Raw genomic sequence first — 57,671 nt, 5'->3', positions numbered from 1 at the left:
GATTGGACCTGTGCAAGGTGTCCAGCCAGCCGCAAATGCCATCCCAATTAAGGAAGAACCAAGATAGCCTGCTGGTCGATTTTTAAACTCAAAACGTCTTTCCTTCATCATAAAATCAAAGGAAATCACTCCAGTGACCACTAAACCAAAAAACACAATGAAAATGGCACCAACTTGCCTAATGAGGTCTTGATATGTCCTAAAAAAATTGCCTATGAAAGAAGAACCAAAGCCAAGGACAATGAAAATAATCGAAAAACCTAGTAAGAAGAAAAGCGTATGCAACATGCTGCGGCGCTTAAACATCGCATTTTCGCTTTTTATTTCACTTACAGACATTCCCGTAATATACGATAAAAATGCAGGATATAAAGGTAAACAGCAGGGGGAGATAAAGCTTAAAAAACCTGCACCAAAAGCTAGAAACAAATTAATATCACCGGACATAACATGCAACTCCCATAATGATTTGTTACCATTCTAACAAATAATCCCTTTCAACGGGATAGGGATGATCGGAATCTTCTATGAAAAAAAACAATCGTTACAAACTTATGAACACTTCCCGTATGACAATGAGCAAAAAGGCCATTATAATTCCTCCATCTATTGTAGATACATTCCTGAATTCAACCTTTTAAAAGCACAAAAACCACGCTCTCTGCTGAATCTGTCTAACAGAAAAAGTGGTTTTGGAAAGATTAATCCAGTCAAGGAAAAAATCTTGTGAAGGATTAATCTAAAGTTTTAAGTTTTCGTAATTTCAAATAATGGATACCTGTAAAACCTGTCAGAATCAAGGGTTACTTGTCCATTTGTTTATTCATCGCATTCATCATTTGATTGATTTTCTTTTGAGATGGTTTCATCCCCATTTGCATCATCATCATTTTTAACATTTGCTCATTGATTGGTGGATTTTTCTTTAAATAATCCATCATATATTTTCGGGCGATGAAAAAGCCGAGGGCGAGTCCTCCCAATAGGCATAAAAAGCCCGTTAACACAAATTGCCACCACATAGGTTATCCTCCTTCAAGTTGTCTACCATTCAGTTTACTAAATCCCTGAATATTATACAATAGATTCCCCATTTCATACATATTTTCTTTCTTTAATTGGCTTAACCCATCCGTAATGATTATGTTTCATATCCATCGCTAGAAATCTACCATCAAATTTACGTAAAACTTCAAAAAAGCTTGATTCACTGTCATATCCACCCCAAGCTTTCAAGTGTATAAATCGTTCTTCAATCGTTAATTCCGCCCCATCCTTTTTATTGGCATATTCCTTACAGTACGATTTTCCTTTGATAAAAAATTCTCTTTTTTCTACTGAGTGTGATAAATGCTTATGAAGATCTAAATAAGGTAACGGTCTTGTTATGTAGTTAATTTGCTTTCTGATAATTTCTAATAAATCGCCATTTGACCGCCTTTCTGCTTTGAAAAGTTCGACAATCTTACTTTCTCGGCCATAAAAATATTCAGCAAATTCATCCTCTATTAAATAAATCAAATAGATTCTCATAATCCTTCACTCCTCAGCCTTGTTTTTGTTCTATTGTAGACGAGGTCATATAAATTTTTTGTCTAATACTGTTACATTCACAAAAACTTTTGATTTATTTATCCCGACTTAACTGGCAGTAAGCCCCCACTGATTGAGGTTTCACTTTATGTTTTCTATGAGTAGCTAATTTCTTCCTGCTTTTTTTACAAAAAAATAAAAAGAGAGGAAAAAACCCTCTCTTTTTTCATCCAAATTAGCGATTCAATAATTTTTCTGCTTGAGCGACTACATTTTCAACCGTAAATCCATATTCTGCCATTACTTTTTCACCTGGTGCCGAAGCCCCGAAACGATCGATTCCGAGCACAGTTCCCTCATCACCAGTATATCTCTCCCATCCAAAGGAGGATCCCATTTCAATAGCTAGGCGTTTTTTTACTGATGAAGGAAGAACAGACTCTTTATAGTCCTGCGATTGTTTTTCAAAACGATCCCATGAAGGCATACTAATAACAGATGCTTGAATTCCTTTATCTGATAATGCTTGTTGGGCTTCCACTGCCAAACTCACTTCGGAGCCGCTTGCCAACAACAGCAGATCAACATCCTTCCCTTTTGCTTGAGAAACCACATACGCTCCTTTGTCTACGCCATCGGCAGCCCCTGTAATCGTTCCTGCTAATGTTGGGAGGTTCTGTCTTGTTAAGACTAAAGCAGTTGGCTGATGCTTTGTTTTTAACGCCGTACGCCAAGCGGCTGCTGTTTCATTGCCATCTGCCGGTCTAATCACAGAAAGTCCAGGCATCGCGCGTAAAGAAGCAAGCTGTTCGATTGGTTCATGGGTCGGCCCATCTTCCCCAACCGCAATACTATCATGTGTAAAGACATAGGTAACCGGCAATTCCATTAAGGCAGCAAGTCGGATAGCAGGACGTAAATAATCAGAGAACACGAAGAAGGTTCCGCCAAAGACGTTTAATCCACCATGTAGAACCATTCCATTCATGGCTGCGCCCATTCCGAATTCTCTTACACCAAACCATATGTTTCTTCCAGAATAGTCGTCTGCACTATAGTCTGCGGAACCAGAGATCATCGTGTTATTAGAACCTGCCAAGTCAGCTGCTCCACCAATCAGACTAGGATTATTTTTAGCAATCGCATTTAGAACTTCACTGCTTGCTACCCTTGTTGCCAAGCTTTTCCCTTCCTCATATACAGGAATCTCTTGATCCCAATTTTCAGGAAGCTTTCCAGCTATTGCTTGTTCAAATTGGCTAGCTAATTCTGGATGGGCTTCTTTATATTTCGCTAAAAGATTTTCCCACTCAGCTTCTTTCTCCTGTCCATTTTGAATAATTGTTTTTTCGAATAATTGATAGACTTCAGAAGGAACATAGAAATCTTCCTCATACGTCCATTTATAATATTCCTTCGTTAATTTCATTTCATCTTCACCTAATGGTTTACCGTGAACATCTGATTTCCCTGATTTATTCGGAGAGCCATAGCCAATGATGGTCTTCACTTCAATCAAGGTCGGTTTAGAGACCTCCGCTTTAGCCGCTTCCAGAGCATTAGCGATTTCTTCCATATTATTTCCATCTTCAACCCTTAAATATTGCCAGCCATATGCTTTAAATCGCTCCCCTACATTCTCAGAGAAAGACTTATCAAGCTCACCATCAAGAGTGATGTCATTGGAATCATATAGTAAGATCATTTTCCCTAATTTCAAATGTCCGGCAAGAGAGGCTGCTTCAGAGGATACACCTTCCATTAAATCGCCATCTCCACATAAGGCATATGTATAATGATCCACCACATTATAATCATCTTTATTATACGTAGCAGCTAAATGTTTCTCAGCCATCGCCATTCCAACAGCCATCGCGATCCCTTGCCCTAGTGGACCTGTAGTTGCTTCCACCCCAGGAGTATGGCCGAATTCTGGATGTCCAGGTGTTCTACTGCCCCATTGGCGAAAATTCTTGAGGTCTTCTATTTCTACCCCATAACCTGATAGATGTAATAAACTATAAAGCAACATCGAGCCATGGCCTGCTGATAAAACAAAGCGATCACGATTAAACCAAGCAGGATTTTTGGGATTATGATCCATAAACCGGGTCCATAGCGTATAGGCCATCGGAGCTGCCCCCATTGGTAAACCTGGATGTCCAGAATTAGCCTTTTCAATGGCATCAATGGACAATGTTCGGATTGTATTGACTGCTAATTGATCTTCTTTCGTAAACATATCTCAACTTCCTTTCCAACAATCTGTCTTTATTCTACCATATTTTGAAAAACTTGCATTAAATAGTAGTTAGAAAAGTCGAATAAATATCGAACGGAAACTAGTGTAGCTTCCTTCTTTCTTGGATCTTTTTTACTTTTTCAGGTGTAACATCTTCTCCTTCACGATCAAAAACGCGCACGTTTTCAATAGTTTTCCTCATTGATGAGCGAAATTGCTTTAAATATTCAGCACGAAGCGTAGATTGTTCTTTCGCTTCTTCATTCGTTAATCCTGTTGCTTTTGCTTTTTTGGCCAATTGATTGATTCTTTGTATTTTATCCTTTGGTAGCATAGGAAAACTCCTTTACATTCTGCCTAATTGGTATTATCCTACTAAAAAAAGGCACAGATCACAAATGATCTGCCCCCCTAATCAGCGGAATGCTGCGGCTTTGCTTCTGTTTCTAATTGTTCGATATATTCCTGATATCTCCTATGTACCGTTGCTTTCGAGATATCATAACCAAACCCTCTTAACGTTGCCGCTATTTCAGCAAAAGTCAATTTATTCTGCCTTAGCTTCACAATTTCCTCGATTGGAACTACCTTTCTCTCTCGACCATCGATATTTCCTCGATGCTTTAAATTATTTTCTGGACGATAACCTTTTTCAACAGCCCTTTTCATCCCTCTTTTTATTTTTAAATTATGTAAGGTTCGTTGATATTCCTCCACAATACTTAAAATATTGAGAACCATCGAATCTGCCTCAGATAGCTGGAGCTCCCCATTTTGTGATAGATTAAAAACTTTTACATTTTCTTTCATCAAGCAATGCAGTAAGGCAATTTTCGCATTTCCTCTTCCTAATCTCGTTTCATCTTGAATGAGCACAGCCTCAATATTTTCATATTTTATTCGCTCTAACAGGTTTAAAATACCTGACCTTTCTAAATCATAACCACTCGCTTGATCACAAATGACGGAATGTACTTCTAAATTCCATTTTTTTGCGGCAACAACTAATTCCTCTTGCTGACGTTGGAGTGAGGTTACCTGTGTGTCTTTTTCCGTGCTTACTCTGCAATAAATGACGGCTTTCACGATTAACACTCCTTATTTTTCTTCCATTGCAAATTTTACTTCAGAAGGTGAAGATTTTATATATTCACCTGGTATCACAATTTGGTCACCACTTTTAATAACCTGACCATACAGTTGATTTTCCTTTTCAATTAAATGGACAAACTTTGATGTAGGTATTCCGATGGCCTTTGCATATTGTTCAGAAATAGACCACAATGATTCTCCGTCCTGAACCGTAATGGTTATATTGGTTTGATCAGCAGTTGCATCATGATATAAAATATACATTCCCATAACAAAAATAATGGATATAAATACGATTATGAATGAAAACCTTCTCCACAAATAAGACATACTCTAGCACCCCTTTTAGAATATTTGTTCGTGTGTAAAAACATTATATAAGAACAAAAGTTTGTTGTCAACGATTTTTCGAACCTACGTTTGTTGACTTTGTGTTTTCATGTTATAATAAAAATTAGGTAATATTGGAAAGGGAGAGTGAATTAATTGGAAAAATTATCTAAGAGACAACAAGATATTTTGAATTTCATTAAAAGTGAAGTGAAAAGCAAAGGATATCCACCATCCGTTCGTGAAATTGGACATGCCGTTGGATTAGCATCAAGCTCTACTGTTCATGGGCATCTGGCTAGACTTGAAAAGAAAGGTTTAATTAGACGTGACCCGACTAAACCCAGAGCCATTGAAGTTTTACAGTTAGAGGAAGACAATATTCCTCGTCAGAAAACAATTAATGTTCCCATTGTAGGGAAAGTAACAGCCGGATTACCGATTTCGGCCATTGAAAATATTGAGGAATATTTTCCTCTTCCTGAACAATTGGTACCTGATGATGAGCAAGTATTTATGCTTGAAATCGTTGGCGAAAGCATGATTGAAGCAGGTATTTTAGATGGAGATTATGTGATTGTTCGACAACAGCAGACAGCAAGTAATAATGATATCGTTGTTGCAATGACAGCGGAAAATGAAGCAACTGTCAAAAGGTTTTTTAAAGAGAAAGACTATTTTCGCCTTCAACCGGAAAACTCAAGTATGGAACCAATCATTTTAAAAGATGTTTCTATTTTAGGGAAAGTGATTGGACTCTATCGAAACATCGTTCATTAAGCCCAAAAGCCTTAACTGGATCTAATAGTTAAGGCTTATTTAGATCCCGCACGATGCTGGTCAGAACGGCGTGGCGATTGACATCGCGCCTTTAGCCGTTAGGCCCGCACGATGCGGGTCAGAACGGCGTTGCGCCAGGACGGCGCGAACTTAGCCGTTCATCCCCTAAACAGGCGCCTTGCGCTTTTCTTACTTACTTGTTTCAACGGCTTCTCCCCAATAATAATCACTGATCACTTCTGCTAGTGCGTCGACTGTTCGGTTTAGTTCCTCGACGGTATTATCGATTCCGCCAATTTCCATGACGATTGATTTCTCAGCAAGATCCTGATTATAGATTCCATTACTTCCATTCGTTTTTGGCTTTTTAATAACTCCCCTTGAAACACCTTGGTACTTTTCCTTTAGAAGTTGGTGTAATTCATTGGCAAAGTCCAAATTTTTGTCGGAATGGGCATGACCCGTTCCAACGACAAACATTACTTTAGCATAAGATTTACCATCTATTTCAGTCGTCGTAGCATCTTTACGAGCCGCATCACGGTGAATATCAAAGACGAGGTCGATCCCCTTATTTTGATTCAGTGCTTCCACTGCCACTTCTCTTGAGGCCACATATGATTGGGAGTACTGCATATTTCTTTCGTTCAACAAAGCTTGAACATCCCTATTTTCAACTAATGTATTGATTCCCTTTTCCTTTAGTTTTTCGCTTAATCGTTTTCCTAACACCGTCACATTTTTTTCTCTATGGAAAGCCTCATTCGCCTCCTTCGCATTCGGAACCATAGAGAAAAAGGACTCATATGTATGAGTATGATAGATATAAACTTTGTAATCCTGCGTTAGATCTTCTTCTGTTTTTTCATTATCATCTTTTTCGCTCTTGTTTTTTTCTTCTTGTTTGTTGTCGTTCTCGTCTTCCCAGTAATTAAAGTCTTTAGGTGGTGGGGATTCAATAGGAAGATTTGTAAAATCCGTCCCCTCGCCTGCGATCAAAATTTGCGGCGTAACGGCTCGTAAGCCAGGAATTTCAGTAATTAAGAAAGTCTTCATATCCGTCAAATTTATATTGGTCATGAACTCTAATGCCACTTCTCCCAAGGAGCGTTCCTTTTGAGCAGATAAAACAGATGAAAGAGAATGATTTTCAAGACTCATAATGTATAAAAATGATTCTGTTTTTGAAAAATCATTTCCTAAAAATGATAAAAAGCTCACTTTAATACTAGAAAAGGCGATGGCAGAAGTGAGACAGAATATAGCGATGATGGTTAAGGAAGATTTTGCTGCAAATCGAAACATTGATTTCAGTCCTTTATAAAATTTGGCTTTACTAAACTTTATGAAAGAATTTGCTAGATTATGAGGAGATTTACAAGAGGATTTAGAAAAAAGAAAAAACCTTGAGAAATTCTATCTCAAGGTTTTTGTTTTAACTAGAGGGTATTAAATTTGACCATTAACCTGTATTCACTAATCCAGCAGCAACTCCATTAATCGTTAACAGCACCTCCGTTACTAAATCTTCTGAAGGTTGATCCGTTTCTCTTAATTTGCAAATCAAATAGACTTGGAAGAAGTTTAATGGGTCTACATAAGGATTTCTTCTGTATACAGATTCTTGGATATTCGGAGTATGATCGAGCAACTCCTTATTTCCAGAAATTTTTAATAATACTCTTTTTGTACGCTGATACTCATCGTAAATATTACTATAAATTCTTTCTGCAATTTCGGGAGATTGTACCAGTGTCAAATACTGTTTAGCTGTAGCCATATCTGCTTTCATGAGGGCCATTTGCAAATTGTTAATCGTCGCTCGAAAGAATGGCCATTTTTTATACATCGTTTGCAATATTTCCAAATGACGATCATCCTGGTTTAGATATGTTTCCAATCCCGTACCTGCCGCATACCATGCAGGCAACATGTGCCGTGATTGTGTCCAAGCAAACACCCAAGGAATGGCGCGCAGATCCTCAAATTTTTGGCTGTTTTTTCTGCTCATCGGACGTGAGCCAATATTGAGTGCACCTATTTCATTAAGTGGTGTCGCTTGATTAAAATAAGTAAGAAAGTCAGGATCACCAAAAACCAATGATTGATATTTCGTCAATGAATAGCTTGAAATTTCTTCCATCGCCACTTCCCATTCTTTTTCCCGAAAATAATCAACCTCAGATTCACTTGAAACACCTACACATGCATCAAGCAAAGCGGAAGCGGCCTGTTCTAAATTTCTAAATGCAATTTCTTTCATTAAATATCTGGATGACAGTACTTCTCCCTGTTCTGTTATTTTTACGCCATCCCCTAATGTTTCCACTGGCTGGGAGAGAATACTTGTATTTAATGATCCTCCTCCACGCCCTAATGAACCACCGCGGCCGTGGAAAAACTTCAGACGAACGTCGAATTCTTTTGCCATATTATGAATTTCCAGCTGTGCCTTAAAGAGCTTCCAATTGGCAGTTAAAGTACCACCATCTTTACTTCCGTCAGAGTAACCTAACATGATTTCTTGATGATTATTGTGTTCTTTTAGGTGATTGCGATATACATCCAATTCAAATAAAGTCTTCATAATTTTCGGACCTGCAATTAAATCATCAATGGTTTCCAATAAAGGGGCTACATTGATATCAGATTCAATCTTACCATCGGCATAAAGACGATAGATGCCCGCTTCTTTCGCAAGTAATAGTACTTCAAGCAAATCACTTGCAGATTGGGTCATACTAATCAAATAAACTTCGATGGAACGTTTTCCAAACTCTTTATGAGCTTTTCTTATTAATTGAAATACCTTTAGAATAGCACGAGTTTCTTTGGAATAATCCTCTTCAAACAGCAGTAACGGTCGTGGATCTTTGAGAACCCTCACTAATATATTCATTTTTTCCGCTTCACTTAGCTCCGAATAATTCTCAGTAATATTCACAGCCTTCAGAATTTCATTTACGGCTAATTCATGCTCTCCACTGTGATTACGAATATCCAATGTAGCTAAATGAAATCCAAATAATTCCACTTGCCTAATTAATGTACGAATCGATTTAAGAGTTTTATCCAAGGGCTGGTGACTTTCCGCACTATTTAGAATTAAAATTAAATCCTGTACAAGTTCCTCTGAAGCTTTATAACCAAGTTCAGATTTACCAACCTCATGAAGTCTTTTTAAAATAATGGCGAATTTTCTCCGGTACACTTCTGATGTAACGGGCCATTTTTCTTCCTCATTCAAATAAACCGGTTCTTCTTCGTTAATAGAGTGTATAAGATCCTGACTAACTGTAATTCGAGTGGTAGATTGACTAAATCTTTTCATAAGATTAATAATGGCTTCATTATATTTCTTTATAACCAATTCTCTTTGCATTTCAAGTGTACGCCATGTAATCTCCGGTGTAACATTTGGGTTCCCATCTCTATCTCCACCTATCCAAGATCCAAAATGAAGAAAGTTAGGCACTTTCCAATCAAATCCAGCTATTTGATTTTTTAATTGTAATTCTAGTTCTTCATGTACGGCAGGAAGAATATCGAATAGAGTTTGGTCAAAATAATAAAGACCATTGCGAACCTCATCTAATACCCTTGGCTTCCGGTGCCGTAATTCATCTGTTTGCCATAGAGTGGTAACTTCATTGTAAAGATTTTCTTCTAAATTTTCTCTTTCTATTTCCGATATTCCCGGACTATTTAGTTTTTGTAAAATGATCGAAATTCTTTTTTGGATTTCCAATACAGTCCGTTTTGTTGCTTCTGTCGGATGGGCCGTAATAATCAATTCAATCGATAATTCATTAATAACGTTTTGTAAAGCTTCATTGGGGATTTTATATTCTTTTATTTTTGATACCGTTCTTTCAATAGAAAAGGGTTGTGCCTCATGCTCTTTTAATTGATACTCTTTTTTTCTGCGGATCCGATGGTTTTGTTCAGCAATATTAATTAGGTGAAAATAAATTGAAAAAGCTCTTATGACATTTTGGCGCATAGGTGGTTCAAGCTGTTGGATTTTTTCTTTTAATTGGTGATAAATATCGGAATCAAATTCTTGGCGTAACTTCTTGGTCATTTCCCTGATAGACTCAACTTCATTTAGTAAATCAACGCCACCGTGATGAACAAGAATTTCTCCTAAAATATTTCCTAGTTTTTTCACATCGCTGCGAAGTTGTACGTTTCGATCAACTGTCCCGTTCATAAAATCATCCTCCTTTAACGCAAATACATCCTTTGCTCCGATTATTGACCAAATGATTTATTCATTGAACTTAACTCTAAACCAGTTTCAGCAAGCTTTTGTACACTATTAAGATAAACAAAGACAGTTTACCTCCCAACGGGTATAAACTGTCCTTTGCCGATAGAATATGTACCACCTGAAAGTACGTTTTATTCTAACACAAGTGAAAATCAGTGGCAAATATTTAGGGGAATTGGCGATTTTGTTTCTTTCATTAAAATGGTTCTTTACTTCAACAAAGAAGGGAGCCATCTCCTTCTTAAAGAATGCTCCCCTAGTAACATACTTGACTCACTTTATAAATCTATTGAGCTTTGCATGGATAAACTCGCCTTCCGGATTTATATGTTTCGATTATTCGGATGTTTTTTTCTTTCAGTTTAAATAAAACTAAATCTGCCGGTGCACCTTTCACTAACCCATTTTTAGTCGCTAGTTGAATGAGAGCGGCAGGTCGAGACGAAGCCATTTCCCAAGCCTCAGATAAATCGGCTATTTGATTGTTCACGAGATGAGTGATTCCGTGTTTGAGCATTTGCACAGAACCAGCGAGAAGTTCTGGATTTTTCTTTAAATGAAGTTTCCCTTCAGCCGTTAAAATAACGTCTCCACCAATATGAGTACGATATTCTCCAGGGTCAAGGCCACTCAAATCGACAGCGTCACTCACTAATATTGTTTTAGTACCTTTCGCTTTCATCGCTACCTTTAAAAATGAAAGGGGAAGATGAAAACCATCAGCAATCAAACAGGCCCAAAGATGGTCATTAGCCAATTGCTCCCAAAGATAGTTAGGATGGCGGGGCAATAACAGATGGGCTCCATTACCTAAATGTGTTGACATTCTCGCCCCAGCTTTTACTGCGGCCCTGATTTGCTCATTCGTTGCCGCTGTATGCCCAATCGAAACGAGCACATCATTTTTACTACACTTCTCGATAAAGGCAATAGCTCCTTCCCATTCAGGAGATAGGGTTAGGATTTTGATGCGCCCCTTTGCTATCTTCTGCCATTTTTTTAAAAGAGACCAGTCAGGCGCTTTGATAAATTTTTCGTTATGTGCACCTCTAGGGCCATCTTCTGGAGAGATAAATGGCCCCTCCATATGGATTCCGCCAATGGTTGAGTCTGTTAACCGATCTTTTTCACAAGCTTTTATAATCGTTTGAATGGCCTGTTCAATCGAGTCGTCACAATTTGTAATAAGGGTAGGAAAATAAGTAGTGACCCCTTCCTCCCAAAGAGCCCTTGTGACTTGGATGACCGAGTCAGCCGAAAAGGGCAAAGTATTAAAATCAAAGCCTTTATACCCATTAATTTGCAAATCGATAAGTCCAGGTGCTAGGATAGGCAACGAATCCAACTGCATATCCGGTATGGCTTGAATATCAGTAATCATCCCATTTTCCATATATACATGAATGGGGCTATTTGTTTTATAATCTATTCCTTCTAGACGAGATACCACGTTAAACATCCTCACCATAGGCTGCTTGATCTAAATAGAGAACGCAACCCGGATGATTACGCAGAATAGTAGCTGGCACAGTAGATGAAATAGAATCGTTTAATGCCTTTTGAACCGCATTCTTCTTAGTAGGGCCTGGAACGATACAATAAAGATGATGACCAGACATTAATGTAGGGATGGTTAAAGTTAATGCGTGTGTCGGCACGTCTGATAATCTTTCAAAGCAACCATCATTGACTTGTTGTTGACGACTTAAAGGATCTAGTTCCACGATTTTTACGATATTAGGATCTTGAAAATTGGCTACAGGTGGATCATTAAAAGCAAGATGGCCATTTTCTCCGATCCCAAGACAAATGATATCAATCGGAGCTTTCTGCAATAACTTACTATATCTTCTTCCCTCTTCAATCGGATCCTTTAATCCATCTATAAAATGAACTTCGCCTGGTTTCACAGCATCAAATAAATGATCTCGAAGAAATTGCCCAAAACTTTGTGGCGTTGCCTGTGATAGATTGATATATTCATCCATATGAAAGGCTGTCACTCGCTTCCAATCCACATCCGCTTTTTTCAAAGCTTCCAAAAATTCACTTTGCGATGGAGCAGAAGCAAAAATCATGCGAATTTTTTCCTTTATTTTAAGTAATTCTTTCATTCTTGCTATCACATCCAAACTAGCTGCTTGGCCCATTTGTAATCGATTACTATATACTTGTACGCTCAATTGATCCGCCTTAAATCTCCTTAAAGGTGTAAAACGTTTCTCCACGCTTTAGCCCCCTTCTTAGTATTGTTTTCTATGCTCGCAAAATACTCCGCAATCCCTTTAAAGTCATTTCACTTCCTTGTTTTGCGGTTCCCCCTTCAGGAATATAATGCGTTTCGATCGTAAACAGACCTTTATACCCATCATCCACTAATGCCTGTAGTTGTTCAGCATAAGCCACTTCTCCTTGACCGATCGGAACGCATTGAGGATATCCGTTTTTGTTAATGAAGGCGTCCTTCAAATGAATATGACCAATTAAATCCTTTACTTCTTCATATCCTTCAGGGTATGCAGCGCGTCCTCCATAAGCTTCATTCCCCGGATCCCATAATACCCTAAGATGTGGTGAGTCTACCATTCTTACGAAATGAGCTATCTCGTTAGCGTACCCGCCATTACATGTTCCCTCGTTTTCTAAGAGCAAGATGATATCAGTCTGTTCTGCTATTTGCGAAGCTTTTTTTAAATGATTGGCAATCTCACTTATATAGCGTTCGGGATGTTGTTCACGCCAAAAAGAAAATACTCGGATTTTATCCGTATTTAATTTTTCGGCGATCTCAATCATCCGCTCCAGCTTTTGAAAATGCTGTTCCACACTTTCCTCTTTTTGTCCGAATGTATCTCCAGTGGTTACAGGTCTTTCCGGGTCCAAGGGACATTTGAACACAGGTGAAGAAATCCCTGACACAAATAAGTCTCGCTTTTCAATTTCGTATAGAACTCTGTCCAATACTTCATCGGGAGCATCAGCTATGTTTTGACCATCAAAGCTCCGAAGTTCGACATGTTTTAAATTATTTTCCTTGACCCAATCCAACGCTTCGATTAAGTCTTGTGATACCTCATCTGTTAAAATTCCCAAACGCTCTAATAACAAGAAAGACATCCTCCTTTGTGAAAAAATTACATGGCTACGGGAGATCCAGTTGAACGACTTTCATTTGCGGCCTCTAAGAATCGAATGATTTCCACCGTTTCTGCTTCGTCAATCGGAGAAAGACCTGTATGGAAAAAAGCAATTATTTCTTCTAATAAACAGGCATAATAAGGTTTTTGATCCAAGCTCACATCAACGAATTCTGATCCTTTCTCCTTATGGATTAGAGCTCCGAATGCCGTGTTACCTTTTCGATTTCCTCGCAAACTGCCAATCCGTCCATCTTTCCATTCTCCGACTATGACATCATGGTCAGCACTTTTGATAACGGTTACCGTTTTACAACCAGTACCTAAACTGCGAAAAAGCATTTCAGCCGTATGAATTCCGTACCAAAATAAATCATGAGTTGGCTCAAGCGCTAAAGGCCCTGAACAATCCACCCCAATGATTTCGCCCTTTTCGTGCTGTGACAAAGATTCGGAAAATCCTTCAGCAAAGCGCAAGGAAGAACAACTCATCACTTTCGTTGGGTATTGCTTAGCAAGTTGAAAAATTTCTTTTGCTTCTTTCGTTGTTGTAGTAAGTGGTTTATCAACAAACACGGGTTTTCCATATGGAGCAACTGTTTCGAACTGCTCAAGATGCACTCGCCCATCCACAGATTCTAATAAAATGGCATCACATTCTTCTGCTACCTCTTCAGGAGACTGGACCATTTTTATTCCATATTGCTCCGAAAGTTCCTTTGTATAACCATCTACCCGAGTATGACTAAGTTCCATGTCTGAACCTCCAGGAAAAGCTAAAATCACTTTCCCGCCTGGAACATGAAAAGGGGCATCTTCATTATTTAAAAGTTTCGTAAAAGCAAGAACATGAGACGTATCAAGTCCAATCAAGCCTATTTTAAGCTTGCTCATTTTCCTTCTCTCCTTTAAGAAATAATCAGTGATTTATTTTTATTTCTTTGCCTGTTTTGACAGATTCATAGATCGCAAGGATGACATCAACGGCTTTTCGTGCCTCTTCTCCTGAAACAAGTGGTTCACGGTTTTCACGCACGGCCTTGATCATATCATCGACAAATAGGTAATGACCCTTATCTTCTTTCTCCGTTTGTGGGATTGGCTCATCACTTTCGAGAAACTTCCATTGTTTAATTCCACTATCTCCAAAAATAATCGACCCTTTTTCCCCGTGAATTTCAAATCTTGTTTCCTGTCCAGGATATACGGAAGTTGTTCCTTGAATGACCCCAAATGCATCATTCTTATATTTGACAACGACAACAGCTGTATCCTCGACCTCAATATCACGGACTAATGGGGCGGCATAGGCGAAAACCGATTCTATATCCCCAACCATCCATTGGATTAAGTCAATTCCATGAACTCCTTGATTCATTAGAGCACCACCGCCGTCTAACTCCCAGGTTCCCCTCCAACCAGCACTCTGAAAATATTCAGGACTACGATAATATTTTAAATAAGCATCCCCGAGAACTAATTTTCCTAATTTTCCTTCCTGAATGGCTTGTCGAGTAAGGATGGCTGAACTCAGTGTTCTTCTTTGATAAACACACCCCAATTTCACATTATGATTCCTACAGGTTTCAATCATTTGAGCCATTTTATCTCGACGAATATCCAATGGTTTTTCACATAATACATGAATACCAGCTTCAGCAGCCGAAATCGCAACATCTGCGTGTAAACCACTCGGTACACAAATGGACGCAATATCGATATCTTCCTTTTCGAACATCTCTTTATGATTAGAGTAAGCGCTTGCCTTCGGGGCAAATTCACGCACCCATTCTTCAGCTTTCTGAAGATCAATATCACAAATAGCCACTAATTCAGCTTCCGGATGATCACTGATTGCCTGAACGTGAAGCTTCGAAATTACTCCTGTACCAACGATTGCACATCTCATTTTTTTCATTATGGTCACCTCAGAAAGATATTGTCAAAATGCAAAATAATTTATAACTAAAAGATAGAATTGATTACAATATACCATCATTCAAACTGAAATCTTCTGCACAAAGTTTACTGAACAGATTTTCTTTCAATAATTCTTGGCTGTAACATGATATCGACATGTTCAGTAGATTCTCCATTCAACTGATCCAAAAGAAGATTACATGCCATTCTCCCCATTTCATAATCAGGTTGCTGGATAGTCGTCAAAGGAGGTGTTACCATTTCTGCGAATTCAATATTGTCAAAACCCATGACAGAAATTTGTTCAGGTACTTTTATTTCTTGAGCAGCTAGCTCATTCATTACACCAAATGCCGTCATATCATTACAGCAAAAAATCGCGGTCGGTAATTCATCCTTTTTCAAAAGTTTCCGAGTCATTTCAATTCCATTATGAAACTCATAATTCCTTTCAGAAACTTCCTCCTCTCTAGACGCAATTTGAACCAAATCTTTATTTACTGAGATGTTAAATTGCTTATGTCCATCTAAATAACCTTTATACGTATCTTTGCGGCTAGGCCTGCTTAATGGTGAACTAATGAAGGCAATTTTTTTATGGCCTTTCTTCCATAAATATTCTATTGCCATAAGACCAGCCCTACGAAAATCAAAATGTATTTGACTGCTATTAAACCCATCAATCGTTTGGTCAAAGGCAACCATACTTAACCCTTTCTCCACTAGTTCCTTTAATAATTTATGATTTTGCGAGATGGAAGAAACAATTAACCCCTTTACTTGTTTTTCAAAAAGGGTTTTCAAATACTTTTTTTCAAGTTCTGGACTGCGGTGAGAATTACATAACAAAAGATGATATCCCCGGCTCTGCGCAATATCTTCAATCCCAAGGACAAGTGATGAATAAAACGGATTTGTAATGGAAGGAATAATCACGCCTATCGTCATGCTGTTATTCGTTTTTAATTGTCTTCCAAGCATATTAGGGACGTAATTCAACTCTTTGGCTACCTTTACGATTTTTTGTCGCAATTCATGGCTTACCGGGTAGTTACTATTACTTAATACTCGTGATACTGTTGCTGTAGAGGTATTGGCTTTTTTGGCAATGTCATAAATGGTGGTATGCTTTTTCATTTCTTTCTTCACCTTTATCTATATTTATCTCTTTCAATAGAAATCGATTACTACAAAATTTAGCATAAAAGAGATAATGAATCAAGTGCCCAAGCTGAATCACAGGAGTAAACAGAACTCCCCCACCTCTAAGTTTACGCCCAATAATTTAGAGTGAGTAGCAAATCCATTCCCCGCTCTAAAGCTTCATGCCAACTGATTTAATTGATCCTTCTTCACTTCTCCAGCCATCTTTTCCCCGGATAAATAGCGGTGAATATCATTCACAACATATTCACCTAGTCTTTGCAAACCATTCGTAACAGCTCCTGCAATATGGGGAGTTAGAACCACATTTGGGAGCGCCCTGAAAGGGTGATCCAATGGGGGGGTTCAATCTTTGTCACATCTAAACAAGCAAACAATCTCCCTTTATTTAATTCTGCTATTAGAGCTTCTTCATCGATTATAGAACCCCTTGCTGTATTAATTAAAATTGCTTCATCTTTCATCCATTGCAAGCTGTCATGATTAAGCAAATGATTCGTTTCTGGGATTGAGGGAGCATGAATCGAAACAACATCTGATTGACTCAATAATTCCTTTAATTCGACCTTTTGGGCACCAAATGAACTTACTTCTTTTTCAGTAACTGTAGGATCATTCAATAATATTTTGACATCAAAATTTTTCAAAAGTCGAATAAAATGACGACCTGCCCTGCCAGCACCAATCACCCCTACTGTCAGACCATAGACTTCTCTAATTTCATTTTTTCCTTTGCTCCATTCTCCCTCACGAGTGTTTTTCGCTAACTGCCATATATTTTTAAGGGATACGATCATAAGACCTAAAGCCGTTTCGGCTACTCCTTTTCCAAGTGCATCGGCTGCACTGCTGACACGAATACCCCTTTCCCATAATTGCGGTGAAACAATGCTTTTCACCGTTCCTGCTGCATGTAATACGACCTTCAATCGTGGAGCGGAGTCAAGTAAGTACGAATCAATTTTTGGACATCCCCAAGATGTAATCGCTATTTCAGCATTTTGTAATAGTTTGCGTACAGATTCCTTTTGCACCTTGTCTTGATCTTGATTGATATGGACTTCCCCGATTTGTTCCAACGATTCTAATTGCTTATCATTAAAAACTCGTTTCGTCGTCGGAAGACTTTGTAACAATACAATTTTACTCATATGCAAAACTCCTTTACTCTTTTACACTTCCTAACACAATTCCTTTCATAAAATACCTTTGTAAAAATGGATAAACCATTAATACCGGTAACGCCCCAAGAAAAACTTGGGCAGACCGAAATGTTCGATTTGATAACTCCTTTAGCAATTCAGCATCTTCCTCTGAAACTACATCCATTTCAAAACCAGTTACAATCGTTTGCAAGTAGGTTTGCAGTGGATAATTAGAAATATCATTCATATAAATCAAGCCATCAAACCAAGAATTCCAATGGAAGACAATCGAAAATAAAAATAGTGTGGCCAATGCGGGGGTCGACAACGGAACATAAATTTTCCATAATAACTTAAAATGACCTGCCCCATCCATAAAAGCGGCTTCTTCCAACTCTTTCGGTATCGCTCTGAAAAAATTAAGTAATAAAACCACACTAAACACTGGAACTGCATTTGGAATAACTAATGCCCAAATGGTATCAAGTAGGCCTGTATTACGAATCATCATATATGTTGGGATTAATCCACCGCTGACAAGCATTGTTACAAAAAAAAGCCAGACATAAAAGGTGCGCATTTTAAATTGGGAGGCCTCTTTGGAAAGCGGATAGGCAACATGGATGATCATTAACATTTGAATCACCGTTCCAAATAAAATTCTTGTTAAAGACACACCCATTGATGTAGTAAATGCTTTTTTACTTAATGCATATTGATAGGAGGCTGTAGTAAATTCTACAGGCCACAGTGTTACAATTCCCTTTACAACAGCTTGGTTAGAACTAAAAGAAATGGCTAAAATATGAATAATGGGAAATAAACATAAGAAGGCCATGATGGCCAAAAATGTGTAATTAAAGCCAACAAAAAGTTTTCTACTTAAGGAAGTATCTTGAACCATATATGTACCTTCTTTCTTTAGAAAATACGATAATTCGCAAATCGATAAGCCACCCAATAAGAAACAGATATCAAAATAAGAGAAACAGAAGACTTTAATAATCCAACAGCTGTAGAAATACTATATTGTGCCTCCAATAGTCCCATTCGATAAACAACTGTATCGATGATATCTCCGCTATGATACACTTGTGGACTATACAAAATTAGAATTTGCTCAAAACCGGCATTTAATATATTTCCAATACTCAATGTGGCTAGTAAGACGATAATCATCCTCATTCCGGGTAATGTAATATGCCATGTCATTTTCCAATGACCTGCCCCATCAATTGCGGCTGCTTCATATAAATTGGGGTTGATACTTGTTAATGCTGCTAAATAGACAATTGTACTATAACCAAATTCCTTCCAAGTATCCGAAATCACCATCGTAAAGGGAAACCAATCATTACTTCCTAAAAAATAAATCGGTTCAACCCCGAAGGTTCCAAGTAAACGATTAATGATCCCTTCGCCAGGTGATAAAATATCGATTAAAATTCCTCCTAGAATCACCCATGAAAGGAAATGAGGTAAGTAAATGAAAGTTTGGACAGTCCTCTTAAAAAACTGCTTGCCAATTTCATTTAGTAAAAGAGCTGTTATAATTGGAGCAACTAAACCCGCAATAATTTTCATAATCGCAATAAAAAAAGTATTCCAGATAACTTGCCATATATCAGGTAAATGAAAGATATATACAAAGTTTTCTAAGCCAACCCAGTCAGACCCAAACATCCCTTTGGTTGGAGTATAATCTTGAAAAGCCATTGAAAGTCCAACCATTGGCCCATAATGGTAAATTAATACAACAATAATGCCCGGAATTAACATAACATGAAGAGCCCAGTTTTTAGATATCTTTTTTTTACTCAAAGCGTAAACCTCCTTACGGGTAAATGTAAAAGGGAGAATAGAGGCCTCTCCCCTTATTGAAAATATCTAGTTTCCTTGCTGCTTGTACCATTCGTTGATTTCTTCCGTAATTTGGTCGCCCCCAAGTTTTTTCCAATTATCTACATATTCATCAAATTTATCTAATGATCCCCCCTTAATAATGTCTGTCATCATTTCTAATTCCATCTTTTCCAAGTTTGCCCCACGTTTAGCCATCGTTTTTGTTGGGGCCGCATAGAATTCATTCATCATAAACTGATCATTATCAATATATTGCTCAAGTACAGGACCAGACCCTTCTGGTCCAAATCCTTGATATTGATCCCACCACTGCATATCTCCATCAAGATAAAGTTTGATTCTTTCGTAAAAATTACGCTGATGTGGGGTTAAGTCATCAAGGTTTTCGTCACCGCTTTCCATCACTTTTGAAATAGCCTTATATATCGCAACATTATTAAAAGGTGTGTACAACTTTGCTGGAGAAAATTGCCAAATGCTTTGATTTTCTCCATCATCTACAAATTCCTTAAACACATCATCATCCGTATTGTAGTAAAAGGTTTCTAGAAAAAAATCCATCATTTTTAATACAGCCTCTGGATGTTCTACCCCTTTTTTCACAACCCAGTATCGATTCCCTTCAATATTTACATTGTGTTGAAGTAGGGTTGGCTTATCATCAATGGAAGGGACAGGATAAGCTTGCCACTCCGCTTCCGGTGTTTGCAATTTAAAGCCTACCGCACTGCGTCCACCAAAAGCCATTCCAATTTTATTTTTTCCGTAATCTTCTGCCACTTTCGCCGAATCTTTCACACCAAACTCAGGGTCAATCTGTCCCTTTTTATACATGTCCTGAAGAGCTTCAAGTGTCTTTTTAAATTCGGGCTGAATATTACTGTAGACCAGATTTCTCGAATCATCTTTGATCCAAATATCATGATAGGCATGAAAACCATTAAATAGTCCTCTTGTCAACATAATTTCTTTATTAACAGCCAATCCATAAGTATCATCTTTGCCATTTCCATCTGGATCTTTCGTTGTAAAGGCTTCCGCAATGTTTAAGACATCATCCATTGTCTTTGGAGCGGATAAATTCAGTTTTTCCATCCAATCTTTGCGAATCCATAATATAGACGCATTCTCTTGCTCTTTTCCCGAGAAAGGAATGGACATAAGTTTCCCATCAATCGTGCCTGCTTTTAAAACGGCTTCTCCCGCTTCATCCATCACATTTTTGACATTCTCAGGTGCGTATTTCTCATATACGTCAGTTAAATCTTCAATTAAATCGGCTTCAGCTAATTGAACAAATTGTTGAGGGCTTACCATAAAAAAATCAGGAATATCGCCAGAATTAATTGCTAAATTAATTTTTTGATCATATTGTTCACCAGGAGCATTCCATTCATTTTTTACCTTGATCCCAAATTCATTTTCTAAATGACGTGTCCACGCATTATCATCTGGAGTATCCCCTTTAGGTAATTGGACAGATGGACCATTCCCAGTCACGGTACTCAGTTCCACAACGGGATCAAATTTATCGGGCATTCCTGCTGAAGGGTTATCCGTTCCTTCTGCCGTTGAATCTGTCGAAACTGACTTATCTTTTTTTCCAGAAACTTTCTCACCTGAACATGCTGATAACACGCCAACTAATAAGAGCAATGCGACAGCCAATAGACTATAAAGCTTTTTTTTACTTTTCATTACCCTTTCCCTCTATTCTTTATTTTTTAGCATAACCGTTGAAAACACTTAAAAGTTTCTATTTATCTTTCTATATCTTTTTATTACAATATGTTAACGCTGTCAATAAAGCACCTATTTAAAGACACGATAAAGACGCAAACTATAGAAAACGATTACTTTAACTCTCGTCAAGAGATAAATTTCTCTTTTTAAATGTTGAATGATGTCTCTCGCAAATTGTTATAAAACCAATAGTTTTATAAATATCTTCGAATCAACAGTTCCTTTAACTTTTCTTGTTTTACACACTGAAAGCTATCAGTTTATCCATATCTACCCAACACCCAATTCCGTAACCGCAAGATAATTCTACATTCCCTCCATCAATTTGGGGTCCGTTCTCAACAGGGTCATCTTCCAAGAACATTGGGCCATTTAGGTCAACTGGTGTATCAATATCCAAGTAGTTAAAAAGATGGGCACTGGCCATTAAACCAAGTGAAGAATCCGTTAATCCTCCACCCAACAATCCAATATTGGCTTCCCTAGCAATCTCTCCACATAATCTCGCTTTCCTTAAGCCTCCCATTTTTGTTGTTTTAATGACAACCAAATCGCATGCTTCCAAACGTAACGCCTGAAGCAAGTTACCCGGTCCCCAAATACTTTCATCCAAAGCAATCGGGATGTTAACTTTACGACGCAATTCGGCATGCCCTTTCAAATCTTCTGCAGGTAAGGGCTGTTCAAATACATCAATCCCGATTTGTTCCATTTTTTTCGAAAGTTGAACGGCTTGAGGTAAATTGTAGCATTGGTTAGCGTCCGTCCGAAAAAAGAGTTCCGGAGCGGCTTCTTTGACAGCTTCCAAAATGGCCGCATCCTGCTTCGGATTCAGACCAATTTTTACATCAACTCCCAAGTATCCTTGTTCCTTAGCATATTTCGCTTTCGCAAAAGCCTTCTCTGGATCACTTGTACTGATAAGGTAAGATAGGTTTATGTTTTTCTTAGGCATCCCTCCCCAAAGACTTGTTAGTGACTGTTTCCTATGCTTTCCAATTAAATCATGCAAAGCCATATCGACCGCAGCTTTGGCGATTGGTTGTCCGATAGCCAACCCTGAAGCAATTTGTCTGTCCATTTTTTTATGAATCTTTTGTAGATCTTCGGCATTTTCCTCTATGAGTATCGGTTTTATATAGTTGTTTAATGTGGTAACAGCGGATTCCAAAGTTTCATAGCTCCAGCGATGACTGGGACGAGCTTCACCCCACCCTTCCTCCTCAGTGTCACTCGTGATTTTCACATATACGTGTGGTGCTCTTTTCTGTTGATCTCCTACCGATCCACCAGCAATATGATAGTCCTGTTTCATGGGAAGTGAGAGTGGATACACTTCTATATCTGAAATTTTCATTTCGTTTTTTCCTTTCTTCCATGTGATAATCCTTTGTATGCTTATCTTATTGTGTCGGAAGACATCAACTTCAAACGAATTGAAGTGAGGTAGCCTACTCAAAAAACACGTCGAAATAGTTCATGAAGATCGTTATCCCGGTACAATACTCTATGTCCATCCAAACGTATCACCCTGTCTCCATCAGCATAAATGCCGTCAACACTTTCCGTATTTACATATTCAATGATTAACTCATGCAACCCTTTCGTTTTTTCCTTAACTAGCTGGACTGCAGGTGTTTTTCTGAGAACATGGCATGCTGCTGTTCTTATTTCTTGACGGACAACTTCTGGAGGTTTCAGCAAAGCAGCATGATGGCCAAATCCCTCTTTAGTTTCATATGTTGTCACATTTGGCAAGAACAATCTAGCTTCCGAACAAGCTTTATCGTCACCGGTTACCATAACAATCGGAACATCATAAAATGAAAAAAGAAGGGCATCTATCCATATTTCACCGACCTCTCGACCGTTTAACCATACCTTTCCCCATGTTTTCGAAGTCATCGTATGATCTCGAACGGCGGCAGCAGTTGACGCCATCGCATGATAACCCATTAATATCCCGATATCGATTTCCTTATTCAGCTTGGGAAATCGGTTCGGTTTGTTTGGAGCTCCCATGACATAACAGGCAGCTGGATGAAGATCATTCAGAATAAAATTAAATCCCGTTCCATGGGCATCTCGAACAATGATATTTTTAGCTCCCGCTTCCAACAATCCTTCAATCAGTTTGTTTACTTCTTGAGTAAGCAAATGCCGTGCCTCAGCGTATTCAGTTGTACCTCTGTTACACTGCTCTCGGACAACGATCCCACCGATCCCCTCCATGTCCACGCTGACATAAACATTCATGCTCCTTTTTCTTCCTTTCTTCTTTCCTTTTTCAGTCGTTCATCCATTGATTTAAATGCTTACGAACAAAACGATCATCATTCAAGTGCGGATAGTCCCTGTAAATCCGATCGATTTCCGTTATTTGTCCTTCCGATAACTTTTCGGCGGGATTTAAACACCATCTGCCCTCTAACAATCCCTGGCGGCGTAGTACTTCATGGATTCCGGGGATACAGCCGGCAAAGTGATTCGGTGCATCAAAGAGAGCTGCGTTGGAGTCTGTTATCTCAGTCCCTAACGATAGGAGATCGGACAGAATTGCCCCGTCTTTTCTTGCTGCTTTTACCCTGCCGAAAAATTCAACAGCTTTTTCCGTCCAAACCGCCCAATGTCCTAATAAACCGCCTACAATTGGCTTTTCAATCTGTTTCCCATCGATATTAAAACGGTAAGTGGTCAATAAATCCGCTATGATATTGTCATCGTTACCGGTAAAGAGGGCAATATCATCCTTTCTGTTTGATTGGCATACCGCTCTGGCAACATCTAATGTTTGATAGCGATTGAAAGGAGCGATTTTGATTGCCATCACGTTGGGAATCTCTGAAAACTCTTTCCAAAATTGATAGCTTAATAGTCGTCCACCGACAGCAGGCTGTAAGTAAAATCCGAATATCGGAATAATCTCCGAGATATGCCTGACATGTTGCAATAATTCTTTTTCTGACTGATCAGAAATCCCTCCCAAACTGACAAGGCCTAGATCGTATTCATATTCTGCCGCAACTTCTGCTTCCTTGATCGCCTGTTCAGTTGGACCACATATTCCCGCAACTTTTACAAACGATTGAGTGTTTCCTGCCCTAGCTACTTCTTCCGCAGCGATACGTAAAACTGGTTCATATAAATCGATTCCTTTTTTTCGAATCTCAAATTGTGTAGTGTGTACCCCGACAGCGATCCCACCTGCCCCAGCAGCCATGTAATAACGGACTAAGGCACGTTGCCTCCTTTTATCCAGCTGTCGTTCGGATGTTAAAGCAAGTGGATGGGCGGGTATAGCGATTCCATCACGTAATGCATGTTGTTTATCCTGAGTCAATGTGTTTGCCATCTTTAAAACGCCCCTTTTCTATCCTGAAAAAGTGTCGGTTTATTTATGGTCACTCCTCCTTCCTTCACCCAATCTGCCGTCCAGTCAATCATCTTCCTTAAGGACACTCTGGGATACCCAAACCATTTGTGTGACTTCGATGCATTGTTCAATAAGGCCGTTTTTTTTTCTTGATTGATGAAAATTGGTTCCTTTTGCAGTAATTCTCCAAATACATTAGCTAGCCATCGAACGGAAACGGTTTCAGGACCCGTAACATTCAACACTACTGGCGGACTACTGCAATACCGTAACGAGCGTAGTGCCATGTCACTAGCATCCCCTTGCCAAATCACATTGACATACCCCATACTTAAATCAATCGGACGGCTGTCTTGTACAGCTTGAGCAACCTCTAGTAAAATCCCATAGCGCAGATCATTCGCATAATTCAATCGGTACATCAACATCGGCGTTTCGTATTTACGAGAGAAATATTCCAATGTTCGTTCACGCCCAAGACAAGACTGGGCATATTCTCCGACAGGTTCGGTCTCACTTTCTTCCGCAGAACCCCCAATGCTTAACGGAGTTAAAGGATAAACATTGCCTGTGGAAAACACAACCATATTTGAGTCTCTGAATCTTTCGGCAATCCTCCCAGGCAAATAAGTATTCATTGCCCAAGTGTAATATTCTTTGCCAGTCGTCCCAAATTTGTGGCCAGCCATATAAATAATATTTTTCACCTTGGGAATTTTCCTTAATTCTGTCTCATCCAGCAAATTAACGCCAATAGTTTCAATCCCCCAATTTTCAAGCTGCTCCCTTAAATTTCCGGAAGAAAAGCGGGATACTCCGACAACCCTTTTATCTATATCTGCCATATCAATCGCCCTTTTAGCCATTCTTGCCAAACTCGGGCCGATCTTCCCACCAACTCCCAGAATCAAAATATCCCCTTCTAGTTCTCTTATTTCACGTATCAAAGCATCAGATGGTTTGGACAATTCTCTTTCTAATTCTTCAACTGTTTTCATGATGACCTCCTTAAATATTCAACAAACACTGAAAATTGACTTTTTAAAGTGTTAAAATTATTATAAAAGTAAGCCCTTTCTAAAGACAAGTCTATAAAGTGTCTTTAAGTAGATGGCTTGGAGTCACTTTTTCGATCGTCAAAAAAAAACGGTGGGAGGGATGATGATGTTCGATAAAGGTACGTTATCGGTTCAATCCGTGATTTCGATTGGTGTAATCGGACAGGAATCCTTGATCGAAAAAACGAAGGAGGCGCTGCAGTCGTTTCCAAATTTCAATCCACTATTCTGTGTCCCGCAATCTGAAGATGAGATTCCAGATTTAGCTCGAAGGCTAACGAATGAAGTTGAAGTGTTGATGTTCTTGGAATACCGCGGGTATAAAAAAACAAAGGACATGCTGGAATTTCATATTCCAGTTCATCACGTTCCACTTATGGGAACGGGATTATACCAATCTTTGTTTCACTTGAAAAATATTTATGGATTAAAATTACTGTCCATCGATACCGTTGATGTAAAATACGCAAAACAGATCCTTTTGGAATTGCAAGAAACCGATTCACAAATCTTTTTCTACGACACTCCTGTCTCATCCACAATTGAGGAAATCGTTGCGTTTCATCTTCAAAATTATCAAGAAAAAAAGACGATAGCCATGACGGGGATACAGGCAGTATCAGATAAATTGACGGAGCAAAATGTCCCGAATGAATGGGTGACACCTACTCATCAAGACTTGATTGTTTCATTGGAGAGAGCGCTTCTTGCCACAGAAACAAGACGTAATAAAGAAGCGCAAATTGTTGTAGGACTCATCAACATTGACGATTTTAGACACGTTGTTGAAAAATATCCATCCGAACATGATGTTCAGCAATTAAAGCTCGACATTCATCGTATGTTATTAGATTACATTAAGCAGCTTGATGGACACTTAATAAATATGGGTGGAGGCGAGTATTTGTTTTTCACAACTCGGGGAATTTTCGAAAGAGAGACAAGAGGTTATAAATTCATCCCTATTCTTCAAGATGCAAAAAAGTCAATCGGGATTACGCTAAGTATTGGGATCGGTTTTGGTCGATCAGCAATTGATGCTGGAACTCATGCAAGATTGGCACTTCGACAATCAAAGGAATCCGGTGGAAACATTTGTTACATTGTAAGGGAAAATCGAAGTGTCATCGGGCCGGTTGATGTGACTACTCCGATGAGATATGAGCTCTATGACTTGTCGATCACGGATTCAAAAATTCTTGACGAAGCTGAAAAAGCAGGTATGTCCGCTTCCTATATGACGAAACTGATGGCCCAGATATCACGATACGGCAAAACGGACTATACCGCCCAGGAGTTGGCTTCGATTTTAGACATTACTGTAAGAAGTGCTCATAGAATATTACTGCAATGGATGGATGCTGAATTGATTGACATTGTCGGAGAGGAGAAGCTTTCATCTAAAGGAAGACCAAGAAGAATTTACCGTTTATCATTTGTGACTGATCAACTAAATAAAATGAATATATACCAAGAGCAAAATAAATGAAGTAAGGAAGGGTGCTTTTTGCCATTCTGGGCTAATTACTAAATGTTTACGTGATTATAAATGATTTTCCTATACCTAATCAATAATAAAATAAATGTTCCGACCAAAAACAGGCGAGAATCGCGTATTTCTTTCTCGCCTGTTAGTTTCGTTTGTATTCAAAGTTGCATTTCTTTCCCAAGTCTTGAAGATTCATAAATGGCTTCAATCAATCGAACTGCCTCTCTTCCTTCCTCTCCTGTTACAGCAGGTTTTCCACTTTGTTGAATCGCTCCTATTAGTTGTTCAATCTGTCTTTGATGATGGATAGTGGAAATACTTGTAGGACTACTAGTTCCTTGCTTCCCCTCCTCCTGATTCGTTAAAACAGGTTGGGGGATGCCTGGTACCGTCCAATGGACAATTTGGCTGCCTTGTAATTGAAAACTTCCTTTTTCACCGTACAAATGTAGGGTTTGTTCAAAACCAGGTTGAATACTGGTAGAAGCCATAATGGTCCCTAATGCTCCATTTTTAAATGTAACCAAGCCTACTCCTAAATCTTCCGCTTCCATTTCGTGCGTTTTTGTTGCCACTTTCCCATAGACCGTTTTAACCTCGCCAGCCATCCAAAGCATAAGGTCAATGGAATGAATCCCTTGATTCATTAAAGCGCCGCCATCTTCAGCGATTGTTCCCCGCCAATCCGCTGAATCGTAATACTCTTGGGTTCGGAAAAAGGGAGTTGTAACCTCCACATATAATAATGGTCCAATGGCTCCTTCCGATAAGACTTTTTTAACCTCCTCGTGTTGCCGTTCAAATCTTCTTTGGGAAACGACGGATAAAATAACATCTTTTTCTTTCGCTGTCTGAATAAGCCGGTTGGCATCTGAACTATTCATGGCCAGCGGTTTTTCAACTAATAAGTGTTTTCCACGTTTTAATACTTCTAAACCAATTTTTGCGTGGCTGCCACTACTAGTTGTTAAACAGATGAGCTCTACTTTTGGATGGTGAAGTAACTTCCGATAATCTGTTGTCCATTCACAATTTTCTTGCTCCCCAATTTGTTGAGCACGCTCTTTCGTTCGGCTTGACACCCCTATTAATTTAGCATTTTCAATATTTTGGATGGCCCTGATATGGAAATCAGCAATGGTCCCACACCCAATTACCGCAACTCCTAAAGGACACATACAAACTCCTCCTCCTTTTATTTAACGATGAAACTGCTTTCACTACCGTATATTGTCATATATTTGAAAAGATTTTGCAATAAGTAATAGACGTCTTATATTTTGTGCTTTTTTACGTATAATTAATACGTTAACACGTTCCTTCACTTTCATTGCCTTTCTTTCCCTCCATCAATGGCCATTATCGGGAAGCTAGAAAAGCAACACTCACATCAACCAAAATTGCTCGATATAGAAAAACCGCTAAAGCTAATCGCTCCGGCGGTTTGTCCTAATTAATACTGTTTCAAATACTGTTCTCGCTCCCACGGGTGGACTTGTGTGCGAAACATATCCCATTCAATTTCTTTTGCTTCAACAAAATTTTCGTAAATATGATTTCCTAAGCCCGCTTTAATAATTTCATCCTGTTTCAATTGCTCTAGAGCTTCATATAAATTAGCCGGTAAATCAATGATACCTTCTTCTTGCCGCTCATTTTTATTCATAATATAAATATTTTTATCCACGGCATGAGGTGGTGTTAATTGATCTTCAATTCCACTTAATCCCGCTTTCAGTAGAACCGCCATCGCTAAATAAGGATTAGCACTTGGGTCCACACTTCTTACCTCAATTCGGGTACTAAGTCCGCGTGAAGAGGGAATTCGAACAAGAGGGCTTCTATTTTGTGCTGACCATGCAATATAACAAGGTGCTTCATACCCTGGAACCAAGCGCTTATATGAGTTGATGGTTGGGTTTGTGATCGCTGTAAAAGCAGGAGCATGCTTAATAATACCAGCTAAGAATTGATACGCTGTTTCACTCATTTGTAATTCACCGTTTTGATTATAGAAGGCATTTTTTCCATCATTAAATAAGGATAAATTAAAATGCATACCAGATCCTGCTACGCCATATAGAGGTTTCGGCATGAAAGTGGCATGAAGACCATGTTTTCTTGCCATTGTTTTTACAACCAATTTGAAGGTTTGAATTTGGTCACAGGCTGTTACAGCATCGGCATATTTAAAATCAATTTCATGCTGGCCAGGTGCTTCCTCATGATGGGAGGCTTCTATTTCAAAGCCCAACTCTTCTAATTCCAATACAATATCCCGTCGACAATTTTCACCAAGGTCAGTTGGAGCAAGGTCAAAATAACCACCATGGTCATTTAATTCCAATGTCGGCTCCCCATTATCATCTAATTTGAATAGAAAGAACTCTGGCTCAGGTCCTAAATTAAAATGAGTGAATCCGAATTTCTCCATTTCTTTTAAAACTCTCTTTAAATTACTGCGTGGATCTCCTGCAAATGGTTCTAGATCGGAATTATAGACATCACAAATCAGTCTGGCTACTTTTCCTTTACTGGCAGACCATGGAAAAACAACCCATGTATCTAAATCAGGATAAAGATACATATCCGATTCTTCAATCCTGACAAAACCTTCAATTGAGGAACCATCAAACATCATCTTGTTGTCCAAAGCCTTCTCCAACTGCGTAATTGGGATTTCTACATTCTTAACCGTTCCTAGAATATCCGTAAATTGCAGCCTGACAAACTTCACATTTTGTTCTTTTGCCAACCGCATAATATCTTCTTCGGTATATCTACCCATACTTATTTAAAAGTCCTCCCGTAAGATCAAAGTTGCATATTCTTTCATTTTTTCATCTACATATGCACTTTAAAATTTTATATGATTTTTTCTAAAAAATACAGTATAAAGTTTTTCCTCTTATCTATATACACTTAATGAATAGCCAATAAACCTTTTTTAATTAATCGATTTAATGCACCGGATACAGCGATCTTTACATGAGCATAGGTTAATCCTCCTTGAATATATACCGTATATGGTGGTCTGATTGGACCATCTGCGGATAATTCAATACTCGCTCCTTGAATAAAAGTACCAGCCGCCATAATCACTTCATCTTCATAGCCGGGCATTTTACTAGGATAAGGTGTTACATAGGAATCCACCGGTGAAGCAAATTGAATTTCTTGGCAAAATTCAATCATCATTTCTTTATCGTCAAATTGGACAGATTGGATAAGATCGGTTCGGGGTGCATTCCATTTTGGTGATGTATGGAGGCCTACTCTTTCTAATAAAGCAGAAGTAAACACCGCCCCTTTCAAGGCTTGCCCGGTAATATGCGGGGCTAAAAAAAATCCTTGGTACATCTCAAGTAAACTATAAAGAGACGCCCCTGCCTCCCGGCCAATTCCAGGAGAAGTCATTCGATAGGAACACATCTCAACGAGTTCCTTTTTCCCAACAATATAGCCACCCGTTTTCACCATTCCGCCACCTGGATTTTTGATAAGTGAACCTGCGATTAAATCAGCGCCTACATGACATGGTTCCAATTCCTCTACAAATTCCCCATAACAATTATCCACAAAGACGATCAGATCTCGTTTTATTTCCTTCACATACTGAATCATCGTTTGAATTTCAGATATTGTGAAGGATGGCCGGTCGCCATACCCTTTGGAGCGTTGGATGCCAACCACTTTTGTATTCGGCTTGATAGCTTTTTGTACAGCTTCAAAATTAACGGAACCGTTATTCGTCAAGTCTATGCAGTTATAGTGAATGCCAAATTCTTTTAATGAACCATTATGAGACCCTCGTAAACCTACCACTTCTTCTAATGTATCATAAGGTTTTCCTGTTATATATAACAACTCATCCCCGGGTCGAAGAACCCCAAATAAGGCAATGGAAATAGCGTGGGTCCCTGATATAATCTGTGGCCGAACTAATCCTGCCTCTCCCCCGAACACATCAGCATAAACAGCCTCCAAAACCTCCCGCCCTATATCTCCGTAACCATAGCCGGTGGAAGCTGCAAAATGGGTTTCACTTACGCGATGTTTCTGAAAACTTTTCAATACACGATATTGATTTGTCTCAATCAATCGGTCAATCTTACTATGGATAGAGAGAATTTGTTCTTCTATCTCATCAATCATTTGAGCTAACAATAAATCCATTCTTTTTCTATACTCCTTTTAAATCCCATATAAATCTAGTGCAGCCTTAACGGGATGCTCCTTTAAGACATATCCTTTGCATTTATAGGATTGTTCTTCTTCAAGAAAAACAAATTCCCGCAAAATCGTATCATTTTTCAAAACAGCTAAAAGCCTTCCTTCATCCGATGGAACGATCACCTGATAGTCATCCATATTTTCAATCGCCATACTCTCAATTTTTTGTTTTAACCGCTGACGATCAGCTTCATTAAAAGCGCTCATAATCAAATATTCACCAGATCGCGGCACAAATTCATGGAAGATCTCATCAGATTTATTATAAACCGTAAGTTGGGGAAGATGGTCCATTTCTAACTCTGTTAATAAGTGTTGAACGGTTTTTTCATGATTTTCATAGTCAGGGTTTGAACTGTCCACTATATGTAGTAAAAGATCTGCATCCCGAACCTCTTCTAAAGTGGAGCGAAATGCGGCAATTAAGGTGGTCGGGATATCCTGAATAAAACCCACTGTATCTGTTAGGATCGCACTATATCCACTAGGTAAAACCAACTTTCGAGTTAGTGGATCAAGGGTCGCAAATAATTGATTCTCCTCAAAAGCTTGGGCAGTGGATAATCTGTTAAACAACGTTGATTTACCGGCATTTGTATAGCCGACAATGGCAATTTGAAAAGCTCGATTGCGCTTTCTCCTTTCACGATAACGCTCACGATGATTCACGACAACTTGTAGTTGATTTTTTATTTCATCAATTCTACGACGAATATGCCGTCTATCTGATTCTAACTTGGTTTCTCCAGGTCCTCTTGTTCCAATTCCACCACCTAAACGCGATAGCAAAATGCCTTGACCTGCTAGTCTTGGCAAAAGATATTGTAGTTGAGCAAGCTCAACCTGTAATTTTCCCTCTTTCGATCTTGCTCGTTGTGCAAAGATATCCAATATTAATTGGGTTCGATCCAGCACTTTCCCCTTCAATTTTTCTTGCAGGTTTCTTTGCTGACTTGGAGATAATTCATCATTAAAAATAATTAAATCCGGTGTCAATTCCTCTTCAAGTTGTTGGAGTTCTTCAAGTTTTCCTTTTCCAATATACGTAGCAGGATGTGGTTTATCTTGTTTTTGCGTCAAAGTGGCTATGGTTTCACCTTGTGCAGTTGAAACTAATGACTCAAGCTCAAACATGGAATATTGAAAATGAAGATCAGAATCAGCAAGCTGACTTCCAACAATAATAACCTTCTCTTTAGTAGGTGTCTGCAAATATCTCCCTCTTTTCGTCTTTTGCCCTATTCACATCATAACAAAAAGCCATTTTAAAAACGAATTTATTCGAACGCTTTTCTCCGTACAGGATCAAAAACCTATGTAAAGTCTATCCAAAGAGAAATTTTAAAAACTGTTCTTACAGCCGAATTTTGGCCATAAGGACAGTCTTTTCCTTTAACTTTGCTTAGAAAAGTTAAAATCCTCACTTATTAAGGTGGTTAACTTATTTTTATCTAAATTGGGTTCACTTAAGAGCCTCATCGCTTGTGTACGGATCGCCTTTTCAATTTGATTTCGGACATAACGACCATTTGAGAAATGCTGACCTCTTATCCCTTTTACATAAAGCAAATGATCCTTCAATTTGGCTTCCGCCTCTTTACTTAAAGTATATTCTTTCTCCCCTAGCATACGATGTCCGATTTCCATTAATTCGTTCGCCGTATAGTCAGAAAAATGAAACACAAGTGGAAAACGAGAATGGAGGCCCGGATTTAAACGGAGAAAATAATCCATTTCTTGCGAATATCCTGCCAAGATTAAAATAAATTCATTTTGTTTGTCTTCCATATGTTTCACTAACGTATCAATCGCTTCTTTTCCAAAATCTTTTTCCCCGCCACGTCCTAATGAATAAGCTTCATCAATAAATAAAATGCCTCCGGCAGACTTCTTGATTAAGTCACGCGTTTTTTGCGCTGTATGACCAATATATTCTCCGACAAGATCTGCCCGTTCTGCTTCAATTAAATGACCTTTAGGTAAAACATCCATTTTGTGAAATAATTTTCCGATTAATCTCGCTACAGTGGTTTTCCCAGTACCTGGATTTCCTTTAAACATCATATGAAGGACTTGCCCGCCTGATTTTAAACCAGCTTCTTCTCGTCTTTTATTAATATAAATCCAGGCATATACTTCCTTCATCATCTTTTTTATTTGGCTCATTCCAACAAGGCTATTCATTTCCTTTTCAATTTCCTTCAATATGGCGTGCTCATGTGATAAAGGTTTTGGTGAAATGCTTTTTTGCAAATCAGGTATCTTTTCTCTATTATTAACATTTAACATAATACTGATCTGTCCATTATTTTTCATTCTTATTGGTTCACTCATCCTCATCACCTCACATTAAAAACAGTATACGCCCAAGGGTTTCATTTTGTGCCCATAATCTTATCTCAAACTGAATCGTATTGTTTCAGTATATTCATGGAAAAGCTTTACAATTACATGGATAAAAGTTCGTATAAAAAAGAAAAAATAAATCCAATAGTAACACCTATAATTGAGGCGCTGGAGCTGGCTCTCAACGCTAGCCAATTTTTATACTTTCTTACCTTTTAAGAAAAGCGCAAGGCGCCCGCCTATCGGCGACAAGCAAATGTTCTGAGACAAGAAAAGTCCGGTTTTGACTTTTATTGTCTCAGGTTATTTGACCTCGAGGGGCTAGGCGCTGGAGCTAGATCCAACACTAGCCAAATTTTATGCTTTCTTACCGTAAAATGAAAGAAGCCGTCCATCGAGGAGATTCTCAATGGACGGTTTCCTACCTTCAAGACTTATTCTTCAAACTTGATTTGAATATTGCGTTGCGGTGAAAATGTAGAAATAGCATGTTTAAATACCAGTTGTTGTTTTCCTTCTGATTCAAATAACACTGTAAAATTATCAAAACCTTTTACATTTCCGCGCAGTTGAAATCCATTTAGTAGGAACAGGGTAACAGGGATGGCTTCCTTGCGAAGCTGATTTAGGAATTGATCTTGAATATTGACAGATGATTTCATAAAAATGGCCTCCTATTTTATCTCTATAATTAATTATTCGATTTTATTTCAAGCTTTCCTGCAATAAAGGCGAGAATTTCAGCTATTTTTTTGCAGTATTCCCTTTCGTCGTCTAAATCAAACCAATGAGCATTCATTTTATTTCTAAACCATGTTAATTGACGTTTGGCATAATTCCGTGAATGTTTTTTCAGTAAAGTAATGGCTTGGTCGTAGGAAATTCTTGCCTCTAAATAATCAAATATTTCTTTATAACCAATGGCTTTCATGGCTTGACATTCAAGATTGACTCCTTTTTTTATTAGATCCCTTACCTCCTCTACCAATCCCTCCTCTATCATTTTGTCAACTCTTTGATCAATTCGATGGTATAACTTCTCTCTCTCCATTGTTAAACCAATTAGAACATCATTATAGAGAGGAATATTTTGTTGACTTTTCTGGAATTCTGTCATTGTTTTGCCTGTACAATAAAAGATCTCCAAAGCCCGAATGACCCTACGGTGATTATTGGGATGAATTTTCTTTGCTGCTTCTGGATCAATCGATCGTAACTGATTGTATAAACCCATCGCCTGACCAGCTTGGACGTACTCCTCCATTTTTTTTCTAAAATCAAAATCAGCAGGAGCATCTGAAAACTGATAATCATACAAAACAGATTGGATATAAAGCCCCGTTCCCCCGACAAGAATAGGAAGATGACCGCGGCGATGAACCTCTTCTATTTTTTTTCTCACGATTTTCTGGAATTCAGCCGCGGAAAAGGACTCACAAGGATCTTTCATGTCTAATAGGTGATGAGGGATGCCTTTCATTTCACTTAGCTTAATTTTTGCTGTCCCGATATCCATCCCTCTATAAATTTGCATGGAATCCCCGCTAATAATTTCGCCACCGAATTGTTTCGCGATTTGTAGGCTTATTTCCGTTTTTCCAACAGCGGTTGGACCGATTACTGAAATCACAGTTCGCTTTTGTTTGTTTGGCAATTTCCTTCACTGCTTTCCTATCCATATCCTTTAGTATATAATATCATACTTTTCCTCTTGTCAAATAGCTATACGTGTAACTTTCTTGTTTACATAATGATATTACTTTTAACTTAAACGCATAAAAAAACATCTGGAAATCCAGATGTTTTTCTTCAAAAGGTAATCATAATTCCGATCGAAATCGCTAACACAAGGATAGCTAAGAATATATAAATCCATGTTAATGATTTAATATTGGTTTTTAAGGATGCCGATTCATACTCATGAGATCTAGCAATCTCTTCTTTTAGTGAATCGCCTTCCATCTCATATTGCTCTTGTTTCGTACTCACTTCTTTTCCCACTAACAGGGTGCCGATTAGGGCAATGATACAAATGAGAATAGCCGCAATAATCATCAAGGCGTACAATCTAATCACCACTCCTAAACATAATGAATGAACAATAATTTCATTTTAACTCATCTTCAAGGATATCTATATATCAATTAAGAACGTTGTATGACAAAAACTTGCCAGGATGTACTGGCGAATGACGCGGGCGGTTTTAGCAGGAGAACCTTTTCCTATTACATAATTCTTTTAAACATTTTTTCTATTTCATACGTTGAAAAATGAATCATAATTGGTCTCCCATGTGGACATGTAAAAGGGTCTTCCGTTTGCCGCAGTTCTTGAAGCAAGGCTTGGATTTCATCCTGGCGCAAAAAATGATTCGCCTTTATTGATCCTTTGCAACTCATCATGATAGCAGCTTCTTCTAATAAAGCTTTAATATCCACTTTTTTCATCGTAAGAAGTTGTTCAATTAAATCTTCAATCGTTTCTTTTTCATATCCTTTTGGGAACCAATTCGGATGAGAGCGAACAATAAAACTATTCATTCCAAAATCCTCTAAAATAATGCCGACCTTTTCTAGTTCTTCTTTATGCTCTTGCACTTTAATATATTCATCTGCCGAAAATTCTAACGGTAATGGAACAAGCAATTCCTGCAGTTCATTTTCAACTTGTCCTACCTTTTCTCTAAAATATTCATACTTGATTCGTTCCTGAGCCGCATGTTGATCAATCATATAAAAGCCATGCTCATTCTGGGCTAAAATATAGGTCCCATGCAATTGGCCAATTGGATACAAGGGCGGTATCCGATCAGTCGATTCCTTTGGTTTCTCCTCTTTAGAAGATGGTTCTGGAGCAACAGGCTCTTTGGCCACAAAACCTTGCAACTCATTGAATTCCTCCGATTGATACGGATTGTTTATTTCTTTAGAAGGAAGGATTTGCTGCTCAAGACCTCTCTTATCCGTTGATATCTCCTTTTTTGGAGTGGGGACAAGAGGCTTGTTTGGCTTGCTATCTTCTAAAACAAAAGTGGTTTGCTCCGTTTTCTGTTCGCTTCTATTTTTTGTCATATTTCCTGCTGGTATTAACGATTGTTGTTGAAATGCCTTTTTTATGCAGGTAGATATCAACTGGTGAAGCTCCATTTCTTTGCTAAGACGAACCGTCATTTTAGCTGGATGAACATTGACATCCACTAATAAAGGATCCATTTCAATCGACAGTAAAACAATCGGGTAACGATTGATCGGTAATAAAGTGTGGTATCCATCCATAATGGCATTCACTAAGGAGTAATTCTTAATAAAACGCCCATTCACCATCGTCGATATATAATTTCGGGAAGCACGAGTCATTTCCGGCAGCGAAACCCAACCTGTTAATGTAAAATCGAGGGATTGCGCTTCAATAGGAATCATCTTTCTTGCTATATTCATCCCGTAAATAGCGGCCAATACCTGCCTGATATCACCACTTCCATTTGTTTGTAATAACACTCTTTCATGATGACGAAGTCGAAATGAAATTTCTGGATGTGCGAGAGCCAATCGATTCACAATATCGGAAATATGACCAATTTCAGTATGAATGGTTTTCATATATTTTAAGCGGGCAGGTGTGTTAAAAAATAAATCAGAAACAATAAGATCTGTTCCGACCCGAGCCGATGACTTCTCTTGACTGACTAATTTTCCAGCTTCTAAACAAATCTTCGTTCCGGGCTTTCCTGCTTTTGCCGAAACGAGTTCAATCATTGATACGGATGCGATACTTGGAAGAGCCTCCCCCCTGAATCCTAATGTTCGAATTCGAAAAAGGTCATTTTCATTTTTTATTTTACTTGTAGCATGTCGTTTGAAAGCGCGCAGGATATCTTCTTCGGCAATGCCATCTCCATTATCTAACACGCGAATTTTACCTAGACCGGCTTCCTCCACATCAATTTCAATAATGGTGCTATTCGCATCAATCGCATTTTCGACCAATTCTTTTACAACAGAGGCAGGACGTTCCACCACCTCTCCTGCAGCTATTTTATTCGAAAGAATATCATCCAATTCAATGATCTCAGGCATGTCCATCCCACCTAGCTTTCACTTAAATTATTTAAGTTGCTTCTTTATCTCATAGAGTATATTCATCGCTTGCATTGGCGTTAATTCTAATATATCAATCCGACGGATTTTCTCCAAAACTTTCTGGTCTGATTTCCGAAAATGATTCTCTTTAGGCTGGTCAAAAAAGGTAAGCTGTTCCTGAATGTTAACATTCTCTTGTTCGATGGCCGCTGCTGTTTCCAATTCTGTATGATGCGCTGTTTTTTCTAGTTCAGCCAAAACTTCATTGGCACGCTGAATAAGACTTGCTGGAAGTTCTGCTAATTCGGCTACATGAATCCCATAACTCCGATCGGCTGCTCCATCCTTTACCTTATGGAGAAATACTAACTTCCCTTGTTGCTCCATTGCACTTACATGTATATTGCTTAATTTTGGTAAATTTTCTTCTAATGCCGTTAATTCATGATAATGGGTTGAGAAAAGGGTTTTCGCTCCTATATGTTCATGAATATATTCAATAATGGCTTGAGCTAATGCCATGCCGTCATAAGTAGATGTACCGCGTCCGATTTCATCAAATAAAATTAAACTATTATTGGTTGCATGAATAAGCGCATTTTTGGCTTCAAGCATTTCAACCATAAAGGTACTTTGTCCCGATATTAAGTCATCCGCCGCTCCAATGCGTGTAAAGATTTGATCAAAAATAGGAATCTCAATCGTTTCCGCAGGAACAAAACAGCCCATTTGAGCCATAACAGAGATTAAAGCGATTTGTCTCATATAAGTACTTTTACCAGACATATTTGGTCCCGTAATGAGAAGCATTTCCCTCTGATCACTCATGTAACAATCATTCGGTACATAACTGTTCGAATCCATTACCTTTTCGACGACCGGATGTCGACCATCCTTTATAACAATTCTTCGTTTGGAATTGAAGGTCGGACGCTTATAATGACGCTCTTCACTAATAGTAGCAAAGCATTGAAAAACATCCAGCATACTGATGATTTTCGCCGTTTGCTGAATTCTCTTTATATAGGATTGGACAGACTCTCTAATATGAAGAAATAATTCATATTCTAGTTCTATACTTTTTTCCTCTGCTTGCAGGATTAAGGCTTCCTTCTCTTTTAATTCGGGCGTGATATATCTTTCAGAGTTGGCTAATGTTTGTTTTCGTTCATAACGTGGGTCCTGAAGAAGATGGATATTCGCTCTTGTGACTTCAATATAATAACCAAACACCCGATTAAACCCAACTTTTAATGATTTTATTCCTGTTTTCTCCCGCTCATCCTTCTCCAATTGCGCAATCCAGTGTTTCCCATTCCTACTTGCATCTCGATACTGATCTAGTTCTTGGTGAAACCCGTCTTTAATAAGGTTACCTTCTTTTACAGAAATTGGAGGATTGTCGACAATGGCCTCGTCTAAAAGTGTGACTAATTCCTCACAAGGATCAAGTTGGTCCGCTAATTGTTTGGCAAAATCTTGTTCTAGCTGTTCGGTTAATTGTTTAATAGCCGGGATTTGCCTTAAGGATTTCTTCAATTGGATAAAGTCTCGAGCATTGGCATTACCGAATGCCACCCTGCCAGAAAGCCGTTCTAAATCATAGACCCCTGTCAATTTCTCGCGCATATCCTCCCGCTCGAAATAATGATCGAGTAAAGTTTCAACCATATCTAAACGTTGCATAATTTTGCTTTCATCAATGAGGGGGCGATCTATCCATTGTCTTAATAGTCGGCCTCCCATTGCTGTAACCGTTTCATCCAATAACCATAATAGTGTTCCCTTATTGTTTTTTCCTCGTATAGACTCCGAAATTTCGAGATTTCGTTTAGAAAAATAATCAATTTTCATATAATGATTCAGTTCATATTCAGTAAATGGTTGTAGATGATGCAGACTTCGTTTTTGAGACCTTTTTAAATAGTGTAAGAGTCTTTGTGCAGTCTTTTTTAATTTTTCCTTATGAAGCTGCTTAACCATTTCGGTAAATTCCTGAATAAGATCCACTTCATTTTCAAATGAGATGACCGCGTTACAACGTGTCTGAATGATTTTTATTTCATCAGGATCAAAACTCGGATCTACAACAATTTCCTTGGCACCTAGCGATACTATTTCATTTAATAATCTTTCCATAGAATCTTCTAGAAGCAGGGCTTTACTTTCTCCCGTTGACAAATCTGTGTAAGCAATGGCATACCCTTGTTCTTTATAAAATGAAACAGAGGCAATATAGTTATTTTCTTTGTCAGGCAAGCCTTTTTCATCCATGACCGTCCCAGGGGTAATTAATTGAATGACCTCTCGTTTTACTACACCTTTCGCTTGCTTTGGATCTTCCGTTTGTTCGCAAATCGCTACTTTATAGCCTTTATCAATGAGTTGTTCAATATAACCTGAGGCGGCGTGATAAGGAACACCGCACATAGGGATTTTCTCTTCACCTCCACCATCTCTACTCGTTAATGTGATTTCCAAAACCTGGGATGCCTTTAACGCATCTTCAAAAAACATTTCATAAAAATCTCCTAAACGAAAAAACAAAAAGGCATCCTGATATTCTGCCTTTATTTTTAAATATTGCTGTATCATCGGAGTATATTGAGCCATATGTACCGATTTCCTTTCTCTGAAAAACTATGTCGATTCTAGTATAACATATCAAGTAATATTCAATCACTAACATGAATCCTCAATCTTATCGTAAAAAATGTCTTTTTGTCAGGTGAATGCAAAGACTTGCAATAAGAAAAAACCGGGAAATGAGCTCCCGGCTTAATCATTTTCTTCATCCGCTGTCAGAAAATCAGGATTAATGTCTTCTAGTTCACTGTCTGATAATTCTTCATGTAAATCATACTCATCATCGTCTGAACATTTATCATAATGAACTTCGACACAAACTTTTGTTTCACCAATGACATCGACCTGAAATTCTCTTTCCGTTGTCACAAGAATTTTGTTCCCTTTTTTGGAAATAACGGCTTCGACGCAATTAGGCTGTTGTAAAACATTTGCTAACACTTGTCGGTCATCCATGCAATCAGGATCTCTGTAATGAAGCTTGAGTATATCTTTGTAATCTACCCTCTCAGTTGCAACAGATGTTTTGGTGTTATCATGGTGGGAATACCAAACATTGATATCAAAAGAACCGCTGACCTCGACTTCTTTTTTGCCGACTTTACGCGCTTCATATTTATGATTGATAATCCAGCAGCCTAAAATGCTCGAAGGATGATGCGGCGGGGTAATGGTGTAATTGGCTTTCGTAAATTTACGCCCCTTCGCAACGACCGCTTTTGTAATAATTTCTCTGTAATCTGCCATTCGAGCGAACCTCCTCATTCATTTTCCCTTCATCCTATGCATTTACCTAGATGATTGTGCTCATTTCCTAAGACCATAACTTTTTTGCGCCTAAGATATGGTATGTTGGAAATGGAAAATGTTGAGAAAGGTGCGGAGGCCCACAGGATGTTGGTCAGAACGGCGTTGCGCCAGGACGGCGCAAAATTAGCCGTTCATCCATTAAACGGGCGATTGCGCTTTTGTTCAAAGGTAAGAAAGTATAAAAATTGGCTAATGTTTGGATCTAGCTCCAGGCGCCATCGGCTCGAGGTCAAATAACCTGAGACAATAAAAGTCAAGACCGGACTTTTCTTGTCTCAGAACATTTGCTTGTCGACGATTACGGGCGCCTTGCGCTTTTCTTAAAAGGTAAGAAAGTATAAAAATTGGCTAATGTTTGGATCTAGCTCCAGCGCCCAGCCCCTCGAGGTCAAATAACCCTGAACCTATGAAGGGAAAGATCGCCCTTCCTAGGTTCAGGAACATTTGCTTGTCGGGGCTGAACAAGGCGCTTGCGCTTTTCTTATTTAACAGCTTGATGGGCTGTTTTTAATTTTGGACCCCGTTTCTCCCGTCAATAAATTGCCGCCAGTCGAAAGTAATATTTCATCTGTTACTTTATTGGAGATGGCAGAGGAAACCATTTGCAGCAAATCATTCACATCAACTTGTGATTGTTTAAACTCTTGAACGATTGGAATCTCATCTAACTCTTCTTCTAATTTCTCCAGCTTTTTTTCAACTAGTTGCAAGGCGTTTTCTTTCCCATAATGTTGAAAATTAACGGCTTGTTTTTGTAAACTTTTAATACTTGCAATCATTTCACGAACTTTTTGATTTTCATTAATTTGTGCTTCAGCTCGTTTAAAAAAATCAACTTCCTCTGTGTTCGCAATCATCGTTGCCAGCTCATGTGCTTGCTGTATAATATCGTCTTTTGTATATTTTTTCATACTAGATCACCTCAACCGCTTCTTGTACATCGACCATTTCTCCATTTAGTGTCCATGTTTTCGCTTCGGTAATTTTAACTTGAACCAAATGGCCAATCGCAGATTTTGGTCCTTTGAAGTTAACTAATTTATTTTTTCTTGTATATCCGGAAAGCACTTCAGGATTATTTTTACTTTCCCCTTCTACTAATACTTCAACAATTTGGCCTTTATGGGCTTCCATGGCTTTTCGTGAGAAGTCATTAACTAATGCATTTAAGCGTTGGAGCCGCTCTTTCTTCACTTCCATGGAGACATTATCCTTCATTTTGGCTGCAGGAGTGCCTTCTCTTGCTGAATATATAAAAGTATAGGCTGTTTCAAAACCGACTTCACGATAAAGGGACATCGTTTCCTCAAACTGTTCATCTGTCTCATTGGGAAAGCCAACAATGATATCGGTTGAAAGAGATACATCCGGTATGGCTTTTTTTATTTTTCTTACAAGTTCTAAAAATTGTTCTCTTGTATACTTACGTCCCATTATTTTCAGCATCGCACTGGAACCTGATTGCACTGGTAAATGAATATGTTCAACAAGATTTCCTTTATGGGCTAATACTTCAATTAAATGATCATCAAAATCGCGTGGATGACTTGTCGTAAAACGAATGCGTGGGATGTTTATTTTTCGTAGATCGTCCATTAAATCGCCAAAGTGATAATCGATATCATCAAAATCTTTCCCATATGCATTTACATTCTGTCCAAGTAAAGTGATTTCTTGATAACCATGGGCAGCTAATTGACGCACCTCTTGAATGATATCCTCTGGGCGTCTACTTCTTTCTTTCCCTCTTGTATAAGGAACAATGCAGTAGGTACAGAATTTATCACAACCATACATGATATTCACCCATGCCCTTATTTTGCCTGCCCGGACTTTCGGAAGGTTTTCAATGACATCCCCTTCTTTTGACCATACTTCCACAACCATCTCCTTAGACATATAAGCCTCATGCAATATTTCAGGAAGACGGTGGATATTATGGGTGCCAAAAATCATATCGACAAAAGGATGCTTTTCCAATATTCTGTTGACGACTGATTCTTGTTGGGCCATACAACCACAAACACCTAATAAAAGTTCCGGTTTTTCCATTTTCAAATGCTTTAAATGCCCTAATTCACCGAATACCTTATTTTCCGCATTTTCTCTGATGGCACAAGTGTTCATTAAAATCACATCGGCATCTTCAACCGTTTCGGTTGCTTGATATCCGAGCCCCATGAAAATACCAGCCATAACCTCTGTATCATGTTCATTCATTTGACAGCCATAAGTACGAATATAGAATTTACGGCCATTTCCCATTTCTTTAAAACGTTCATCTATGTCAAAATCATCATGATATTTAATGTCTTCCTTTCCTCTCCGTCTTGCATCTTTAAGAGATGGCGGCATATAGACAGTTTGGAAATACTTGCTATAATCCTTTTCTTCCTTATTCTTTGGACTCTGAACTTGTTGACTTTCTAAACGTTGCTTCTCGTTCATGAAAATCCCCTTTCTAACTTTATCCTTACGTCTCATTTACTTGTAAAAATACGCATAAAACTTTGCATTCATTCTACTAGTGGTGTTCAAAAATTTTTACCGGACTTTTTGAACATCCTCTACTAGTATATAGGCTTTTATTTTCGAATACAACAATAGCCTATTGACTGCTCTGTATATTTAAAATTTGAAAATAACTCTCAAAAAAACAGATGAGAGAGACTTGATCTCTTCTCATCTGTTTTTTGAATGTTAACAGATCCTTTTCAATAATCTTGACAAGATTATTCATTCCATTACTTTTCCAAGGAGTGCAGTTGTTCCTCTCTAATTTCCTTCGCTGCTTCCACCATGATTTCTAAAGCAGCAATCGTTTCTTCTTCTTTTCTCGTTTTCAATCCGCAATCAGGATTGATCCAAAATTGTTTCACTGGAATGGTAGCCAGGGCGCGCTGAATATTATGCTTAATCTCCTCTTTCGTAGGAACCCTTGGGCTATGAATATCGTATACCCCTAAACCAATTTCCTTCTCATACGTATTTTCTTCAAATGTGGAGATTAATTCCCCGTGGCTTCTCGATGTTTCAATTGAAATTACATCGGCATCTAAACGATTGATCGCATCGTAAATATCGCCAAAACTTGAATAGCACATATGCGTATGAATTTGCGTACTATTCTTCACTGTGGCCGTTGCCAGTCTAAAAGCATAGACGGCATGATCTAAGTAAGTATTCCAATCCGCTTTCTTTAATGGGAGTCCTTCTCGTAGTGCTGGTTCATCCACTTGGATGATCTTGATATTATTTTTTTCGAGCTCTTCGATTTCACTCCGCAACGCTATTGCAATCTGATTTAGCACATCGAACTCAGGAATATCATCGCGTACAAAGGACCAATTTAAAATCGTCACTGGTCCTGTAAGCATTCCTTTCACATGCTTATCTGTTAATGACTGCGCATAGACGCTTTCTTTAACAGTCATCGGATTTTGGAAGGAAACATCTCCGAAAATTAAAGGTGGTTTAACACAGCGTGAGCCATAGGACTGAACCCATCCATATTTCGTCACTTGGAAACCATTTAATTTTTCTCCAAAATATTCCACCATATCGGTACGTTCAAACTCACCATGTACCAAAACATCTAAACCAATATCTTCTTGAATCTTAATCCATTTTTTCATTTCCTTTTGAATAAATTGCTCATATTCTTGGGTAGGTACATCTCCCCTTCTCCATTTCAATCTTTGCTTCCGAACTTCGGCTGTTTGCGGTAAACTGCCGATCGTTGTGGTTGGTAATAGAGGAAGCTGCAATTCTGTTCGTTGTTCTTCTATCCTTTGTTGGAATGGAGCTGGACGTTCTGCTTGCCACTCATGACGATCTACCGTTTGTCTTGATTTTCCGCGATAATGGGACTGATTTAATGCTTGTAAAGCAGTCTTACTCTCATGGATCTCTTCCAATACCTTTTCTTTCCCGTTTTGTAACCCATCCGCTAATACCGCAATTTCTGTCAGTTTTTCATCTGCAAAAGATAAACCACCTTTAATAATTGGATCTAATGTCTGTTCCAAATGCTTCGTAATTGGAACATGTAACAAGGAACAAGAAGGCTGGACGATGATTCGCTCTTTATCAATAATTTGTTGGATTGCTTCCAATAAGCCCCATGTTTCTTCCAAATCCTGCCGCCAAACATTGCGCCCATCAATCACACCGGCGAATAGTTGTTTATCTTGAGGAAAACCGAATTGTTGTAGTAATTCCAACGTTTTGCCATGGACAAAATCAAGGCCTAAAGCAGCAACTGGCAGTTTCACGACTTCTTCATAATGGGTAACCGATTCAAAATACGTTTGTAAGATAAGTTTGATGTTTGGAACAGCCTTTGCAATCGACTCGTAAGCTTGTTTGATATAGGCGAAATCTGTTTCGGACAAATCCGTTACTAAAATGGGCTCATCGATTTGTACCCAAGTAACTCCCTCTGTTTCCAATTCTTTTAAAACCTGGATATACAATGGAAGGAAGGTTTCTAATAGAGCTTGAAAATCGGCTTCCTTATAGCCTTTCCCTAGTTTTAAAAATGAAATAGGGCCAAGTATAACAGGTTTCCCCTCAATCCCTAACTCCTCTTTTGCCTCTTTATAAAAGTGGAGCAGTCGATTTTCCGTTAAAATCGGCTTGGCATCATCAAATTCAGGAACAATATAATGATAATTGGTATTAAACCATTTTGTCATTTCAGAGGCATACGCCTCCTTCGTTCCTCGGGCGATAGCAAAGTACGTATCTAAAGAGGAGGATCCTAAACTGTTATTTTGAAAGCGTTGTGGGATAATTCCGAACATAAGGGAAGTATCGAGCACATGATCATACAAGGAGAAATCACCAACAGGAATTAGATCAATTCCTTTTTCCTTTTGCTTTCTTAATCCATTCAAACGGATTTCCTTTGTGGTTTCTAATAATTCTTGCTTAGATATCGTTCCATTCCAATATTTTTCCAATGTTTTTTTCCATTCCCGTTGTTCCCCAATTCTTGGATAGCCAATAGTAGATGATGTTATGTGTGTCATATGATATTCCTCCCTGTTTTCTTTTCATGTAAAATTTGTTTTCTATGGATGTTTTCTATTTTTTGTTGAATATAAGTAGCTAATTCAACGGATAATTCATACTGGATAAAAGGTGTAATTAAGTAGAATCCTTTAAAATAGTCCAAAGCTGTATCAATTAATTCTTTTGCAATGGCAAGGCCTTCCTGCTTGGCTTGTTGTGGATTCCCTTCTGTCTTCGCCATTCTACTTCTAATTTCATCTGGGAGCTTGATCCCTGGAACTTCATTATGCAGGAATTCTGCATTCCTAGCGGATACGAGCGGCATGATGCCGATATAAATTGGAGCGTTCAAATGCTTTGTTGCCTCTCCAACCTCGATGATTTTTTCCCGAGAAAAAATGGGTTGGGTCAAAAAATAATCCGCCCCATAACTTACTTTTTTCTCCATCCGTTCCACTGATTTTCCAAGATTACGAACATTCGGATTAAAGGCGGCTGCCACATGGAAATTCGTTTTCTGCCTAAGCGATTTTCCAGAAAAAGAGATTCCTTCATTCGATTGCTTAATCAGTTTTATTAATTCAAATGAAGTAGCATCATATACCGATGTGGCCCCGGGAAAATCGCCAATCTTTGTTGGATCGCCTGTAATGGCCAAAATATCGCGGATACCTAATGTGTGCAGTCCCATTAAATGGGATTGCAAACCAATTAAATTGCGATCCCGACAAGTAATATGGACTAATGAATTCAAGCCAATTTCCCTTTTTACGAGCGATGCCATTGTTGTGTTACATATACGCGGTGTAGCTAATGAGTTATCCGCTAGGGTCAGCGCATCAATACCAGCATCCTTTAATGCTTGAGCCCCTTTAAAAAATGGCTTCGTATCAAGATGTTTAGGTGTATCTAATTCGACGATAATCGAATGTTTTGTCTGTACTTTCTCATATAATGATTGTTCTTGCTTTTGATTTTTCTCCTTTACTACAATCCGTTTTTGTGTAGGGACCTGCTTTTCCCGCAACGGCTGCAATCCTTTTTTTCCATTGGCTAAAGCCTTTATATGATCTGGCGTTGTTCCGCAACAGCCGCCGATTAGCCGAACCCCTTGATCACGAAAACGGCGGACAAAATCTGTAAAATAAGCAGGTTCTGTTTTGTAAGTAAATTTGCCATCTTCAAATTCTGGTAAACTGGCATTTGGATAGGCTGCTAAATAAGCTGTCTTAGATAATGGAACAGACTCTAAGGCATGAACCATATGATAGGGACCAAGTCGGCAATTGATGCCCACGACATCTGCTCCTAAATCATCAAGCTGTTTTAATGCATCTGCAAGAGCTATTCCATTCTGCAACACTCCAGGCTCATGCATTGTCACATTTGCCACGATCGGTAAATCTGATTCATCCCGGGCTATCTTTAAAACGGTTGTCAGTTCCTCTAAATCATAATAGGTTTCTAGAATCAGCCCGTCGACTCCTTCAAGGAGCAAAGCGTATAGCTGTTCTCGAAAACTTCGCGTTATTTCCTCCGTTACCTCAAAATGGGGACCTGTCCCATGGATTCCCCCGATCGTTCCAAGTATATAAGTTTCATCCGTGACTGCTTGTTTGGCCAGACGGACAGCAGCGCGGTTTATCTTGGTAACTTCATCCTCTAAGCCATATCTTGATAGCTTCAAATAATTAGCCCCATACGTATTTGTCTGAATCAGGTCTGCACCAGCTTCAATATAAGCTTGGTGTATCCGGAGCACTTCATCGGGATGTGTGAGATTCAATTGATCAAAACAACGATCAATGCCATACGAATATAATAGAGTACCTGCTGCACCATCTCCAATTAAAATATCCTCTTTGAGACGTTCTAGTAATCCCAATTGACTACCCTCCCCGGCTTGTATTCGAAAATTTTTGGAATGGTCGCTTTTATTGTTTAAACAAAAAGAGCCCACTCCGATAAGAAGAAGGCCCTTTTCTATAAAAAGGATTCTTCTTATCTTCCAAGTTGTCTCCAACTTGCTGGATTTAGCACCTTTCCATGAAACGGTGGTTGCTGAGGTGTCATCGGGCCATTCCCTCGACCTCTCTTGATAAGAATGAAATCATTTATTCAAGTTTTCTTTGCTTTACTCCCCATTGAAATGGGCTAGAAGAATAAGCATAGTAACAGTATATGATTAATTATGTTAAATAACAAGAGATAATTGGAAATTTTTTTAAAAAATTTCCAATTACGACCTATTCATCATGAAAATCAAGACCTGAATGAACCTCTTTCACATATCCTGTACGGATGACAAAATCTCCAAATCGTTCCTTTTCTAGCCGTTCTTTCGCATAATGATGGATAATTGGCTTTAATTCACTTAATATTTCCGCCTCACCGATATTTTCACGATAGAGTTTGTTTAAACGGTCCCCAGTAAAACCGCCTCCTAAATAGACGTTATATTTTCCGGGGGCTTTCCCGATAAAACCGATCTCTGCCAGGGCAGGTCTTGAACATCCATTGGGACAACCAGACATACGGATGACGATCTCTTCTTCACGAAGACCCGCCTCGTCTAAAATCACATCAATTTTATCAAGTAAGGCCGGTAAATAGCGTTCAGATTCAGCCATCGCAAGACCACAGGTCGGAAAAGCGACACAGGCCATCGAATTTCTACGTAATGCTGTATGATGTTTTCCATCTGTTAATCCGTATTGTTGGATCAGCGCTTCAATTTGAGGTTTTATCGTTTCAGATATGTTGCCGATAATTAAGTTTTGATTGGGGGTCAGCCTAAAATCTCCTGTATGGATTTTCGCTATTTCTCTTAAACCCGTCATAAGCGGATACTGTTCCCAATCTTTAATTCGTCCATTTTGGATAAAAAGAGTAAAATGCCATTGATTACTCAAGCCTTTTACCCAACCATACCGATCGCGATTATGATCAAATTGAAAGAAACGGGCTGGTTGCAGCTCCCATCCAAGCCGTGTATGCAATTCATCGATGAGCCAGGGAATCCCTCTTTTATCAATCGTATATTTAAAGCGAGCATTTTTTCGGACAGAACGATTTCCAAAATCGCGCTGAATGGTAACGATTTTTTCAGCAACATCGATGATTTGTTCGGGCTGACAGAAGCCAATTATTCTCCCGATTTGCGGGTATGTTTTTTTATCCCCATGGGTGGAACCCATCCCCCCACCGACACTAACATTAAAGCCCTGAAGTTTGTGATTCTCTACGATCGCGATAAAGCCTAAATCTTGTGAATACACATCCACATCATTGGAAGGAGGGACGGCAAGACCAATTTTAAATTTTCTCGGTAAATACGTAGGACCATAAATCGGCTCAACGTCTTCCTCCTTTATAGAACTGTCGACAACTTTCTCATCGTCAAGCCATATTTCATGGTAAGCACGTGTTTGCGGTGAAAGATATTGACTCAATTTTTGTGCCCATTCATATACCTCCAGATGAATTTCTGAGGCATACGGATTCGGACTGCACATCACATTTCGATTAACATCACCACAAGCAGCTAATGTCTCCATTAAAGCCTGATTGATTTCTTTAATCGTCTTTTTCATATTCCATTTTAAAACGCCATGCATTTGAAAAGATTGTCTTGTTGTTAGTTTTAGGCTCCCATTCGCATATAGATTCGCTATTTCGTCCATTACAAGCCATTGATCAGCTGATACAACGCCACCAGCCGCTCTTACTCGCACCATGAATTGATAGGCAGGCTCTAATTTTTGCTTTTGCCGCTCGTTCCGCACATCCCTGTCATCCTGTAAATAACTGCCATGAAATTTCATTAAACGGTTATCATCATCAGGAATTCCTGCCGTAATAGGATCCTCTAGTGTTTCAGCAATTGTGCCCCGTAAATAATTACTCTCGATTTTAATTCGCTCCACATCACTTGGTGGTCCATCTTGGGTAGATAAAGGATAATCTTTGGCCAAGTTATCTCCGCTCCTTTCACGTTTCTAATAAACATCCCGCTGGTACCTCTTCTCTTGCAACAATTGAGTAAGATACTCTTCCGCCTCTTTAGACGTCATTCCTCCTTCTTCTTCCAAAATCGTAAGGAGTGTAGCATGAACATCATGAGCCATATGTTTCTCATCTCCGCAAATATATAAATAAGCTCCTTCTTTTAGCCATTTATATAATTCTTGCTTTTTTTCCAGCATCCGATGTTGGACATAGACTTTTTCTTCTGTATCTCGGGAAAAGGCGATATCCATTTGGGTAAGAGTACCGATTTTCAACCATCTTTGCCAGTCAATTTGATAAAGAAAATCGGTCACATAATGCTGGTCACCAAAGAACAACCAACTTTTCCCTGTTGCTTCCGTTACTTCTCTTTCCTCAAGAAATGCTCGAAATGGCGCTACCCCTGTACCTGGTCCGATCATAATAATCGGTGCATCCGGATCTTCCGGCAGTTTAAAGTTGGGGTTTTCGTGAACATAAACAGGTAGGTAATCACCAGGTCTGATCCGCTCCGCACATTGAACAGAACAAACCCCATGGCGCAAACGGCTATGTGCTTCATATCGAACTTTACTAATAGTTAAGTGAACTTCCTCTGGATTCGCTTGATAACTACTTGCAATCGAATATAATCTGGCAGGCATCTTTCGTAAATGTTGAACGAAAGGTTCTGGTTGGATATCCCAAGGTGAAAAATCACGGATCATATCTAAAAGATCACGAGCTTCCATATAAGCCTTCAGTTCCTCTTTATGTTCTGGCTTGAGAAGTTCAGCCAGTCGTTCATGGGGATGGATTTGAGCCATCTTTTCTAATAATGGTTTTGTCAGTACCGTTATTTCAAAATGATGTCGCAAGGCCTCTTGTAAAGGACGCTTCTCCCCTTGTTTATTGATTGAAACTAATTCCTCAGGATGCCAACCCAATTCAGCCATTATGAAATCAACTAATTCCGGATCATTTTCCGGATAAATACCCAAGCTATCCCCGGGTTTGAATTCAAATCCAGAATCCTCAATCAATAATTCCAGATGACGTGTCTCCTTATTGGATCCTCGCCCATTCAGATTTATATTTTCTAACACCTCTGCTTTGAACGGGTTTTTTCGTGAATAGCTTGATTCTTCTACGCTTAGATGAGCAGATTGGGCAGGTGATATCTGTGATGAACCAGAATTCTCTAATAGGAGTTCATTCAACTGGTTTGTGACAGAATCGAACCATTCGGCTGCCGGTTCATCAAAATCTAAATCACAATCCACACGGGGACATATTCTTTTTCCGCCTAATTCTTCTAACCGTTGATCCATTTTTTTACCTGTTTCGCAGAAAAATTCATATGAACTATCCCCTAGTGAAAGAACTGAGAAATACAAATCATTCAATTTTGGTGCTCTTCGCCCATTTAAGAAATCATAAAAAGGGATCGCATTGTCAGGAGGATCCCCTTCCCCATGGGTACTGACAATCAGAAATAAAAAGGAAAGCTTTTTTAACTGATTGGTTTTAAATTCATTCATGGAAGATAACGTGACTTGGTATCCTCCATGCCCTAGTCTCTGGGACAACTCTTCTGCCAATCTTTGGCCATTCCCTGTCTGGGAACCGTAAAGAATGGTCACTTCTTTTGTCTTTTGCTTATTTTCGGCTGCTACTGACGGTTGTAATTGGCTGATGCCGTTTTTAGATGCAGTCAAAGTGGTATTTCCATAAGAAGCGGTTAAATAACCACTTAACCATAATTGTTGTCCTTCTGTTAAGGTTGGTAGAACCTGGTTCAACACCTCAATTTGTTCTTGACTAAAAGGACTATTGATTGCTTGAAGTTGCAAAAATTATCCACCTCACACGGCTAAAATCTTTATTCGCTATTTTAGGCGAATTTTTTCGTTTTTTTCAATTTGTACCACATGTTGATCTTGAACAATTAATGTAATCGATCCATATTTCATCGTACTAAGATGCCCCTTTACGGTTTCAATCGCTTGTTCCAAATTTTTCTTCTGATTGCTCATTGGAATGAACCACCCTTTCTAAAAAATCTTTTTGTTTCTCCACTGATTCTCGATAGTCTTTTTCTGTTAATTCTTTTAATAATCTTTTTCTTTCGACTATATCTGACACATGTTTTTTTATGTGCTTGCGAGCAAGTGAAAGAAAGTGAAGATACTCTTCAAATGAGTCATGATAGAATTCACTAATCTCATTCCGGATCGTTTGTGCAAGAATAGGACTAGCCCCATTGGTCGAAACAGCGATTGTGAGCTTCCCTCTTGATAGTTTTGCGGGAACATGGAAATTCCCTAGTTCCGATTGATCCACAACATTTAGTAGTTGCCAACTAGAAGCAGCCTGACAGACCCTTTCATTCACCTTCTTTTGATTGGTTGCCGCAATCACCATCATCGCATCCTCTATATCTACTGGCTCAAATTTTTTCTTCCGCCATTGGAATTTCTGACACCGATAGTATGGGTCAAGTTTGGGATGTAAATGAGGACTGACCACTGTCACAATCGCACCAGCCTGTAGTAACTCAATGATTTTCCTGTGGGCAACAGACCCACCACCAATCACAACTACTTTTTTTCCTGTTAGATTCAACATGATCGGATAAGCCTCCATGCTAGATCACCCATTGTTTCTCTTTATTTGGAAGTAATTCACGGATACGCTCTAAGAGAGCTGTTTGTACATTTGGATGATGTCCTAAAGTCTCACAGAGACAAATCTTATCCCCATAATCTTTTATTTTTCTTCTTATTCCGTCGATCAATAATCCATTAAATAATAAATAGGGAAGAATAATAATCTGTTTCTTTTCAGTTATTAAAGCAGCTACGGTTTCATCAAAATGGGGAGTAGCTCCATATAGAAAGCACACATGAACGGCTGGTAAACGATATGTCTCTTGAAAGCGAGAGGCAATTTCATTTAAATCACGCTTTACTTCTGGATCACTGCTTCCTCTCCCTACGATGAGGATTTCTGCATTCTTGCGAATCTCCCATTTTTGTGCCATTAATTGATCATATAGACTCTCCATTAATTTGGGTTGAATCCCCAAGGGAGACCCGTACGCAAAGTCAATTTGTGGATATTTTTCTTTTGCTTTTTTAAGTTGATAAGGAATATCCTTTTTCGCATGAACGGCTGTTAAAAGGAGAAGAGGAACAACAGCAATGTGGGTTGCCCCTTGTTGTATACAGTTTTCAATCCCTTCTGCGATACTTGGTTTCACTAGTTCCAAGAAGCATATTTCTTGAATATTTACGTTCATTTGCCGCTGGCATTGTTGAATAAAATCAGTGGCTTCTTTCACACCTGCTTTTAATCGACTACCATGGCTAATATAGAGGATTGCTTGCAATGAAATTCTTCCTCCCCTCTTTACCCAATCACCGACATTTGTTGAGGAGGTTGTTGAGTTTGCTCAAACCATTGAATGCTTTCACGTAACCGAACAACCTCACCAATCACAATCATACTTGGATTTTTAATATTTTCTTCGCTCGCTATGTCTGCAATCGTAGCGAGTGTTCCTGTAATGGTTCTTTGCAGATTGGTTGTGCCCCAATAGATCATGGCAACAGGAGTATGAGGGGAACGCCCAGCCTTTATGAGTTGCTGACAAATATAAGCTAATTGACCAACCCCCATATAAATTGCAAGTGTATCAACACCTTGAGCTAAATGTTGCCACCGAATATCATCATCTTTCCCTGCCTTCATATGACCCGTAACGATGGCAAAACTAGAGCTAAAATCACGATGGGTCACCGGAATGCCAGCATAAGCAGGTGCTGCAAACCCGGAGGTAATGCCTGGAACAATTTCAAATGGAATTCCCTGTTCGGCTAGAATCTGCGCTTCTTCTGCTCCTCTACCAAAAACGAAAGGGTCTCCTCCTTTTAAACGAGTGACAATTTTTCCTCTTTTTGCAAATTTGACTAATTGTTGATGAATGATTTCTTGTTTATTCTTATGAAAACCTGGAAGCTTTCCTGAGAAAATAAGTTCAGCCCCTTTTTTAGCATGCAAAAGAAGTTCCTTATTGATTAAGCGATCATACAAAATAACATCTGCTTTTTGGATACAAGTGAGGCCCTTTACTGTGATTAAGTCCACATCTCCTGGGCCTGCCCCAACTATGAAAACCTTCCCCATTAGGCTTACCTCCCTTTGAACGGATTTCTCCTTTTTTCACACAACCTTTTCTCGAAGCCCGGAAATTAAAATATCAACTACTTCAGGACGACTAAATGTTGGTGGGAGTGATTCTCCATTTCTTAGCTTTTCCCTTACCTTTGTTCCTGAAAGTATTTCATGGTCACTAGCATCATGTGGACATGTTTTAGCTGTAGCCATGCTGCCACATTTTTTGCAATAAAAGCTATGTTCAAAAAAGAGTAAGGTGATGCCAAGTTCTTCTTGTGTAAAATGGCTAAATATTTTTTGAGCGTCATAGGTGCCATAATAATTACCGACACCTGCATGATCACGCCCGACAATAAAATGGGTGCAACCAAAGTTTTTCCTTACCATGGCATGAAACACAGCTTCTCTAGGACCGGCATATCTCATTGCTGCAGGAAAAACTCCTAAAAATACATGATCTTTTGAATAATAGTTTTCTAGTAATATTTGATAACTCTTTAAGCGTACATCTGCTGGGATATCATCCTGCTTCGTTTGACCAACAAGTGGTTGTAAAAAGAGACCATCAACAATTTCTAGGGCTGTCTTTTGAATATATTCATGGGCGCGATGAACCGGGTTTCTAGTTTGAAAACCGACAACAGTCTCCCAGCCAAACTCACGAAATATCTTGCGTGTTTCGGCTGGATCATAGAAGTAGTCGGGAAATGGATCCCTTTCCATTCGTTTTATTAGTGTGATGTCTCCTCCAATGTAGACAACATCTCTTTCAAATAATTTTTTTACACCAGGATGCTCACGATCGGTTGTTCGATAAACAAGTTCAGCTTCTTTTTCTTTATCTGGAAGATAGATATCGCTTACCTCGATCACACCGTAGACCGTTTGGTTTTTCTCTAGTTTCACGAACTGACCAATTTGAAAGGTTTGGGCATTTTCTTCTGTTGTTAGTAAAGTAATCGGGATGGACCATGGTTCCCCTGTCGATAACCTCATGTCAGTAAGAACGGAATGGTAATCCTGCTCACTAAGAAAACCTTTTAATGGACTATATGCTCCTACCCCAATTAGTTCCAAATCGCTGAATGCGATATCATCTAATTCTATTGATTGCGCAATATCGGCATAATCGTAATCTGGATTCCAACGATTAATCAGTTTACCTCCATGTGGTTGACTGAGACTCATGCAAAAATTCTCCTTTCAATGAATCGATTATATTAATTTTGATGTAATCCACATTCTGTCTTTTCCTGGTTGGCCCAACGACCTGATCTCGATCCTGTTTCCATATCTCCTTGTAATGTACATGGCCAGCAGCCGATACTTGGATACCCTTGATCGTGGAGCGGGTTGTATGGCAATTGATGTGCTTTCACATAATTCCAAATATCCTTCCATGACCAATGAATAAGGGGACAAATTTTAATGGATTGAAAGGTTTCATCCTTATTAATAAAATTGGTATTTTTTCTTGAGGGTGATTGTTCCCTCCTAAGTCCGGATATCCAAGCGGTTGCATTTGATAATGTTTCCCGAAGGGGGAGAACTTTTCTCATATAGCAACAACGATCAGGCTGTCTCTCCCATAGTTTTTCTCCATATTGTTTTGCTTGCTCCTCCACAGATATGGTAGGCTTTTTCATTTCGATTTGCAGCTTTGGATATTTTCGTTTTATATTTTCGATTAATTCATAGGTTTCTTGGAAATGAAGCCCTGTATCTAGAAATACTATCCTAGCTGTAGGTCTGATAGCCGAAATTAAATCAATCAGTACAATCCCCTCAATCCCAAAACTACAGGAATAGATAAGCTGATCCCCATATTCTTCGTATGCCCATTTCAATACATTTATGGCTCCTTTATATTGGGGATCTACAATAAATTCATCCTTTGGCTTCTCCCATGAATCATACGTTAAAATGGTCAATTTATTTCACCTCCATTACAGGCATTTTTTTATAAAGAAAGACTGCCTCTGTTTTAGAGTCAGCAAAATAAATCGCAAGCCAGCAAAACCACACTATTTTTTCCTATAGGTTAAGTGTGAATTAAAAACATACTTTCCCCCATTTTCTCTCTTTCTATATATATCGATTATTTCGGAGATATTCCACAATGATTGTGACAGACTCTTTTATACTTAGTTTATTCGTATCTAGAATGATCTCAGGGTCTAATGGTTCCTCATATGGGGCATCTATGCCTGTAAAATCTTTTATTTCGCCCAAGCGAGCTTTTTGATATAATCCCTTAGGATCTCTTTCCTCACATGTCTCTAAGCTTGCTTTTACATATACCTCAATCATTTCGTCAGGTTCAACTAGTTCTCGAACTTGATGACGATCCTCACGATAGGGGGAGATAAATGCTGTTAGTGTGATTAACCCAGCATCAACTAGTAACTTCGCTACCTCTCCGATTCTACGAATGTTTTCTCTGCGATCATCCGGTTTAAAGCCTAAATCTTTATTTAATCCATGGCGGATATTATCACCGTCAAGACGGTAGGTGTGAATGCCAATATTAAACAATTCATTTTCCAAAGCAGAAGAAATGGTTGACTTCCCCGCTCCGGAAAGCCCGGTAAACCAAATGATCGCACTTTTATGTTGTTTTAATCGTCTTCTATTTTCCTTTGAAACTTCTGATTCATGCCATATAATATTCATTGATTTGTCCTCCTAACTATAGTCTGTAAGTAATATGATCATCATAATCGAAAACTAGCGGTGATCACTCCAGTATAAGTCCCCTAGTTTATAGAAGATACAATGGCATGTGTCCTAAAGCCAGAAAAAGACACCCTTATAAACTGATCGAGATCAATTTAAAAAGATGCCTTTAGTTGACTAATCAGCATAGATATTCTTTTTTTACTTATAAAATAACCCTTTCTCTGAAGAGAAGGGCGCACAATCATCCACTTAACTCTTCTTATCTTCAGCGCCTATACTCATTGGAATTGGCACAGTGCTGTTAGCCTGTTGCCGAGGCTTTATTGGGTCAATCCCTCAACCTCTCTGGATAAGATTTTTGTTGCATTCATATTACAGGCTAAAAATGGAAATGTCAACAATTTTTTGAAATTATTTTTAAACACATCTTTTTACTTGGTTTAAGCAACGGATATAGTATAAAAGAAGCAAGTGAATGGCTGTCATCATTCACTTGCTAATCAGAGTTACATAGCTGCTTTCTTTTTGATTTGCTTACTTCTTAATTGACCACAAGCTGCGTCTATGTCAGCTCCTTGCTCATGACGAACACCACATTGAATGCCATTCTTCTT

51 protein-coding genes and 2 riboswitches (2 of these 53 cut by a window edge) are annotated in these 57,671 nt (G+C 38.7%); of the genes, 2 read left to right on the top strand and 49 right to left on the bottom strand.

The annotated features are described in order from the left end of the window. The 7 genes from MUB24_RS10085 to yneA all read right to left on the bottom strand — a co-directional run. Positions 1-447, bottom strand: the 5' portion of a protein-coding gene (locus MUB24_RS10085) for a cytochrome c biogenesis CcdA family protein (protein WP_244703648.1). The gene continues 264 nt to the left of window position 1, outside the view; only the first 447 of its 711 coding nucleotides appear in the window; it begins with the start codon at positions 445-447; the stop codon falls past the left edge of the window. Positions 448-803: 356 nt separating this feature from the next. Further along, positions 804-1,022, bottom strand: coding sequence for a YneF family protein (locus tag MUB24_RS10080; protein ID WP_158323652.1), 219 nt, complete (start codon positions 1,020-1,022; stop codon positions 804-806). Positions 1,023-1,095: 73 nt separating this feature from the next. Then, positions 1,096-1,533 carry a sporulation inhibitor of replication protein SirA gene (gene sirA / locus MUB24_RS10075; RefSeq protein ID WP_244703647.1) on the bottom strand — a complete coding sequence of 146 codons (438 nt, stop codon included), beginning with the start codon at positions 1,531-1,533 and terminating at the stop codon, positions 1,096-1,098. Between the two features lie 235 nt (positions 1,534-1,768). Then, on the bottom strand, positions 1,769-3,775 hold the full coding sequence (tkt, locus tag MUB24_RS10070; RefSeq protein WP_244703646.1) for a transketolase: 2,007 nt from the start codon (positions 3,773-3,775) through the stop codon (positions 1,769-1,771). A 100-nt stretch (positions 3,776-3,875) separates the two neighbouring features. After that, positions 3,876-4,109 carry a DUF896 domain-containing protein gene (locus MUB24_RS10065; RefSeq protein WP_244703645.1) on the bottom strand — a complete coding sequence of 78 codons (234 nt, stop codon included), beginning with the start codon at positions 4,107-4,109 and terminating at the stop codon, positions 3,876-3,878. 77 nt (positions 4,110-4,186) lie between these two features. After that, positions 4,187-4,861, bottom strand: coding sequence for a YneB family resolvase-like protein (locus MUB24_RS10060; RefSeq protein ID WP_244703644.1), 675 nt, complete (start codon positions 4,859-4,861; stop codon positions 4,187-4,189). A gap of 12 nt (positions 4,862-4,873) precedes the next feature. Then, positions 4,874-5,197, bottom strand: a complete 324-nt coding sequence (gene yneA, locus MUB24_RS10055) for a cell division suppressor protein YneA (protein ID WP_244703643.1) — start codon at positions 5,195-5,197, stop codon at positions 4,874-4,876. A 156-nt stretch (positions 5,198-5,353) separates the two neighbouring features. On the opposite strand from yneA, the gene lexA reads away from it, so the two are divergent. Continuing rightward, positions 5,354-5,977, top strand: coding sequence for a transcriptional repressor LexA (gene lexA / locus MUB24_RS10050; RefSeq protein ID WP_244703641.1), 624 nt, complete (start codon positions 5,354-5,356; stop codon positions 5,975-5,977). Positions 5,978-6,166: 189 nt separating this feature from the next. On the opposite strand, the gene spoIIP is transcribed toward lexA, so the two are convergent. The 17 genes from spoIIP to MUB24_RS09965 all read right to left on the bottom strand — a co-directional run bounded on the left by spoIIP (position 6,167) and on the right by MUB24_RS09965 (position 25,593). Then, positions 6,167-7,282: a stage II sporulation protein P gene (gene spoIIP, locus MUB24_RS10045; RefSeq protein WP_244703638.1), complete on the bottom strand. Its 1,116-nt coding sequence runs from the start codon at positions 7,280-7,282 to the stop codon at positions 6,167-6,169. Positions 7,283-7,439: 157 nt separating this feature from the next. Beyond that, positions 7,440-10,190, bottom strand: coding sequence for a phosphoenolpyruvate carboxylase (gene ppc / locus MUB24_RS10040; RefSeq protein WP_244703636.1), 2,751 nt, complete (start codon positions 10,188-10,190; stop codon positions 7,440-7,442). A gap of 346 nt (positions 10,191-10,536) precedes the next feature. Beyond that, a complete protein-coding gene (nagA, locus tag MUB24_RS10035; protein WP_244703633.1) occupies positions 10,537-11,700 on the bottom strand; it encodes an N-acetylglucosamine-6-phosphate deacetylase in 1,164 nt (387 codons plus the stop codon). Between the two features lies 1 nt (position 11,701). After that, entirely contained in the window at positions 11,702-12,478 is a 777-nt protein-coding gene (locus tag MUB24_RS10030) for a glucosamine-6-phosphate deaminase (protein ID WP_244703631.1), read from the bottom strand. 28 nt (positions 12,479-12,506) lie between these two features. Continuing rightward, a complete protein-coding gene (locus tag MUB24_RS10025; protein WP_244703627.1) occupies positions 12,507-13,358 on the bottom strand; it encodes a sugar phosphate isomerase/epimerase family protein in 852 nt (283 codons plus the stop codon). 26 nt (positions 13,359-13,384) lie between these two features. Further along, positions 13,385-14,281: a Gfo/Idh/MocA family protein gene (locus MUB24_RS10020; RefSeq protein ID WP_244703625.1), complete on the bottom strand. Its 897-nt coding sequence runs from the start codon at positions 14,279-14,281 to the stop codon at positions 13,385-13,387. Positions 14,282-14,306: 25 nt separating this feature from the next. Next, positions 14,307-15,305, bottom strand: a complete 999-nt coding sequence (locus MUB24_RS10015; RefSeq protein WP_244703623.1) for a Gfo/Idh/MocA family protein — start codon at positions 15,303-15,305, stop codon at positions 14,307-14,309. 107 nt (positions 15,306-15,412) lie between these two features. Continuing rightward, the gene (locus tag MUB24_RS10010; RefSeq protein WP_244703622.1) at positions 15,413-16,444 is read right to left on the bottom strand and encodes a LacI family DNA-binding transcriptional regulator; all 1,032 of its coding nucleotides are present in this window, start codon (positions 16,442-16,444) and stop codon (positions 15,413-15,415) included. 186 nt (positions 16,445-16,630) lie between these two features. After that, on the bottom strand, positions 16,631-16,777 hold the full coding sequence (locus tag MUB24_RS10005; RefSeq protein WP_244703620.1) for a hypothetical protein: 147 nt from the start codon (positions 16,775-16,777) through the stop codon (positions 16,631-16,633). Then, positions 16,768-17,622: a hydroxyacid dehydrogenase gene (locus MUB24_RS10000; protein WP_244703618.1), complete on the bottom strand. Its 855-nt coding sequence runs from the start codon at positions 17,620-17,622 to the stop codon at positions 16,768-16,770. The genes MUB24_RS10005 and MUB24_RS10000 overlap by 10 nt, the downstream gene beginning before the upstream one ends. A gap of 13 nt (positions 17,623-17,635) precedes the next feature. Next, positions 17,636-18,520 (bottom strand): carbohydrate ABC transporter permease, encoded by an 885-nt coding sequence (locus MUB24_RS09995; protein ID WP_244703616.1) that lies wholly within the window; start codon positions 18,518-18,520, stop codon positions 17,636-17,638. A gap of 17 nt (positions 18,521-18,537) precedes the next feature. Then, positions 18,538-19,395: an ABC transporter permease gene (locus tag MUB24_RS09990; protein ID WP_244703712.1), complete on the bottom strand. Its 858-nt coding sequence runs from the start codon at positions 19,393-19,395 to the stop codon at positions 18,538-18,540. Between the two features lie 108 nt (positions 19,396-19,503). Continuing rightward, positions 19,504-21,177 (bottom strand): extracellular solute-binding protein, encoded by a 1,674-nt coding sequence (locus MUB24_RS09985; protein WP_244703614.1) that lies wholly within the window; start codon positions 21,175-21,177, stop codon positions 19,504-19,506. A gap of 283 nt (positions 21,178-21,460) precedes the next feature. Continuing rightward, positions 21,461-22,579, bottom strand: a complete 1,119-nt coding sequence (locus MUB24_RS09980) for a mandelate racemase/muconate lactonizing enzyme family protein (RefSeq protein WP_244703611.1) — start codon at positions 22,577-22,579, stop codon at positions 21,461-21,463. A 98-nt stretch (positions 22,580-22,677) separates the two neighbouring features. Beyond that, positions 22,678-23,478, bottom strand: a complete 801-nt coding sequence (locus tag MUB24_RS09975; protein WP_244703610.1) for a M55 family metallopeptidase — start codon at positions 23,476-23,478, stop codon at positions 22,678-22,680. Positions 23,479-23,509: 31 nt separating this feature from the next. Then, positions 23,510-24,574, bottom strand: a complete 1,065-nt coding sequence (locus MUB24_RS09970) for a dihydrodipicolinate synthase family protein (RefSeq protein ID WP_244703607.1) — start codon at positions 24,572-24,574, stop codon at positions 23,510-23,512. 2 nt (positions 24,575-24,576) lie between these two features. Further along, positions 24,577-25,593: an NAD-dependent epimerase/dehydratase family protein gene (locus tag MUB24_RS09965; protein ID WP_244703605.1), complete on the bottom strand. Its 1,017-nt coding sequence runs from the start codon at positions 25,591-25,593 to the stop codon at positions 24,577-24,579. A 166-nt stretch (positions 25,594-25,759) separates the two neighbouring features. Here MUB24_RS09965 and MUB24_RS09960 point away from each other — a divergent pair, with 166 nt between their 5' ends. Then, positions 25,760-27,142, top strand: coding sequence for a GGDEF domain-containing protein (locus tag MUB24_RS09960; protein ID WP_244703602.1), 1,383 nt, complete (start codon positions 25,760-25,762; stop codon positions 27,140-27,142). Between the two features lie 158 nt (positions 27,143-27,300). Here MUB24_RS09960 and MUB24_RS09955 read toward each other — a convergent pair whose 3' ends face one another. From MUB24_RS09955 to rlmN, 25 genes are all read right to left on the bottom strand, one after another. Beyond that, a complete protein-coding gene (locus tag MUB24_RS09955; RefSeq protein ID WP_244703599.1) occupies positions 27,301-28,320 on the bottom strand; it encodes a Gfo/Idh/MocA family protein in 1,020 nt (339 codons plus the stop codon). Positions 28,321-28,595: 275 nt separating this feature from the next. After that, entirely contained in the window at positions 28,596-29,930 is a 1,335-nt protein-coding gene (glnA, locus tag MUB24_RS09950; RefSeq protein WP_244703597.1) for a type I glutamate--ammonia ligase, read from the bottom strand. A gap of 134 nt (positions 29,931-30,064) precedes the next feature. After that, positions 30,065-31,318 (bottom strand): methionine gamma-lyase family protein, encoded by a 1,254-nt coding sequence (locus MUB24_RS09945; protein WP_244703595.1) that lies wholly within the window; start codon positions 31,316-31,318, stop codon positions 30,065-30,067. 18 nt (positions 31,319-31,336) lie between these two features. Further along, on the bottom strand, positions 31,337-32,587 hold the full coding sequence (gene hflX, locus MUB24_RS09940) for a GTPase HflX (protein WP_244703592.1): 1,251 nt from the start codon (positions 32,585-32,587) through the stop codon (positions 31,337-31,339). 180 nt (positions 32,588-32,767) lie between these two features. Further along, entirely contained in the window at positions 32,768-33,709 is a 942-nt protein-coding gene (gene spoVK / locus MUB24_RS09935; protein ID WP_244703590.1) for a stage V sporulation protein K, read from the bottom strand. 446 nt (positions 33,710-34,155) lie between these two features. Then, a complete protein-coding gene (hfq, locus tag MUB24_RS09930) occupies positions 34,156-34,383 on the bottom strand; it encodes an RNA chaperone Hfq (RefSeq protein ID WP_244703588.1) in 228 nt (75 codons plus the stop codon). 29 nt (positions 34,384-34,412) lie between these two features. Next, entirely contained in the window at positions 34,413-35,375 is a 963-nt protein-coding gene (miaA, locus tag MUB24_RS09925; RefSeq protein ID WP_244703587.1) for a tRNA (adenosine(37)-N6)-dimethylallyltransferase MiaA, read from the bottom strand. 155 nt (positions 35,376-35,530) lie between these two features. After that, on the bottom strand, positions 35,531-35,788 hold the full coding sequence (locus tag MUB24_RS09920) for a hypothetical protein (RefSeq protein WP_280516945.1): 258 nt from the start codon (positions 35,786-35,788) through the stop codon (positions 35,531-35,533). 158 nt (positions 35,789-35,946) lie between these two features. After that, the gene (gene mutL / locus MUB24_RS09915) at positions 35,947-37,797 is read right to left on the bottom strand and encodes a DNA mismatch repair endonuclease MutL (RefSeq protein ID WP_244703583.1); all 1,851 of its coding nucleotides are present in this window, start codon (positions 37,795-37,797) and stop codon (positions 35,947-35,949) included. Between the two features lie 27 nt (positions 37,798-37,824). Next, positions 37,825-40,413: a DNA mismatch repair protein MutS gene (gene mutS / locus MUB24_RS09910; RefSeq protein WP_244703580.1), complete on the bottom strand. Its 2,589-nt coding sequence runs from the start codon at positions 40,411-40,413 to the stop codon at positions 37,825-37,827. A 165-nt stretch (positions 40,414-40,578) separates the two neighbouring features. Then, entirely contained in the window at positions 40,579-41,133 is a 555-nt protein-coding gene (locus MUB24_RS09905; RefSeq protein WP_244703578.1) for an outer spore coat protein CotE, read from the bottom strand. Positions 41,134-41,681: 548 nt separating this feature from the next. Further along, positions 41,682-42,107 (bottom strand): YlbF/YmcA family competence regulator, encoded by a 426-nt coding sequence (locus MUB24_RS09900; protein ID WP_244703575.1) that lies wholly within the window; start codon positions 42,105-42,107, stop codon positions 41,682-41,684. Between the two features lies 1 nt (position 42,108). Next, on the bottom strand, positions 42,109-43,644 hold the full coding sequence (gene miaB, locus MUB24_RS09895; protein ID WP_244703572.1) for a tRNA (N6-isopentenyl adenosine(37)-C2)-methylthiotransferase MiaB: 1,536 nt from the start codon (positions 43,642-43,644) through the stop codon (positions 42,109-42,111). Between the two features lie 296 nt (positions 43,645-43,940). Further along, positions 43,941-46,229 (bottom strand): 5-methyltetrahydropteroyltriglutamate--homocysteine S-methyltransferase, encoded by a 2,289-nt coding sequence (gene metE / locus MUB24_RS09890; RefSeq protein ID WP_244703569.1) that lies wholly within the window; start codon positions 46,227-46,229, stop codon positions 43,941-43,943. After that, positions 46,226-48,097 (bottom strand): bifunctional homocysteine S-methyltransferase/methylenetetrahydrofolate reductase, encoded by a 1,872-nt coding sequence (locus tag MUB24_RS09885; RefSeq protein WP_244703567.1) that lies wholly within the window; start codon positions 48,095-48,097, stop codon positions 46,226-46,228. The genes metE and MUB24_RS09885 overlap by 4 nt, the downstream gene beginning before the upstream one ends. A gap of 113 nt (positions 48,098-48,210) precedes the next feature. Then, positions 48,211-48,317: riboswitch (SAM riboswitch) on the bottom strand. Between the two features lie 141 nt (positions 48,318-48,458). After that, positions 48,459-50,186 carry an assimilatory sulfite reductase (NADPH) hemoprotein subunit gene (gene cysI / locus MUB24_RS09880; protein WP_244703565.1) on the bottom strand — a complete coding sequence of 576 codons (1,728 nt, stop codon included), beginning with the start codon at positions 50,184-50,186 and terminating at the stop codon, positions 48,459-48,461. Positions 50,187-50,210: 24 nt separating this feature from the next. Next, positions 50,211-52,052 (bottom strand): assimilatory sulfite reductase (NADPH) flavoprotein subunit, encoded by a 1,842-nt coding sequence (locus MUB24_RS09875; RefSeq protein ID WP_244703562.1) that lies wholly within the window; start codon positions 52,050-52,052, stop codon positions 50,211-50,213. 36 nt (positions 52,053-52,088) lie between these two features. Continuing rightward, entirely contained in the window at positions 52,089-52,235 is a 147-nt protein-coding gene (locus MUB24_RS09870) for a YezD family protein (RefSeq protein WP_244703560.1), read from the bottom strand. Beyond that, entirely contained in the window at positions 52,198-52,827 is a 630-nt protein-coding gene (locus MUB24_RS09865) for an NAD(P)-binding protein (RefSeq protein ID WP_244703558.1), read from the bottom strand. The genes MUB24_RS09870 and MUB24_RS09865 overlap by 38 nt, the downstream gene beginning before the upstream one ends. Positions 52,828-52,846: 19 nt before the next feature. Further along, positions 52,847-53,590 (bottom strand): sirohydrochlorin chelatase, encoded by a 744-nt coding sequence (locus MUB24_RS09860; protein WP_244703554.1) that lies wholly within the window; start codon positions 53,588-53,590, stop codon positions 52,847-52,849. 20 nt (positions 53,591-53,610) lie between these two features. Next, the gene (cobA, locus tag MUB24_RS09855; RefSeq protein WP_244703550.1) at positions 53,611-54,387 is read right to left on the bottom strand and encodes a uroporphyrinogen-III C-methyltransferase; all 777 of its coding nucleotides are present in this window, start codon (positions 54,385-54,387) and stop codon (positions 53,611-53,613) included. A gap of 36 nt (positions 54,388-54,423) precedes the next feature. Then, positions 54,424-55,566: a sulfate adenylyltransferase gene (gene sat, locus MUB24_RS09850; protein WP_244703548.1), complete on the bottom strand. Its 1,143-nt coding sequence runs from the start codon at positions 55,564-55,566 to the stop codon at positions 54,424-54,426. A 32-nt stretch (positions 55,567-55,598) separates the two neighbouring features. Next, positions 55,599-56,303, bottom strand: a complete 705-nt coding sequence (locus MUB24_RS09845) for a phosphoadenylyl-sulfate reductase (RefSeq protein ID WP_244703710.1) — start codon at positions 56,301-56,303, stop codon at positions 55,599-55,601. 160 nt (positions 56,304-56,463) lie between these two features. Then, complete coding sequence (gene cysC, locus MUB24_RS09840; protein ID WP_244703545.1) at positions 56,464-57,051, bottom strand: adenylyl-sulfate kinase; 588 nt, start codon at positions 57,049-57,051, stop codon at positions 56,464-56,466. Between the two features lie 262 nt (positions 57,052-57,313). Continuing rightward, positions 57,314-57,413: riboswitch (SAM riboswitch) on the bottom strand. Between the two features lie 150 nt (positions 57,414-57,563). After that, a protein-coding gene (gene rlmN, locus MUB24_RS09835; RefSeq protein WP_244703541.1) for a dual-specificity RNA methyltransferase RlmN crosses the window boundary here: on the bottom strand, positions 57,564-57,671 show its 3' end. It continues 957 nt past the right edge of the window; 108 of the gene's 1,065 nt are visible here — the last part of the coding sequence; its start codon lies off the right edge, out of view — the gene reads right to left on this strand; the stop codon is at positions 57,564-57,566.

The organism is Lederbergia sp. NSJ-179, from assembly GCF_022867885.1.
Classification (GTDB): domain Bacteria; phylum Bacillota; class Bacilli; order Bacillales; family Bacillaceae_C; genus Lederbergia.
This window is presented reverse-complemented; position numbering and strand designations above follow the sequence as displayed.

Excerpts from the sequence above, each read along its gene's own strand:
- MUB24_RS09965 (WP_244703605.1), bottom strand. The coding sequence starts at position 25,593 with ATGAAAACAGTTGAAGAATTAGAAAGAGAATTGTCCAAACCATCTGAT.
- MUB24_RS09905 (WP_244703578.1), bottom strand. The coding sequence starts at position 41,133 with ATGGCAGATTACAGAGAAATTATTACAAAAGCGGTCGTTGCGAAGGGG.
- spoIIP (WP_244703638.1), bottom strand. The coding sequence starts at position 7,282 with ATGTTTCGATTTGCAGCAAAATCTTCCTTAACCATCATCGCTATATTC.
- cysC (WP_244703545.1), bottom strand. The coding sequence starts at position 57,051 with ATGAATATTATATGGCATGAATCAGAAGTTTCAAAGGAAAATAGAAGA.
- MUB24_RS10020 (WP_244703625.1), bottom strand. The coding sequence starts at position 14,281 with ATGAGCAAGCTTAAAATAGGCTTGATTGGACTTGATACGTCTCATGTT.
- MUB24_RS10015 (WP_244703623.1), bottom strand. The coding sequence starts at position 15,305 with ATGAAAAAAATGAGATGTGCAATCGTTGGTACAGGAGTAATTTCGAAG.
- yneA (WP_244703643.1), bottom strand. The coding sequence starts at position 5,197 with ATGTCTTATTTGTGGAGAAGGTTTTCATTCATAATCGTATTTATATCC.
- tkt (WP_244703646.1), bottom strand. The coding sequence starts at position 3,775 with ATGTTTACGAAAGAAGATCAATTAGCAGTCAATACAATCCGAACATTG.
- sirA (WP_244703647.1), bottom strand. The coding sequence starts at position 1,533 with ATGAGAATCTATTTGATTTATTTAATAGAGGATGAATTTGCTGAATAT.
- MUB24_RS09985 (WP_244703614.1), bottom strand. The coding sequence starts at position 21,177 with ATGAAAAGTAAAAAAAAGCTTTATAGTCTATTGGCTGTCGCATTGCTC.
- MUB24_RS09990 (WP_244703712.1), bottom strand. The coding sequence starts at position 19,395 with ATGTTAATTCCGGGCATTATTGTTGTATTAATTTACCATTATGGGCCA.
- ppc (WP_244703636.1), bottom strand. The coding sequence starts at position 10,190 with ATGAACGGGACAGTTGATCGAAACGTACAACTTCGCAGCGATGTGAAA.
- MUB24_RS09865 (WP_244703558.1), bottom strand. The coding sequence starts at position 52,827 with ATGTTGAATCTAACAGGAAAAAAAGTAGTTGTGATTGGTGGTGGGTCT.
- mutL (WP_244703583.1), bottom strand. The coding sequence starts at position 37,797 with ATGCCTGAGATCATTGAATTGGATGATATTCTTTCGAATAAAATAGCT.
- MUB24_RS10080 (WP_158323652.1), bottom strand. The coding sequence starts at position 1,022 with ATGTGGTGGCAATTTGTGTTAACGGGCTTTTTATGCCTATTGGGAGGA.
- MUB24_RS09900 (WP_244703575.1), bottom strand. The coding sequence starts at position 42,107 with ATGAAAAAATATACAAAAGACGATATTATACAGCAAGCACATGAGCTG.
- MUB24_RS09975 (WP_244703610.1), bottom strand. The coding sequence starts at position 23,478 with ATGAATGTTTATGTCAGCGTGGACATGGAGGGGATCGGTGGGATCGTT.
- MUB24_RS09870 (WP_244703560.1), bottom strand. The coding sequence starts at position 52,235 with ATGAGCAATCAGAAGAAAAATTTGGAACAAGCGATTGAAACCGTAAAG.
- cobA (WP_244703550.1), bottom strand. The coding sequence starts at position 54,387 with ATGGGGAAGGTTTTCATAGTTGGGGCAGGCCCAGGAGATGTGGACTTA.
- MUB24_RS09955 (WP_244703599.1), bottom strand. The coding sequence starts at position 28,320 with ATGTGTCCTTTAGGAGTTGCGGTAATTGGGTGTGGGACCATTGCTGAT.
- hfq (WP_244703588.1), bottom strand. The coding sequence starts at position 34,383 with ATGAAATCATCTGTCAATATTCAAGATCAATTCCTAAATCAGCTTCGC.
- spoVK (WP_244703590.1), bottom strand. The coding sequence starts at position 33,709 with ATGAGTGAACCAATAAGAATGAAAAATAATGGACAGATCAGTATTATG.
- MUB24_RS09970 (WP_244703607.1), bottom strand. The coding sequence starts at position 24,574 with ATGGCAAACACATTGACTCAGGATAAACAACATGCATTACGTGATGGA.
- metE (WP_244703569.1), bottom strand. The coding sequence starts at position 46,229 with ATGACACACATAACATCATCTACTATTGGCTATCCAAGAATTGGGGAA.
- MUB24_RS09995 (WP_244703616.1), bottom strand. The coding sequence starts at position 18,520 with ATGGTTCAAGATACTTCCTTAAGTAGAAAACTTTTTGTTGGCTTTAAT.
- MUB24_RS10065 (WP_244703645.1), bottom strand. The coding sequence starts at position 4,109 with ATGCTACCAAAGGATAAAATACAAAGAATCAATCAATTGGCCAAAAAA.
- MUB24_RS09945 (WP_244703595.1), bottom strand. The coding sequence starts at position 31,318 with ATGGATTTATTGTTAGCTCAAATGATTGATGAGATAGAAGAACAAATT.
- MUB24_RS09960 (WP_244703602.1), top strand. The coding sequence starts at position 25,760 with ATGTTCGATAAAGGTACGTTATCGGTTCAATCCGTGATTTCGATTGGT.
- sat (WP_244703548.1), bottom strand. The coding sequence starts at position 55,566 with ATGAGTCTCAGTCAACCACATGGAGGTAAACTGATTAATCGTTGGAAT.
- glnA (WP_244703597.1), bottom strand. The coding sequence starts at position 29,930 with ATGGGTAGATATACCGAAGAAGATATTATGCGGTTGGCAAAAGAACAA.
- MUB24_RS09980 (WP_244703611.1), bottom strand. The coding sequence starts at position 22,579 with ATGAAAATTTCAGATATAGAAGTGTATCCACTCTCACTTCCCATGAAA.
- MUB24_RS10010 (WP_244703622.1), bottom strand. The coding sequence starts at position 16,444 with ATGAAAAAGCATACCACCATTTATGACATTGCCAAAAAAGCCAATACC.
- miaB (WP_244703572.1), bottom strand. The coding sequence starts at position 43,644 with ATGAACGAGAAGCAACGTTTAGAAAGTCAACAAGTTCAGAGTCCAAAG.
- mutS (WP_244703580.1), bottom strand. The coding sequence starts at position 40,413 with ATGGCTCAATATACTCCGATGATACAGCAATATTTAAAAATAAAGGCA.
- MUB24_RS10000 (WP_244703618.1), bottom strand. The coding sequence starts at position 17,622 with ATGAGTAAAATTGTATTGTTACAAAGTCTTCCGACGACGAAACGAGTT.